Here is a 55,194-nt window from a genome sequence, read left to right as displayed (position 1 = left end):
GACCTGCATGAACAACGCCCTCCGGCTCGAGAACTACATCGCCGATGCCGAACGCGACGGTGACGGAGAACTGGCGGAGTTCTTCCGCCGCGCCCAGAGTGAGAGCAGGAAAGGTGCCGAGCAGAGCAAGGAGTTGCTGGCCAGCAGACTGTCCGGTGGCTGACTGACGGCACTATCTGACTGACGGCACTATAGCTCCACCTGTGCACGTAGTCTGGCCAGCGTATCGGAGAGGATCCTGGAGACGTGCATCTGGGAGACACCCACGCGGGCCGCGATCTGCGACTGCGTCTGATCGCCGAAGAACCGGAGCAACAGCACCGTGCGTTCCCGGTCCGGTAACCCTTCGAGGATGACCCGCAGCGTTTCGTGATCCTCGACCGCGGCGAGGTACGAATCGGTGTCGCCCAACAGATCAGCCAGCGTCGATCCTGATTTGAGACTGCCACCAGCGGTCCCGTCGACAGAAAGGGCTTGATAACCGTTGGCGGCCTGCAGGCCCTGAGCGACATCGTCGATCCCGATCCCGAGTTCTTCGGCCATCTCGCGGGTCGTCGGCGAGCGCCCTAGCCGCTGGGACAGAGTCGACGACACCTTGATCAGGTCGAGATGAAGCTCCTTCAGTCGCCGGGGCACCCGCACGGCCCAGCCGGTGTCACGGAAGTGACGTCGGACCTCCCCCATGATCGTGGGCACTGCAAAGGCGAGGAAGTCCGAGCCACGAGTGACGTCGTAGCGGTCCACGGCGTTGACGAGGCCGATGCTGGCGACCTGCACCAGGTCCTCGAGGGGCTCACCCCGTCGGTCGAAACGCCGGGCGATGTGCTCGGCAAGCGGAAGGCAGCGCGTAATGATCCTCTGCCGCAGTTCTGCGCGTGCTGGGTCCGATTCGCCCAGCGATTCCAACAACATGAACATCGGCTTCACGTCGTCGTACTCGTCCGGCCGATCGGTTGTTCGGGGTGTCACACGCTCTCCCCGCACCGCATCGCGAACGAGATGGTGATGGTGGGGGACCGGCCGTCTCCAGTGCCGGGATGCCGATCGAGAGCCAGTTCGTTGGTGAGCGTACGAAGGACATGCCAACCGAACGTCTGCTCGTACTTCCCTTCCAGTTCAGCGCCGGTGGTGGGGACGCAACCGGCGAAGTCGAACGAATCGGCACTCACGCGAAACGTGCAGACGATGACGCTGTCGGGAAGTGCGATTCGCAGCAGGGTGCTGCAGGCCTCGTCGACAGCAAGCCGCAGATCGGCGAGTTGGTCGAGTGTCATGTCGCATTGCGCTGCCAACGACGTGGATACGCGCCGAATCGCGGCCAGTTGGTAGGCGTCGGCCGCGGTGCGTAACTCGATGACAGGCGCGGAGTCCTCGCTTCGTCTCGTGGAGAGACACGCTTCGCTCATGACGCCTCGCTTCGAAACTGGGCGTGACAGGTGGATCCGGGCTTCGATCGGAGGATTCCCGCGGTGCGTCGATTCCAAACTCCGGGGCACTGGAAGAAATCCAGGGAGGAGTCACACAGGGAATCCACGGCACTGCACACGTCATGCGGCTCGACCGTGTCCAGACACGGATGCGCGGCAAGGCCGCACCGACGCGCGCGCGAATCCCGGCAGGGCGCGTGCTGATCACCCAGTACGACGGCCGGACCACCGTACAGCCTCCATCGTTCGACCGGGATCTCAAACTCTATGGATAGGCAAATGCGGGACATCTCACCGATTCCCACCCCACGGGACTTATCCGCGCCGTCGAGGGGCCGGTGGTGGAGGGTGACGTCCTCGCGCCAGCAACGGACCGACCTCCAGGAATGGCACGGCGGCGGATCATCGTCAGGCCCGGCATGATGCCCAGGATCGGCGGGCCGGGCATCGACTCGGGGCCGACAACAGGAGAACTGCGCAGTTCCGGTGTCAGTGGGTCCTCCGCGAGTGTCGGTTCCACGAGGCGCCGGCCGGTGACCGTGTCCAGTCCTGGGTACCGATCGAGGACGTCCGCGGCGGGTGGCGAGAGCCCCGGGCTGCCACACCGTGTCGCCGTCGCAGAACGCCACTTCCGCGGCAACCGCAGGACGGTGACGTCGGGAAACTCTGCGGCAGATCAGTCGTCTGCCAGTAGCGGACCAAGAGGGCCCAGATCGATGTTGAGATCCTCCGGTTCGAGGCCGAAATGCTCACGCAGCTCCTCCATCTTCTCCTCGAGCATCATCAGAGTGGTGCCGATGCGTTCGATCTGGTCGTCGGAGAGATCGCCGGCGTCCACCCGGCGCAGCGCCTGCCGTTCCATGAGTTGCCGCAGCAGTTCGACGAGCGTGAGGACCAGAGCGACGAGCCCGCGCTCGACCGACTCGGGGTCGGCGTCGATCCGCTGGCGGATCGACGGCTGGCGAGGACGCGACGTGGCGGCCTCGCTCGAATCCGGACCATCGGGCGATGCGTTCACCGTCGGCTCTCCGGCGTCCCGGCGGGCGGCGGCGTCAGCGCACTGACCGACGACACGAGCGTGCGGAGCGAGATGTGCACCATGTCGACGTCGGCGATCGAGAGGGTGATCTCGCCCGCGACCACGACGCCTCCGCCGAGGACGCGGTCCAGGAGATCGACCAGCGCTATCCGACGGTCCGGGGCGGTGCTCATCGGGCGCTCGCCTCCACGGAGGTGAAGGAGTACGGCGGCCAGGGACCGGTGAGCACCAGTTCCACGTCGTCGAACCGAGTGTCGAGTTGCTCGACGGCAGTGACGAACTCGCGGTGGTGCTCGTTGTCGACCAGGAACGATGCATTGAGGATTTCCTGGGAGCGGCGCGAGGACAGATCCGGGGGAGAGGGTGGCTGTCGGGCGCCGGCCACCGCCCACCGCGACAGCTCGGCGAAGATCTCGTCCGCGCGCCGGCCGGCGGCGGATTCGGCTTCCTCCCGGGCGGCCGCCTGCGCGCGCCGCTGCATCAGATACGCCGTCCCGGAAGGTCTGCCGGTCTTCTCACGTGCGTCCCGCGATTCGGGGCGGGCGCGATCGAGATAGGACCGCACGCCCCATTCGGAGCGATCGGTGATCTGTTCCAATGCCTCACCGAGCTGCTGGGCGTTGTCGCGCAACATCGTTCGCACCCGGTCGTCGTCGAAGTACACCGTCGCCAGGCGCAGCGGCACGGTGGCGCCACCGGCGCAGATCGCGGCGACGACCGCATCGTGACGACGTGCCGTCTCGGCAAGCCAGTCGAGGTCTTCCAGATTGCGGCGCAGCGCCTCCTCGCCGAACGTGTCGAGTCGCACTGTGCCGACGACAGCCGCGAAGCCCGACTCGGTGACCGTGCGCAGTTCCTCGCCGGCCACGCCGCGGATGCCGGAGATTCCGCCGGGAAACGGCCCCTCCGTGGTCACCGCGTATACCCACACGCCGTCGTCAGGGGTCATCGTCGTGCTCCTCCTCGGCGGGGGATTCGGCCGGTTCCACCGCCTGTTGCGGGCCGGTCGTCACATCCGCGATCCGCCCCTCGCCGGACTCGAGAGCTGCGATGCGCGAGCGCAGACGCTCGTTCTCGAGTTCCAGGTCGCGATTGCCTCCCGACAGCCACGGATCGTGTTCCCACCAGTCGATTCCGACCTCGCGCGCAGTTTCGAGCGACGCGATCACCAGGCGCAGCTTGATGGTCAGCAGTTCGATGTCGAGGAGATTGACCCGAATATCGCCGGCGATCACGATGCCCTTGTCCAGGACCCGTTCGAGGATGTCGCCGAGGTTGGCCGGCTCGTGGCCCGCGCCGCCGAGACCCTGGCTGTACTGCTGCGGGTAGTTCGATCCGCCGCTCGACCTCGTCACTGTTGAGCACCCTTCTCGGAGCGACCGCGCGTGTACTGCCGGCTCCTCCGGTAGGACAGCAGCATTCCGTCCATGTCGAGGACGACGACGTAGATGGCCAGGACGTCGGAGGACGACGGGATACGGCGATCCTCGACGACCTCCACCTCGACGGACCACCCTTCGTCGCTCGGCGCGACGGACACCGCTCCGATCGGGGTCCGACCGGTGAGTGCGGCGATCTGCCGAGCGGCCTCGGCGGCCGCCTCCGGTGCGGTCAAGTCGGTGTGGTCGTCCGGATCTCGCGGCCCGGTCATCGTTCACTCCCCCCGCCACGGGCGTCGACGTCCCTGGGGCGCGTGACCCGGTGAAGGATCTCGTCCTCGGCACGGGCGGCTTCGTCCTCCGACATCTGCCCCGAACGCCGGCCCTCCTCGATCACCTCGAGGTCGCGGCGCATCGCGGCGGGGCTCGTCGTCTCCTCCTCGACCTGACGGCGTACGACTTCCCCGATCCACACCACGCCCCGGACCGGGGCCAGTGGGAGCCCGAAGATGGCTGAGAAGAGGCCCATGTCAAGTTCCCGGTGCCCGTGTCTTCACGAAGTCGTATGCGGCCAACGGACCGGTCACCGTAACGTCGATCCTTCCCTGCCATTCGTCGATCAGCGGAGCCACCGCTTCTTCCAACTCGTCCGTCCGGTCCGCGGGGATCAGCACGGCTACGGAACCGGCCTCCTCGTCGTCGGTCGGCTCGCGCGCCGACACGGCCGCGGCGACCGGTTCGACCGCCTCGACGATGCGTTGGGTGTCCTGCTCACGTTTGCCGGTGAGTGCCCGGCTGATCAGCTCACCGAGCGCGAGGCGCTCGTCGCGGGTCACGTCCTCCGTCTGGTCGCGTATGGCCTCGCGCAGGCGTCCGGCCTCGGGGTCATCCGACAAGATCTCCCGCAGGATCGCGTCCTCGACGTACCTGCCCTTGACGACGAACTGAACCATTCCCTCGAGTTGCTCGAGCGCGTCGTGGAACTCGTCTCGATACTGTTCGAGAAGCTCGGAAACCACTGCATCGGTATCGGTGAGCACCGCACCGAAGCGCAACGGCAGCACCGGTGCCGCCGTGACCGTGGCGTCGAGTACAGCCGCGTGGGCTCGAAGATCGTCGGAGCTGCCCAACGGTGAATTCGGATCGATCTCGCTGACCAGTGCGGCGACGTCGTCGTGCGTCACGATCTTCAGTGGCCGGGGTGGCGAGCCGATGCCGGTGGCGTCCTCTTTCACTTCCACGTCCGCGGGCACCAAGCCGTACACGTACACCACCGGGCGCCGTTCTTCCGGCGCGGATTGTTCTTCGTTCATCGCTCCTTGCCTCCGCCGGAGTGTCCGCGATGCTGCTGCTCGCGCTCGTCCTGGGAACCGCCGAGAAAGTCGAGTACCTTCTCGCCGGCCGCCTCGATGGCACCCTTCGTCTTCCCTTCCGCCACGCCCGTGGTCATGTCCTGCACCATGTCTGGCAGGCCCTTCGGCTGGGTCTCCGAGATCTCCAGACGATTGACTGCCTCCGCGAACCGTAGGTACGTGTCGACACTGGCGACCACGACGCGTGCATCGATGGTGACGAGTTCGATGCCCACGAGGGATAGTCGAACGTAGGCGTCGATTACGAGGCCCTTGTCGAGGATCGTGTCCACGACGTCCGCGAGGCTCTGGGAACTCGGGCCGCCCGCGCCACCGCCTCCTTGAACCATGGTCATCTTCCGATCACTCCTCCCGGGACCCGGATTCCGCTTCCTCGCCGTCGTCCGGCTCCTCGTCCTCGCTCTCGTCGGGTTCCTCTACGTCGTCTTCGGGGCCCTCCTCGAGGTCCTCTTCCGGTACCACCTCGCCGTCGTGGATCTCCCCGTGCCAGCCCTCGATCTCCTCCGGATGAAGGAGTGTCTGTATCATGACCTGGCGTCGGAAGTGTTTGAGTTCCAATCGGATTCGGCGTCCCTGGGCGCGCCAGATGTTTCCGGTCTTCTCGAAGAAGCCTTGCGGGTGGTACTCGATCACGACCAGCACCCTGGTGAGGTCGGGGGTGAGTTCGTGGAAGGTGACCGCGCCGTCCAGGTACCCCTTGTCGCCTTTCGAGCGCCAGACGATTCGTTCGTCCTGGACCTGTTCGAGGATGGTGGACTCCCACGACCGGTGGGACCAGAAGACCTGAGCCTTCCATCTCAGCTTCTCGTCGGAGATCTGTTCCACCTGTTCGAGCTTCTTCATGAACCGGGGGAAGTCGGCGAACTGCGTCCACTGGTCGTACACCAGGTCGACGGGTGCTCCGATGTCGATCTGTTCGACGATGTTGGTGATCTTGTCCTTCTTGCCCTTGCCTTTTCCTTTGCCGCCTCCCGTGAGGGCTTCCTTGAGGTCGCGTCCCTTATCCTTGATCTTCCCCGTCACGGACGACATGCCCGCCTTGAGCGCCACTTTTGCGGGGGATTCTCCCTGGGCGAGCCCCGTCACGGCGGACGCGAGACCTCCACTGCCACCGCTCTCGCTGAACTGGTCGAGGTTCCCCACCGTCGAAGAGACGGTATCGGTCAGCGACTTGACCCCCTTCTGGGCGACGGCGCCGACGAGATGCTGCAGGGACGACTTGAGTTGCTCCGCGCCGACCGCGGGCCCCTGCTCGTCAGTCCCCTCTTTGGTTGCAGTCATAGCTCTCACCTCCCGGTACGTCGCACGGGTGCGTCGTCGGCGGACGTCGTGGACCGTGCACGTGTACGCGACTTGGGCTCGGAGTCCTTACGCGTGCGCGGCGTGCTGCGCCGCGAAGGCGAGGTCCGTGAGGCGGCGGACCGGCGACGAGACTCTGCGTCCTCCCGCCCCTCGCCCTGGTCGTCGCCGCCCGTGTCGTCCTCGGGCTCTGTGCGCTTCCTGCGCTGCCGAGGGGCGGGCGGTCGCTCGGACCGGGACTTCGACGCCGCGGATTCGGATGCTTCGGTGTCCTTCTCGTCCTTCTCGTCCTTCTCGTCCGGCTCTCCGTGCTCCTCTTCCTCGTCGCCGCGCGCTTCCTCGCCGCCGAGGAGTCCCTCGCCGACCTTGCCGACGGTGTCGCCGACGTCCCCGCCCACCTTGCCGACGCCCTCGCCCACGCCTGATTCGACGCCCTCGATGCGATTGGTGAGGGCCTCGATCCGGTTGCTCGCGGCGGCAACCGCCGCGCGTTTCGCCGCATCCGTGAGTTCGCCGCGGACGCTCTCGGTGAGTTTCCCGACCTCCGCCGAGTCGCCGAGCCGTTTGATTCCCTCGCGAACCAATTCGCGAGAATTACTGGGCAGACGCCCCGTCGCTCCCGCGCCGGCGAGCATCAGCGCGACCTTCATCTTGCGGGTTCGGCCGAGGAAATAGCCGACCGCGACACCGAGGGCGACTCGCATGCCACCTTTCATGACCGGTTCCTTCGTACAGGGGAGGGACATGCCCGGACCCCACCGGCCCGGATCGACACGCTCCACGTGATCGGATAGCCGCTTCGGCACCCGCGCAAACACGGATCGCGAAATCGCGTACCTGTACCGGGTCGCGGCGAATGACTTGCGGCCCCAGCGGGTACTCGCATGAGAAGCGACCAGGAGGGCGAGATGACCGATCCACGTGCAGCCGACGGACCCGACCCCGACCCCCGCAACACACCGGACCTGGAGTCGGGCGGAGGAGGTGTGCCCGCTGGGTCGACGCCGCCCGCGTCGGGCGGAACCTCGGGGGTGTGGGAGCACGAACCCGACACGCGCCACGGATTCCCGGTGACCGGCACGGCCACGATCATCGTGGTCGCTCTCATCGTGGTGGTCTTCGTTGCGGTGGCGATCGCACTGATCCTGATGGCCACCGGCGTCTGGTGACGCGTGACGACGCGGCTTACCCGGGGTCGGAAGAGTACGAGCGCGTCAGGATGCAGCCTGTTCCTCGCACGAACCGAGTAGCTTCACGGGTCGACGTACGACGCGCGGGCCACCGCCGGAGTATTGCCGAGTTCGGTCGCGACCGCCCGCATGGCCTGTGCCTCGGCGTGACGTGCGCAGGTCTTCTTTTTTGGGGGGTGAACTGGTCGCCGAGAAACTCGTGGAAGCGCTCGCCGACGTCGTTCGCTCGCAGGTCGTGCCATCCGTCTGTGTCCCGGTCCGCGAGGAAGCGATCCTCCCAGGGCCGGCCCCGCCCTATCGACCGAGCGACCGGCACCAGCCCGGGCGGTCACTCCTGGCGGCGCCGCGCAAGTGCCGCACGCCTGCAGGTGCCCGGCTCGTCGGCGCTGCTGCGGGGCAGTTCGACCGACTCGCTCACGTCGCCGGATACCGTTTCTCCCGCAGCGCTCGCGCGAGGTGTGCCGCGTTGGCGGCCAGAGTCGAGTTCGTCGAGGCCACTGCGTCGGGCACCTCGTCCAGATCGTTGTAGTCCCCGGGAGTCATCGCCTCACCGTTCCAGTACGTGCACCCCTGGGCGGGCACGGAGAAGCCGATGTCGTTCAGTGCCTGGAACAGGCTAGCGACGATGGCGTGCGCGCCGTCCTCGTTCCCGACGACGGCAGCGGTTGCGACCTTGTCGAACAGGACGGGACGTCCGTCGTCGTCCGTTTCCGAGAGTTCGGCGTCGAGGCGCTCGAGAACCCGCTTCGCGACGCTCGACATCTGCCCCAGCCACGTGGGCGTCGAGATCAGCACGATGTCGGATTCGAGGACCGCGCGCCGCAGGGCCGGCCACTCGTCGCCCCCTCCCACTGTCCTTCTCGACCCCGGGAGCGACGTGGTGGTCCACGACCCGGATCGTTCGGCCCGAGATGCCGTTCTTCTCGAGTTCCCCCAGGACCTGACGGGCGATCAGATCGCTGCTCGACGGTCCGGGGGAGGGTTTGAGCGTACAGACGAGGGCGAGTGCGGTCGGTTCTGTCATGACCACGAATACCCCTGTTCGGCGATCTCATGCATGCGGCAGGGAATCCGCAAGGTCGGTGTTGACGGCGTTTCGCAGTACGGGATTACGTTACGGGACAGCTCAATTCGACACCGGACTCGACGTTCTTGCCGATGGTGACGTCGTGGTTCTCTGCCTATCCCTGTACAGCTCGGTTCCCGTTCCCGTCTTCCGTACCGACTGGGCGAGCGCCGAACTGTCGAAGTACGCGTGCAACGGTTTCATGGCGGTGAAGGCGTCCCGCACGAACGAACTCGCCGACCTGTGCACCGCGATGGGCGCCGACGTGCCGGAGGTGACCGCCGTGATGGCCGCCTCATCGACGCGCGAAACTCTCGACGCCGCCGCACTGGCTGCCTGCGGATTCTCCTACCGGGGAATCGGACGATGGTAATGGCCGAGTCGCTCACGAGTCGTCGTGCCGGCGTTCGCGGTGCACGTCGTTCATCTGCCGGGTCTTGCCCTCTGCTGTACCGGCTTCCGACGTCGGCGAGTTGCCCTGGCGCCTGCGATATCACCAGCGCACGTTGACCGCGGCGACGATCACCACGAGTGCGACGATGACCAGTATCTCCATCAGCTGTAGCTCCTGACCGTGCCTTCGCTCCGGAGGGCTACTTCTCAGGGTGAGTTGTTTCTGGCGGGTGATCCTCTCCACGTCGGGTACCCGCCTGATGCGCCGGCCCCACCCCTTCGTCGGACGTGGACGGCTGTTCGTGTTCCACGCCGCTTCGCTGTGCCTCACCGCTGCCGTCGGGATCTCCGGCGCGTGCACGCATGTGCTCGGCGGACTTCGCCTCCCTCTGGCGATCGTCGTACGGGGGCACGGCGGCCTCGTCGGAAGACGATCCGTGCCCCCCGGCATCCGGGGACGCCTGCCAGCCCGGTTCACCCGACGAGATCGTGGATTCGTCCTCGAAGGCGCCCTCGCGTCGATGCTCGCCTGCGCTGGGGTCGTCGGCTCCGGTGTCGCGTGAACCCGGGGCTCCTCGTTCGGACTGTGGTTCCTCGCCCAGATGTTCGCCCGGTCGCTGCGTCATGACTGCCTCCTCGATATCCGTCGGGCGGCGGAGTTCCTCGTGCATGTCGAGTACCCATTCGCCGGACTCGCGACACACGGATGTCTCGGGCGTGGCCGCGGTTGACCTTCGGCGATCGCGGGTATTCGGCAAGTGACCGACTCGAAACGGAAGGGGTGGGACATGTCCAGCGACCCTCGGCGGACATCTGCTCGGAAGCGCTCGGCGACGGAGGTGGTGGCTCTGGTGTTCGGCGTCGTGTTCCTCGTCGTCGGAATCCTGGGCTTCATTCCCGGAATCACGACCGACTACGACACGATGACGTGGGCGGGTCATCACTCGGATGCGAAACTGCTAGGAATCTTCGAGGTATCGGTACTGCACAACGTCGTACATCTCGCTTTCGGTGTGGCCGGAATCCTGATGGCACGCAGCATCGGGCTCGCCCGGGTCTATCTGATCGGCGGCGGAGTCGTCTACTTCGCTGTGTGGATTTACGGCGTTTCGATCAACCGAGACGACGCCGCCAATTTCCTTCCGGTCAACGACGCCGACAACTGGCTCCACCTGGGCCTCGCTGTGGTGATGATCCTCATCGGCGGGTTTCTCCCACCGTTAGAGACCCGGAACGCGGAACCGGCGTCGAGGCGCGTGGACTGACCATCAGGTCGGCTTCCTGAGCCCGACGGGGACCCGCCTGAGCGCTGACGTCAACCGCTCGAATACCGACCGGTCCGCGAGAACGGCGCTGCCGGTGCCGGCGCGGTCGACCATCCCCTCGGCCAAGTCGAGGACACGTGGACTGCTCGACGCCGATGCGTCGGCTGGAAGCCCCACGCCAGGTGGGCGACCGAGTACGCCTTCGTGAATGGAAGCCTGAGCTGCTCGGCCGGCTCGGGTGCCGCGACGCCCACCGTGTGCGTCGTGTCACCGCCCACGAGGCGAGATGCTCGGTGCATCGCCGAGCGAATGCAATTGACGGTGCATTCCCGAGGCGCTCGGAAGTGAAACGTGCGCGAGTCGCCGACAGGGCGCCGTGCGGGACTGCCGGGTCCGGGAGACTGACGGGATAGATGGTTGGGCGCGCGTCCGTCCGGGTATACGGACCGTGGCCGTCGTCGACGGAAGAGTATCGGGAGGTCTTCGTGCAGGTGCGGGTTCGGAGGGCACCGTCGTGAGCGGCGCGGTTTCGAATCGGGAGCCGCCGGGGGCGCCGCTCGTCGCCATCACGACATTGGCCGAACTGGTCGCCCTCACGGCGTCGACCCACGGCATCTTCCTGCGCTACTCGACCGGTCCCGCCCGCGATGCCGCCGACTGCCGGAGCCGGGACCGGGAATCGGGAATCGACATGCCGGGACTGGTCGTGACACCCCTTGCGCCCGAACCGTGGTGGCCCGGGTCGGCCGAGGAGTGGATGGCACGACGCCTCCACCGCTGTTGTGGTCTCGGCGAACAGGCTCGCGGTCGACAGAGCCCGGAGTCGGACTGCTTTGCCTGGCTGCTGACCGGCACCGTCATCGGTCACAGTCTGGATCTGGAACCACTCGTCACGCATTTCCGTCCCTTGGCGCGAATCCACCCCGCGGTACTCGAGGAGGCGGCCCGCCTGTACGAGCAGCAGTTCTTCCCGTCCACTCGATCCGAGCAGTAGGACTCGGCCGGATCCCATACGCAGTCCCCGAGTTGGAAGGCAATTCCGATGAAGAAGATCATCGCCACCGCACTGGTAGGTGCGGGCGCCGTACTCACGCTGACGGGCGCGCGGAGACGACAACGACGACAGCACCGACACGACGATGCAGACGTCGATGGAGATGCCGGTGACCACGGGAGAACGAGACCGACGAATCCACCCCCACGTCGGTCACATCGACCGAACAATTGGGGACCTTCGATCAGGCGAAGCTCGATGCGTTCGTGGTCGCGTTCCGAACCGGCTACTCGGATCTCTCGGAGGACCGCGACGACGACAGCATCGAGAACATCGTCATCGCATCGTGCAACGACCTCGCCAACGGAATCAGTGAAGAGCAGGTGACCGAGAAGATTCGTGTGATGGCGGCCAACAAGGGGGGCCGAGCCGTCGCAGGATCAGGCCGAGCAGATCTACCACATCGTCACACCGGCCTGCCCGTGACGCCGGCGTCCGGCGTCCGTCTCAGTCGTCCCGCTGTCCCGTTCCCGTCGACAGTTCGTGCAGTCGGCGTGAGACGGAATCGCCGGCCAATGGGGGAGTCGGAAGGCCCGCACCCGACCGGAGTCCGCCGAGGAAGGTCTCGAGAGTCTCCCGCGGAGTGAACCGCGGCTGCCAGTCGAGTTCGGTTTCGGCCCGCGTGCTGTCCAACAGTGGCAGCTGGAGGACGGTGTCGAGCAGTCCGGGGGAGGCGGGGAGCACCCGAAGGTGCCACGCCGGTGACGTCGCGAGTCGCAGCGCGCGGCGCGGTATCGGAACCGGGCGAGCGCCGAGAAGTTCCGCGAGGTACCGACCGTCGACAGCCGGCATCGACGCCAGGTTGAAGGCGCCCCGGACCGGGCGAAGTGCCGCCTGGACGATCGACGTCGCGGCGTCGCTCGTGTGCAGGACCTGGGCGTTCAGCCCATCGACCAGCGGGACTGCGGGAACCAGGCCGCGGCGAACCAGACTGCCCGGTACCAGAGGCCCGGCGAACAATCAGCGCTGCTCGGTGGCCGACCGCCGCTTGAACAAGAAGCACGGGCGAATCCGGACCACTCGCGTCTCCGGATGGCGGAGTTCCTCCGCGTCGAGCCAACGCTCGAGGTAGGCCTTCTCCATGGGGTATGCGGCGCCCGGCCAGCCGTGCGTGGGCCAGTCCTCTGCCACCGCGCGGTCCGACGGGTCGGGTGAATAGGCAGCGACCGACGACACGTAGACCAGCGCCGGCACGCGCTCGTCGGCGACCGCCTCGAATACACGGATGGCGCCCAGGACGTTGTTGTTCCAGGTGACTTCGGGCCTGTGAGTGGGCTGAAAGAGCCACGCGAGATGGATGACGACGTCGGCGCCGCGAACGAGGCCGCGGATGTCGTCGGTGGTGGTATCGGCCACCACGAATCTCGTTTTCGGGTAGGCCAACTCGGTCGGACGCCGGGCGGCGCCGACGATCTCCCCGATGTGCCCGGCAGCGCTCAGCGCTTCGACGACGCTGGTGCCGACGTTTCCCGTCGCGCCGATGACGACCACCCGCAGAGCCCGATCGGTATCCATGGTCGGGAATTACCCGCTTCCGTCGTCGGTAATCATGCGCCGACGACGTTGCACCCGGAGCGGATCGGTCGGGAGAGGGTGTACTGGTCCCGATGGGGAAGGAACTCCTGAGCTTTCGCCTTGATCCCCTGGACGATGAATCCCCAGCTGTCCTCGTCGCCCGCCAGCACGGCGTGCAGCACCAAACATTCGCGGTCGCGCCTGCTTCTGCGTGCCCGGCGTTTGACACAATCTCCGGCATGCCGTTGATTCAGATCAGCCAGACGCCGGGACTCACCGCCGAGCAGAAGCGCGAGACCATCGCCGCCGTCACCGAGGCGTATGCCGAGGCGACCGGCAAGAACGCCTCCTCGGTGTGGGTCACCATCACCGAGGTGCCGCGCGAGCACTGGGGCGTCGGAGGCGAACCGCTGGGCTGATCTCGCGCTCAGGACCCGTCAGGCGCCGACGCCTCGCTTCTCGGGAGCGAGGCGCAACCGCGGAGCGAAGCGACCCTACGGTTCATTACGTGCCGGATAACCCGCTGGTACAGCAGGTTTCGGATTCCGCTGAGGTTGGTCCCGTGCTTTCGGTAGAACGCGTCCGGATCGTCGTGCGTGCCGAGATCGCGGTTCACTCCGGTCTTCTGAATCGCAGTATCGGTGCCGGTCCACGCGACCGGCGGGTCACCGATGTCCTCGGTCCCTGCACCGAAGCCGAGGAATGCGCCGCCCGACGCGACCGTGTCGCGTAGTCCGGTCAGGTAGTCGGCATCCAGGATGACGCCCTCCAGCTCGACCCACCGGTCTTCGAACCGGACCTCCGCCCAACTGTGGAGGATGTCCCGAGGCGCCAGACGGTAGAGAATTCCGTCGAGGACGCCCTTCTGCAGACTCTTGTCGATGGTCGCCCCGTGGAACCGACAGGGCACGCCGACGGCCCGCAGTAGGGTCATCAAGAGCGTGGTTTTGGTGTTGCACTGGCCGTAGCCGTCTGCGAGCACCTCGGAGGCTGCCAGTGCGTCGGATGAGTTGTACCCGAAGCCGATCTCGTCCCTGACGAAGTCGTAGACCGCGCCGATGCGGATTCCGTGGGGCAGATCGCGCCATCCGCGCTGTGCGATCAGCGCCTGAATCGAAGGGTGGTCGTAGTCGAGGAGGGGGGTGGGTTGCAGTCGAACGTCCATGACCCGAACGTATGCGGAGAGGGCATTGGAAGACTTGAACGTTGCGGCTGACTTTCCCCGCGAGCGCCCCCGGTCAGGAGGTGCCCTCCGGCCACGCATCGCGGTCGACCGTCATGCCCAGAAGGGCCGACGGGCTCAGGCCGAAATTGCTCTTGAACACCCGGCTGAGGTGCGAGGAGTCGCTGAACCCGGCCGCCACGGCGGCCTGAGTCAGGTTGTCTCCGAACGTCACTCGCTCGGTCACGGTCCGCAGACGGACCCACAGTGCGTAGCGTCGGAACGGGATGCCCACTTCGAGCGTGAACAGGTGGGTCAACCGCGAGGGGGAAAGGTGCGCCTCGGCGGCCGCGCGCGCGAGCGTGGGCTGTATACCGGGGGTCTGCTCCAGGTACCGCAGTGCCGCGCGCACCGGTTCGGACAGCCGGGCGGGCCGCTGTGGCGTTTCCGGGGTGATGGCCCGAACCAGGCTGTCGACGGCGGTCACGGGGTCCGCGTCGTCGGCGTGCTCGGTGGCGATGCGCTCGAGCACGGCCTCGAACTCCTGGCCGCGGCTTCGCTCACCGATGAGGCCGAGGCCACGACCACGCGGCCCGAACGGCTCGACGAGGATCAGGAGCAGGCGGCGCGAGGTGCAGTGGAGCCGGTGTGGTGCACCGCTCGGAAGGATCGCGGCGGCGGTGTGATGGTGGTCGTCTTCGAACTCGAGGACGAAGGGTTCGTCCAGGGAGATCATCACCTGAACGGCGTGGTGCGCGTGCAGATCGGCGTCACCGCCGGCACCACGGTAGAGAACCGCCCCGGGCGTCAACGTGAGCAGGCCGCCCCACGGGAGGTGCGCAGGCGCCGTCTTCTTCATCGACATGGCCGCGAGCGTCGTGTGGCCTGCCCTAGGCCTTGCCGGTGCCCGCGGCGATGCCCTTGTCGAGTTGATCGACGAGCGCCTTGCCCAGCGACGACAGCTGGGCCACCTGGGCGGAATCGAGTCCCTCGAACACCAGCGCCTGCACGGTGTCGACGTGTCCGGGCGCGGCCTCGACCACCTTCGCGTAACCCTCGTCGGTCAGGACCGCGAACGCGCCCCGCGTGCCGGTGACGGTCTCGCGGCGCGCCCAGCCCCGCTTCTCCAATCGCGTGACGACGTGCGAGAGGCGCGAGAGCGAGGCGTTGGCCTGCTGCGCCAGTTCCGACAGTCGCAGCCGCCGGTCCGGTGCCTCCGACAGCACGGCGAGGACGAAGTACTCGAAATGCGTCAGGTCGGAGTCCCGCTGCAGTTGGGTGTCCAGCGCTGCGGGCAGTCTCGTGACGAGGGAGACGAGGGTTCGCCACGCGTCCTGCTGGGCTCCGGTGAGCCACGTGGTCTCGGTGTTGTCCTGCGCGCCCATCGGGTCGTTCTCCGATCGCTGAAAGTCGGTGTTCGGGTACCAGCGTGTCAAACGTCCGCCGCGGCCCGCTGGTCGGGGAATAGCAGATGACCGGGCGCGTTGAGTCACATGTTAACTTGAAGCTTCAACAAAGGAGTTCATGTGACCGTCATGCCTGCGATCTTCCTCAGCCACGGCGCGCCCCCGCTGGTCGACAGTGAGCGGTGGGTCCGCGAGCTCACGCAGTGGTCGTCCGACCTGCCGCGTCCCACGGCGATCCTCGTCGTCTCGGCCCACTGGGAATCGGCGCCGCTCACCATCGGCGCAATCGAGACCGGAACGCCGCTCGTCTACGACTTCGGCGGATTCCCGCGCCGGTTCTATGAGGTGACCTACGCCTCGCCCGGTGCGCCGGAACTGGCCCGCCAGGTCGCCGCGCTCATGCCGGACAACGAACCGGTCTACCACCAGCCGGATCGCGGCCTCGATCACGGCGCGTACGTGCCGCTGACGGTCATGTATCCGGACGCGGACGTGCCGGTCCTGCAGATCTCGATGCCGACCCTCGACCCGCAACGACTGCTCGAACTCGGGCGGCGTCTGCGCCCGCTGCGCGAGCAGGGTGTGCTGATCGTCGGTTCCGGCTTCACGACGCACGGGCTGCCGTTCCTGCGGGACCCCTCGCCGGAGGCGACGGCCCCCGGCTGGTCGGCCGAGTTCGACGCGTGGGCGGGGGAGCGGTTGGCAGCCGGCGACGTCGACGCCCTGATCGACTTCCGCGCGCAGGCGCCCGGAATCCCGTATGCGCACCCGACGATCGAGCACTTCGCTCCGCTGTTCGTCACCCTGGGTGCATCGAACGACCCGGAGCAGACGCCGCAACAGATCATCGACGGCTTCTGGATGGGCCTGGCGAAGCGGTCGATCCAGGTGGCCTGACGGGCGTCAGGCCCGGCTGCGGACGAGCTCGAGTGCCCGGTCGGCGTGCAGGTTCGGCCGCACCTCGCTCGCGATCACCTCGAGTACGGTGCGGTCGGTGTCGATGACGAACGTGGTCCGCTTGACCGGCGTGATCTTGCCGAGCAGTCCGCGCTTGACGCCGAACCGCTCGGCGACGGTGCCGTCGACGTCGGCGAGCAGCGGGTAACCGAACGACTGCGCGCGGGAGAAGCTCGCCTGCTTGTCGACGGTGTCCCGGCTGATGCCGGCCACGACGGCCCCCGCGGCGGCGAAGTCGGCGGACAGATCCCGGAAGTGGCAGGCCTCGGCGGTGCACACGGGTGTCGATGCGGCCGGGTAGAAGAACAGCACGAGCGGTCCGCCGGCGAGCAGCGACGTCAGCGTCCGACGTGTCCCGTCCTGGTCGGGCAGGTCGAATTCGGGCGCGAGCTCACCGGGCTTCATGGGCGCCGACGCTACCCGCGGGCGCGGGCGGAATCGACGTTCCTGGGATGATGGGTGCATGCGCGGCGAGTCCACCACCATCCCAGCAGCTACCTCGGCAGTTCCCGGCGAGGCGCCCCGGCACGATTCGACTACCACTCGTGAGCAGTTCCGGGCTCTCGCGGCGGAGCATCGTGTGGTTCCCGTCATCCGAAAGGTGTTGGCGGATGCCGAGACTCCGCTGTCGGCCTACACCAAGTTGGCCGGCAGCCGGCCGGGCACCTTCCTGCTCGAGTCGGCGGAGAACGGCCGGTCGTGGTCGCGCTGGTCGTTCATCGGCGCGGGCAGTCCCGCGGCGTTGACCGTGCAGGACGGCGAGGCCGCCTGGTTCGGCAACGTTCCGGTGGGCGCTCCGTCGGGCGGTGACCCACTGGAGGCGCTGGGACGGACCCTCGAACTGCTGCGCACCGAGCGTCTGCCCGATCTGCCGCCACTGACCGGCGGAATGGTCGGATTCCTCGGCTACGACGCCGTCCGCCGGCTCGAGCGCCTGCCCAGTCATGCCGTCGACGACCTGCAGATCCCCGAGATGGTGATGCTGCTCGCCACCGACCTGGCCGCGGTCGACCACCACGAGGGCGCGATCACCCTCATCGCCAATGCCGTCAACTGGGACGGTTCCGACGAGCGCGTGGACGCCGCGTACGACGACGCCGTCGCGCGACTGGACCGGATGACCGCTGCGCTCGCCGCGCCGGCTCACTCGACGGTCTCGACGTTCGCCCGCCCGCAGCCCGATTACCGTCGCCAGCGCACTACCGAGAGCTTCGGTATCGACGTCCGCCGGCTGATCGGTGAGATCGAGGCCGGCGAGGCCTTTCAGGTGGTTCTCTCGCAGCGCTTCGAGATGGATTGCGCTGCAGAGCCGATCGACGTCTACCGGATGCTGCGGGCCTCGAACCCGAGCCCGTACATGTATCTGCTGCAGGTACCCGGCGCGGACGGGAACACCGCGTTCTCGATCGTCGGGTCGAGCCCCGAGGCGCTCGTCACCGTGAGTGAGGGCGTGGCGACCACCCACCCGATCGCGGGCACGCGGTGGCGCGGCGCCACCGAGGAGGACGACATCCTGCTCGAGAAGGACCTGCTCGCGGACGAGAAGGAGAACTCCGAGCATCTGATGCTCGTGGACCTCGGCCGCAACGACCTGGGCCGGGTGTGCGAGCCGGGCACGGTGAAGGTTCACGACTACCGCCACATCGAGCGCTACAGCCACGTGATGCACCTGGTGTCGACCGTGACCGGACGTCTGGCGGAGGGCAAGCACGCGCTGGACGCGGTGACCGCCTGCTTCCCGGCCGGCACGCTGTCGGGTGCGCCCAAGGTTCGGGCGATGGAACTGATCGACGAGCTCGAGCCGACCCGCCGCGGAATCTACGGTGGCATCGTCGGATACCTGGACTTCGCGGGCGATGCGGACACCGCGATCGCGATCCGCACCGCGCTGATCAAGGACGGCACCGCATACGTCCAGGCGGGCGCCGGCGTGGTGGCCGACTCGGACCCCGTCTACGAGGACACCGAGGCAAGGAACAAGGCGATGGCGGTCCTGAGCGCGATCGCCGCGGCACAGACGTTGCGGTCCTTCGGGGACCGTTCGGAGGTGAACACCGGTGAGTGAGAACGAGTCCGGCGGCCGGAACTCCGGCCGCCGCGCGACCGGGGTGGCGGCGCTGCTGCTCGCGGTGGCAGCGGCGTGCCTGTGGGGCTCGTCGCGGATGACGTGGGTGACGGTGACGTCGTCCGACGGGCTGGGCGAGGATCGCGTGACGAACCTCGACGGCGGCACGTGGGCCGCCGCGACCACACCGCTGGCGCTCGCGCTGGTCGCGGCGATCGCGGCCGCGTTCGCGGTGCGCGGGTGGCTCGTGCGGGTGCTGGGCCTGCTGGTCGCGGTCGTCGCGGTGGTCGCCGCGATTCCCGCGATCGGCCTGCTGACCGGTGGTGCGTCCGACGAGAAGGCTGCGTACATTGCCGGATTCGAGCGGGTCGCCACGCAGGTGACGGCGACCGAGGTCTCCGCCCTGCCCGCGGTGCTGGTGCTGGTGGGCTCGGTGGCCGCACTGGCGGCGGCCTTCGTGCTCATCCGGAAACCGGCTGCGACGGGCGGACTCTCGTCCAAGTACGACAGCCCGGCGGCCCGCCGCGACGCTGCCGCCAAGCGCGGCGCCGTCGACAAGAAGGACGAGCCGCAGACGCAGCGCATGCTCTGGGATGCGCTCGATGCCGGCGAGGACCCCACCGTCGACGACGGTGACAGGGCTCCCGGTGCTGGTGAGTCAAGCCCTTCGGCGACGGATGTGAGCAAGGACACCGGCCAGTCGGGTACCCGCCGGGAGACCGAATAACCCCGACCTCTAGGCTGAGTCAAGATCCGATGAGGTACCTCACACATCGGTTGACATGCCGGAAAGGACTCGAGCCACGATGACCGTTCTCGACTCGATTCTCGACGGGGTGCGCGCCGATGTCGCCGCCCGCGAAGCCGTTCTCGACCTGGCCGCCGTCAAGGCCGCCGCTGCCGCAGCGCCTCCCGCACTGGATGCCGCCGCGGCCCTGCGCGCCCCGGGCATCGGCGTCATCGCGGAGGTGAAGCGCGCGAGCCCGTCGAAGGGTGCACTCGCCGACATCCCGGATCCTGCCGTGCTCGCGTCTGCGTACGAGGCCGGTGGGGCGCGGATGATCAGCGTGCTCACCGAGGAGCGTCGCTTCCATGGTTCGCTCGCGGACCTCGACGCTGTCCGCCGGGCCGTGAACATCCCGATCCTGCGCAAGGACTTCATTGTCGGCCCGTACCAGATCCACGAGGCGCGTGCGCACGGCGCGGACGTCATCCTGCTGATCGTCGCGGCCCTCGAACAGCATGTGCTCGCGTCGCTGCTCGACCGTACCGAGTCGCTCGGGATGACCGCTCTGGTCGAGGTCCACACCGAGGCCGAGGCGGACCGCGCACTCGAGGCCGGCGCCAGCGTCATCGGCGTCAATGCGCGCAATCTCAAGACCCTCGAGGTCGACATGGACACGTTCGGGCGGATCGCTCCGGGCCTGCCCACGAATGTCGTCAAGATCGCCGAGTCCGGCGTCCGCGGCACCGCGGACCTGCTGGCGTACGCGGGTGCCGGCGCGGACGCGGTCCTCGTCGGCGAAGGTCTGGTGACCAGCGGCGACCCGCGGACCGCTGTTTCCGATCTGGTCACGGCGGGCGCCCATCCGTCGTGCCCCAAGCCGGCTCGCTGAGTCGTCGCCCGCCGGCGGACCCGACCACTCGTTCTCGTCGGGGTTGGGGCAGACTGGGGACGTGAGTTCACGCAATGAGGCCCTCGTCTCCAAGGGCGGGAATCTGCCCCCCGCCAGCGCCGGTCTGACCGAGCGCTCCACCCACGAGCCCGATCCCGGCGGCCACTGGGGTGTGTACGGCGGACGTCATGTCCCCGAGGCGCTGATGGCGGTGATCGAGGAGGTCACCGCCGAGTACGACAAGGCCCGCGGGGACGACTCGTTCCTGGACGAGCTGGATCGGCTGCAGCGCGACTACACCGGTCGCCCGTCCCCGGTGTTCGAGGCGACCCGGCTGCGCGAGTTCGCCGGTGGGGCCCGCATCGTGCTCAAGCGGGAAGATCTGAACCACACCGGATCTCACAAGATCAACAATGTGCTCGGGCAGGTACTGCTCGCCAAGCGCATGGGCAAGACCCGGATCATCGCGGAGACCGGTGCCGGCCAGCACGGTGTGGCGACGGCGACCGCGTGTGCGCTGCTCGGTCTCGAGTGCATCGTCTACATGGGTGCCGTCGACACCGCCCGGCAGGCGCTCAACGTGGCCCGGATGCGTCTGCTCGGCGCCGAGGTCGTGTCGGTCGAGACCGGATCGGCGACGCTGAAGGACGCGATCAACGAGGCGTTGCGCGACTGGGTCACCAACGCTGATCGGACCTACTACTGCTTCGGCACCGCGGCCGGTCCGCACCCCTTCCCGATGATCGTGCGCGACTTCCAGCGCATCGTCGGTCTCGAGGCGCGGGCACAGGTGCAGACGCTGACGGGCAGGCTGCCGGACGCCGTCGTGGCGTGCGTCGGCGGTGGCTCGAACGCGATCGGCATCTTCCATGCGTTCATCGACGATCCGGCGGTCAAGCTGGTCGGCTACGAGGCCGCCGGCGACGGCGTCGAGACCGGTCGGCATGCAGCCACCTTCGCAGGCGGCACCCCGGGCGCCTTCCAGGGTGCGTACTCGTACCTGCTGCAGGACGAGGACGGCCAGACCATCGAGTCGCACTCGATCTCGGCCGGCCTCGACTACCCGGGTGTCGGACCCGAGCACGCCTACCTCAAGGACACCGGTCGGGCGTCGTACGAGCCGATCACCGACGCCGAGGCAATGGACGCGCTGCTGCTGCTCTCGCGACGCGAGGGCATCATCCCGGCGATCGAGTCGGCTCACGCGGTGGCGGGCGCGCTGAAGCTGGGTCGTGAACTGGGCGACGGCGCGATCATCGTCGTGAGCCTGTCCGGCCGCGGCGACAAGGACATGGACACCGCGGCGCAGTGGTTCGGCCTGTTCGACAAGGACACCGCTGCCGACGCCGCCGATTCGAGCAAGGAAGGTACGGCCAAGTGAACCAGCGAGATTCACGCCTGGCGCCCACGTTCGCGAAATGTCGCGAGGAGAACCGCGCCGCGCTCGTCGGCTACCTGCCGGCCGGTTACCCGGACGTCGCCGCGTCGATCGACGTCTACAAGACGATGGTGGACGCCGGCTGCGACATCATCGAGGTCGGCATCGCGTACTCCGATCCGGTGATGGACGGACCGACCATCCAGTCGGCTGCCGAGACCGCGCTGCGCAACGGAGTGCGCGTGCGTGACGTGTTCACCGTGGTCGAGCAGATTGCGTCGGTGGGCGGCAACGCGGTCGTCATGACGTACTGGAATCCGGTACTCCAGTACGGCGTCGACCGGTTCTCGCGCGACCTCGCGAACGCGGGTGGCCTCGGGTTGATCACCCCGAACCTGATCCCCGAGGAGGCCGGTGAGTGGATGGAGGCTTCCGAGGAGCATCACCTGGACCGGATCTTCCTCGTTGCGCCGTCCTCCACCGAGGAGCGGCTGGCGATGACCCTCGAGGCGAGCAGCGGGTTCATCTACGCGGCGTCGACGATGGGCGTGACCGGTGCGCGTGACGCGGTGTCGTCGATGGCGCCGGAACTCACCGCCCGGATCCGTGCGCACTCGGACATCCCGGTCGGTGTCGGCCTCGGCGTCCGGTCGGGCGCGCAGGCCGCCGAGATCGCGGCGTACGCGGACGCGGTCATCGTCGGATCCGCCATCGTCTCCGCGGTGGAGCAGGGCCTGGGTGCGGTCCGCGCCCTCACCACGGAACTCGCGGAGGGCGTGCGCTCGGCTACCGTGGCCCAGTGACTTCGATGGCGACTTCGACGCAATTTCTCGCGTACATCCCCAGCCCACCGCAGGGGGTGTGGTACGTCGGACCGCTGGCCCTGCGTGCCTACGCACTCTGCATCATCGTCGGCATCGTCGTGGCGATCGTGTGGGGCGACCGGCGATGGGTGGCGCGCGGCGGTGAGAAGGGCACGGTCCTCGACATCGCCGTCTGGGCGGTGCCGTTCGGTTTGATCGGTGGCCGGCTCTACCACGTCATGACGGACTGGCCGACGTACTTCGGTGCCGGCGGGAACCCCGTCGACGCGCTGAAGATCTGGCAGGGCGGCCTCGGCATCTGGGGTGCCGTGGCGCTCGGCGCCGTCGGTGCGTGGATCGGTTGCCGACGCCGGGGCATCCCGCTGCCGGCGCTGGGTGACGCGATCGCGCCCGGCATAATCCTGGCGCAGGCCATCGGCCGACTCGGCAACTGGTTCAACCAGGAGCTGTACGGCCGCGAGACGACGGTCCCGTGGGGTCTCGAGATCTACGAGCGCACGGACGCCGCGGGACGGGTCGACACGCTCAACGGTGCATCCAACGGCGTCGTGATGCAGGTGGTTCACCCGACGTTCCTCTACGAACTGGTCTGGAACCTGCTGATCGTCGTGCTGCTAGTCGTGGTGGACCGCAGGTTCAAGATCGGTCACGGCCGGCTGTTCGCGCTCTACGTGGCGGGATACTGCGCGGGCCGTTTCTGGATCGAGCTGATGCGGTCGGATCACGCGTCCGAGATCCTGGGCATCCGGGTGAACTCGTTCACGTCGGCCCTCGTGTTCGCCGGCGCCGTCGCCTACTTCGTTCTGGCGAAGAAGGGGCGTGAGAATCCGGAGGATCTGCAACCGCGCAGCAGTCGCACCGACCGAACGGTCGGAGCCGCGGCGCCCGCAGTCGATAAGGACTCCGTCACGAGCCCCGATCACACCGACCGCGACCGGAGCGACAGCGACAGCACCGACAGCGGAAGGGAGAAGAAATGACTGAACCCACCGAGTTCGACGACGAGTTGGTCGAACCCACTTCGTCGCCGGAGTTCGGCGCGCCTTTCGATTACGACGCGACAGCCGACGCCTCCATGACGGAGTCGACGTCGGGCACCTCGGCGGTTCCGCCGTCCGGAAGCGGAGCGGCCGGACCGGGCTGGGACACCTTCTCCGGGGTCGGTAACGGCCCGGGGTGGGGAGCCGGGCCGAGCTATCCGCCCCCGCCCGGCGATCCCGAGCCGACCGAGTCCGACCGGACCTGACGTACTCGAACCACACCGCCCGTGCCGATATCGGCACGGGCGGTGTGGCTTTTTCGGCATCGCTTCGGGTGGCGATGGCGCGGTAAACTGACCCGGCCGGGTGTGGAACTCGGCAACCTTCACGGGTCGACAGCAATGCCGGTGGACCCCGATCAACGCAGTCAGCACCCGTAGTCGGCGACCCCCATGAGGGAGTCGCCCGAGAAGTGCGTGATGCGCGAACAGGTGGTCGCGGTCGGGACGTACGCGGCCGGTGTGGAGGTGTTCGGTGCTGTTTTCTCGGCAACCAGATTCCGGTGGCCTCTACGTTTCCGATCGCGAATCGGATTCGTGCGGTGTCGCGATGGTCGCCGATGTCGAGGGCCGCCGTTCGCACGCGATCATCGCCGACGCGCTGCTCGCCCTCGAGAACCTCGAGCATCGTGGTGCCGCGGGCGCAGAGGTCAACAGCGGCGACGGAGCGGGGATTCTCATCCAGCTGCCCGGCGACTTTCTGCGTGAGCTGGCCGATTTCGAGCTGCCTGCGCCGGCGCCGGACGGATCCTCGACGTTCGCCGCCGGAATCTGCTTCCTCCCCATGGAGGCCGACCTGCGCGCGGCAGCGCGACGTCGGGTGGAGGCGATCGCCGAGCGCGAGGATGTCGAGATCCTCGGTTGGCACGACGTCCGGGTGGACCCGATCGGGGCCGACATCGGCGCGACGGCCCGGTCCTGCATGCCGTACATGACGTATCTCTTCGTGTCCGCGCCGCCGGTGAACGGCGTCCGACCCGCCGGGCTCGAGCTGGATCGGCGGGTGTACGGGCTGCGTAAGCGTGCCGAGTTGGTGACGCCGGAGGTCGAACAGGCCGGGACCGGTGTGTACTTCCCATCGCTGTCGAGTCGGACGATGACGTTCAAGGGCATGCTGACCACGGAGCAGCTCGGGTTGTACTTTTCCGATCTGCGGGACCGCCGCATTGCGAGCGCGATCGCCATCGTGCACAGTCGGTTCTCGACCAACACGTTTCCGTCCTGGCCTCTGGCACACCCGTTCCGGTATGTCGCGCACAATGGGGAGATCAACACCGTGCGCGGGAACCGGAACCGGATGCGTGCGCGGGAGGCGATGCTGCGCAGCAATCGCATCCCGGGTGATCTCGAACGCCTGTACCCGATCTGCACGCCCGAGGCGTCCGATTCGGCGTCGTTCGACGAGGTCCTGGAGCTGCTGCACCTGGGTGGCCGGTCGCTGCCGCACGCGGTGTCGATGATGATCCCGGAGGCGTGGGAGAACCACACCGCGATGGGTGACGACCGTCGCGCCTTCTACCAGTTCCACGCGTCGTTGATGGAGCCGTGGGACGGGCCCGCCTGCATTACGTTCACCGACGGCACCGTCGTCGGCGCCCTGCTCGACCGCAACGGCCTCCGTCCGGGACGGTGGTGGCACACCACCGACGGGCGCGTCGTGCTCGCCAGCGAGAGCGGGGTGCTGCCGATACCCCAGTCGGATGTGATCGCGAAGGGACGACTCGAGCCGGGGGTGATGTTCCTGGTCGACACCGCCGGCGGCCGCATCGTGCCCGACGACGAGATCAAGTCACAGCTCGCGGGCCAGCGGCCCTACCGGGAGTGGCTCCACGCCGGCCTGCTCGAGTTGCGCTCGCTCCCGAGCCGGGGGCGTATCCCGCACGACCACGAGTCGGTCGTGCGGCGACAGCAGGCGTTCGGGTACACAGAGGAAGAGGAACGTGTTCTGCTCGCGCCGATGGCGACGTCGGGGGGCGAACCTCTCGGATCGATGGGTACCGACACTCCGGTAGCGGTGCTCTCGCAGCGTCCGCGGCTGCTGTACGACTACTTCGTCGAGATGTTCGCGCAGGTCACCAACCCGCCGCTGGACGCGATCCGCGAGGAGATCGTCACGTCGCTGCGGCGAGTGATGGGCCCGGAGCAGAACCTCCTCGAGCCGACGGCGGCGTCGTGTCGCCAGCTCGTACTGTCGTGGCCCGTCCTCGACAACGACGAACTCGGCAAGATCATCGACATCAACGCCGACGGCGACTGCCCGGGGTTCGCGGCGACCGTCCTGCGGGCGCTGTACAGCGCCGACAGTGGCGGAGCGGGCATGGCCGAGGCGATCGAGGACCTGCGGGCGGCGGCCAGTGCCGCCATCGCGAACGGTTATCGGACACTGGTGATCTCCGATCGCGACTCCGATCACCTGCGGGCACCGATCCCGTCGCTGCTTGCCGTGTCCGCGGTCCACCACCACCTGGTGCGAACCAAGGAACGCACCAAGGTCGCGCTCGTGGTCGAGACCGGCGACGCCCGGGAGGTACACCACATCGCGTTGCTGATCGGGTTCGGCGCGGCGGCGGTCAACCCCTATCTCGCGATGGAGACGATCGAGGACCTCGTGGCGGAGGGGGAGCTGACCGGCGTGGAATCGTCCGTCGCAGTGCGCAACTACCTCACGGCACTCGGCAAGGGCGTCCTGAAGGTGATGTCGAAGATGGGGATCTCTACCGTCGGGTCGTACACCGCCGCACAGGTTTTCGAGGCGATCGGTCTGTCCCACGACGTTGTCGACGAGTACTTCACCGCCACGGTCAGCCGCCTCGGTGGGGTCGGTCTGGACGTGCTTGCGCGGGAGGTGGAGCTGCGGCACCGGCAGGCGTACCCGGAGAGCCCCTCGGCGCAGGTTCACCGTCGGCTCGACGTGGGCGGCATCTACCAGTACCGGCGCGACGGCGAACTGCACCTGTTCACACCGGAGACGGTGTTCCTGCTGCAGCACGCGACCCGAACGGGCCGGGCCGACGTGTTCGAGCGGTACAGCGCGGAGGTGGACCGCCTCTCGGCGGAGGGCGGCACCCTGCGCGGACTGTTCGAGTTCCGTCGTGGACTGCGACCGCCCGTCCCGCTCGACGACGTCGAACCGGCCGAGGCCATCTTCACCCGCTTCAACACCGGCGCCATGAGCTACGGCTCGATCTCGGCGGAGGCGCACGAGACCATCGCCGTCGCGATGAACCGGATCGGCGGGCGGTCGAATTCCGGGGAGGGCGGCGAGGACGTCGACAGGCTGCACGACCCGCGGCGGCGGAGCGCCGTCAAACAGGTCGCGAGCGGGCGATTCGGCGTGACCAGCGACTACCTCGTCAACGCGACCGACGTCCAGATCAAGATGGCGCAGGGCGCCAAGCCGGGAGAGGGCGGGCAGTTGCCCGCGTACAAGGTGTATCCGTGGATCGCGCGGACCCGGCACTCGACGCCCGGCGTGGGGCTGATCTCGCCGCCGCCACACCACGACATCTACTCGATCGAGGACCTGGCCCAGCTGATCCACGATCTGAAGAACGCGAACGAGCAGGCTCGTGTGCACGTCAAGCTGGTCAGCTCCGTCGGGGTCGGCACGGTTGCCGCCGGTGTCAGCAAGGCGCACGCCGACGTCGTACTGATCTCCGGTCACGACGGCGGTACCGGTGCGTCCCCGCTGACGTCGCTCGAACACGCCGGGCTGCCGTGGGAGATCGGGCTCGCCGATGCGCAGCAGACGCTGGTGCTCAACGGATTACGTGACCGGATCACGATGCAGTGCGACGGCGGCCTGCGCACCGCGCGGGACGTCGTCGTGGCGATGCTGCTCGGCGCGGAGGAGTACGGATTCTCCACGGCGCCGCTGATCGCGGCGGGCTGCATCATGATGCGGGTGTGCCACCTCGACACCTGCCCGGTGGGGGTGGCGACGCAGAATCCCGAGTTGCGCAAGCGGTTCACCGGCAAACCCGAATTCGTCGAGGACTTCTTCCGATTCGTGGCCGAGGGCGTGCGCCGGTACCTCGCCGAGTTGGGCTTCCGCAGTGTCGACGAGGCGGTGGGGCATCCGGAGATCCTCGAGACCGCGGTCGGGGTGGCGCACTGGAAGAGCCGGGGACTGGACCTGAGCCCGATCTTCGCCACGACCGAGTCGCTGCCCGGTGTCGGCATTCCCCAACGGCGGTGCGTGCGTGCGCAGGACCACGGACTCGACCTCGCGCTGGACCGCACGCTCATCCAGTTGGCCGAGGGTGCCCTCGAGGATGCGCTACCGGTGCGGTTGGAGCTGCCGGTTCGCAACGTCAACCGGACGGTCGGGACGCTTCTGGGGTCGGAGGTCACCCGACGCTACGGTGCCGCCGGTCTGCCCGACGACACCATCCGGGTCCAGTTGGAGGGATCCGCCGGTCAATCGTTGGGTGCGTTCCTGCCGCCGGGAATCACGATCGACCTTGTCGGCGACGCCAACGACTATGTCGGCAAGGGGCTCTCGGGTGGTCGCGTCGTGATTCGGCCCGCGGACGACGTGCTGTTCCTGCCGGAGACCCAGGTGATCGCGGGCAACACGCTCCTCTACGGGGCGACGGCGGGTGAGGCGTACCTGCGGGGGCGGGTGGGCGAGCGGTTCTGTGTGCGGAACTCGGGTGCGGTGGCGGTCGCCGAGGGTGTCGGCGATCACGCGTGCGAGTACATGACCGGGGGCCGGGTCGTGGTGCTCGGGCCGATCGGCCGGAACCTCGCCGCGGGCATGTCGGGCGGGATCGCCTTCGTCCTGGACGCTGATCTGTCGAAGATCAACCCGGCGATGGTGATGTTGCAGGCGCCGAACGGTGACGATCTCCAATGGCTGCGGGTGGTGGTGGAGCAGCATCTGCGGTGGACGGGCTCCGCGGTGGCGGCGTCGGTGCTGGCGGACTGGCCACGGCGGTCGGCGCTGTTCACCAAGGTGATGCCCGTCGACTACCAGCGGGTGCTCGAGGCGACCCGGATGGCGCGGGCCGAGGGGCTGGACGTCGATACCGCGATCATGGAGGCGGCACGTGGCTGATCCACAGGGTTTCCTACACGTCACCAAGCAGGAGGCGCGCAAGCGTCCGGTGGAAGAACGTGTCCACGACTGGCGCGAGGTGTACGAGTCGCAGTCGGTCGAGGAGCGTGCCCGGGAGGTGTCCGAGCAGGCCAGTCGGTGCATGGACTGCGGGATCCCGTTCTGTCACTCCGGGAGTGCCGGGTGCCCCCTGGGGAACTTGATTCCCGAGTGGAACGACCTGGTTCGCCGAGGTCGCTGGGGTGCGGCGGCAGACCGGTTGCACGCGACCAACAACTTCCCGGAGTTCACCGGACGGGTGTGCCCGGCACCCTGCGAGGCCGCGTGCGTCCTCTCGCTCGCCGACACCCACACCACCGGCAGCGTCACGATCAAGCGGATCGAGCAGGCCATTGCCGACGCCGCCTGGGAGAAGGGTGCGGTGGGGCCGGTCCTGTCGGCCATCGGTACCGGCCGACATATCGCCGTCGTCGGTTCGGGCCCCGCGGGACTTGCTGCTGCGCAACAACTAACTCGTGTCGGGCACGAGGTGACCGTGTACGAGCGCGACGACCGACTCGGCGGGCTGCTGCGGTACGGGATACCCGAGTTCAAGCTCGAGAAGGCGGTGGTGGACCAGAGGCTGACTCAGATGAGAGTGGAGGGAACGCATTTCGTCACCGAGGTCGAGGTGGGTATCGACTTGCCGGTGTCCGCGCTGCGGGAACGGTACGAGGCGGTCGTGCTCGCGACGGGCGCACTGCAGGCGCGCGACAACCGCGACGTCGTGGGCCGGGAGCTGGACGGCGTGCACCTGGCGATGGAGTATCTCGTCGCCTCCAACCATGAGTGCGAGGGTGACGGGCCGACGCCGATCAGCGCGCGTGGCAAGCACGTGGTGATCATCGGTGGTGGTGACACCGGAGCCGACTGCCTCGGGACCGCGCACCGGCAGGGCGCGCTGTCGGTCACCCAGCTCGACTATCACCCGGCCCTACCGACCGAACGGGACGAATCCTCCACGCCGTGGCCGGCCTGGCCGATGGTGCTGCGCACGTCCCCGGCGCACGCGGAAGGCGGTGTGCGCCGGTACGAGGTTGCGGTTCAGCGATTCCTCGGTGACGCCGACGGGCGCGTGCGGTCGATGATCCTGGCGGAAGTACGGCTGGGGCGCGACGAATCGGGGCAGAGGGTGATTCGGCCGGTCGGTGAGGAGATCGAACTTCCTTGCGACCTAGCGCTTTTCGCGATCGGCTTCGAGGGCGCCGAACACGGCCCGTTACTCGACGATCTCGACCTCGGTACCAACCGGCGGGGTTCGCTCTCGTGTGGATCCGATTGGCAGACCGCGGCGCCCGGTGTGTTCGTGTGCGGCGATGCGCACCGGGGGGCCTCGCTGGTGGTGTGGGCCATCGCGGAGGGGCGGTCCGCAGCACGGGGCGTCGACGCCTATCTGACCGGGAGTTCGGAGCTGCCCGCCCCCGTGCATCCGACTGCGCTCCCGCTGACCGTCGTCTGACGCTCATCTGGACGTCACGGGGCGTTCTCCTGCCGAATAGAGTTCGTTCCTCGCATTGACTAGGCTTTGCTCGTGACCCGACGCACGAAGATTGTCTGCACACTTGGCCCTGCGACTGCTACCGGCGACCGCGTACGTGAACTCGTCGAGAGCGGGATGGACGTAGCGCGACTGAACTTCAGCCACGGCGAGCATTCCGATCATGAGGACAACTACCGACGGGTGCGTGAGGCGTCCGAAGCAACGGGACGCGCGGTCGGCATCCTCGCCGACCTGCAGGGACCGAAGATCCGCCTCGGCCGGTTCGTCGAGAGCAAGACGTACTGGGCGACCGGGGAACAGATCCGGATCACGGTCGAGGACTGCGAGGGCACGCACGACCGTGTCTCGACGACGTACAAGCAGCTCGCGCAGGACGCGCAGCCCGGAGACCGGTTACTCGTCGACGACGGCAAGGTCGGCCTGGTGGTCGAGGCCGTCGAGGGCGACGACGTCGTCTGCCGTGTCACCGAGGGCGGCCCGGTCAGCAACAACAAGGGCGTGTCGCTGCCCGGCATGAACGTGTCGGTGCCGGCGATGTCCGAGAAGGACATCGAGGATCTCGAGTTCGCGCTGTCGCTGGGCGTCGACTTCATCGCGCTGTCGTTCGTGCGCTCGCCGGCCGATGTCGAGCTGGTACACGCCGTGATGGATCGGGTCGGCCGCCGCGTCCCGGTCATCGCGAAGCTCGAGAAGCCCGAGGCGATCGAGAACCTCGAGGCCGTCGTGCTGGCGTTCGATGCGGTCATGGTTGCCCGCGGCGACCTGGGCGTCGAACTGCCGCTCGAGCAGGTTCCGCTGGTGCAGAAGCGCGCCATCCAGATCGCGCGTGAGAACGCGAAGCCGGTGATCGTCGCCACACAGATGCTCGAATCCATGATCGAGAACTCGCGGCCCACTCGCGCCGAGGCGTCGGATGTCGCGAATGCGGTGCTCGACGGCGCGGACGCGGTGATGCTCTCGGGCGAGACGTCGGTCGGCAAGTACGTGATGGAGACGGTGCAGACGATGGCCCGGATCCTCGAGGCCGTCGAGACCGATCCGGCGCGCGTCCCGCCGCTCACGCATGTGCCCCGCACCAAGCGCGGTGTCATCTCCTACGGTGCCCGTGACATCGGTGAGCGTCTCGATGCGAAGGCGCTGGTGGCGTTCACGCAGTCCGGTGACACGGTCCGCCGGTTGGCGCGCCTGCACTCGCCGCTTCCGCTGCTGGCGTTCACACCGCTCGAGGCGGTGCGCCGCCAGTTGGCGCTGTCGTGGGGCACCGAGACGTTCATCGTCGAGGCGGTCGCCTCGACCGATCAGATGTTCACGCAGGTCGACCACGCGCTGCTCTCACTCGGTCGCTACAACAAGGGTGACCTCGTGGTCATCGTCGCCGGCTCGCCGCCCGGCACAGTAGGCTCGACCAACCTGATCCACGTGCACCGGATCGGGGAGGAAGACCACTAGAAGGGGGCAATGCGGGTGACCGACGCGGGGGCAGGGGTACGTCCGACGAGATCGGCCGATCTGGAGACGCTGTTGGCGTTGCTGGATCTCGAGCAGATCCGCGAGGACACCTACCTCGGTCGGCATCCCGCGCAGGTCGGCAGTCGCACATTCGGTGGCCAGTTGGTGTCGCAGGCGTTGGTCGCGGCTGGGCGGACGGTCGAGGGAGACCGTCCGATCCACGCGATCAACGCCCACTTCATCCGCGGTGGTGACGTCAAGGCGCCGATCGAGTACCGCGTCGACCGACATCGCGACGGGAGGGCGTTCGCGAACCGTCAGGTCACCGCGTACCAGGACGGCAACGTGCTGTTCTCGATGTTCGCCGCGTTCCAGGACTGGGGCAAGGGCCTCGAGCACAGCGTCGACATCCCCGACGTCGCCGGTCCGGAGTCCCTGCCGTCGATCGGGGAACACCTCGTCGGGTACGAGGACCGGCTGCGGATGTTCGTCGATGCGCTCAAGCCGATGGAGATGCGCTACGCCAACGACCCGACGTGGGTGCTCAAGGGCACCGGCGAGCGACTCAACCACAACCGGGTGTGGATGCGGGCCGACGGGGAGTTGCCTGACGAGTCGTGGGCGCACACCGCGGCGCTGGCGTACTCGTCGGACACCACGGTGCTGGACTCGATTCTCACCACCCACGGACTGTCGTGGGGTCTGGACCGCATCGTCGCCGCGACGGTCAACCATTCGATCTGGTTCCATCGCCCGTTCCGCTTCGACCAGTGGGCGCTGTATGCGACCGAATCGCCGGTTGCGGCCGGTTCGCGAGGTCTGGCGACCGGTCGGTTCTTCGCGAGCGACGGTCAGTTGATTGCAACTGTCGTGCAGGAAGGCGTCATTCGGCACTTTCCGGCCCGGCGCTGAGCCGGTTCGGTCATGAGCCTCCTCGGTCATCACGGGGGCGGATAGAATTCTGGTTCTCGATTCACGGCACGCCATCCCTGATGGGGGAGCCTCATGCGAAACGAATCGATCGACTGGAACAACGAAGTCGTGGCCAGTTTGCTGTGGACGTCGAAGGCGTTCGCTATCGGCCTGGTCTGCTTCGTGGTGATCGGCGCCTTGATCGCGCGGCACACCAGGTGGGGTCGGCAATTCTGGCGAATCACCGGAGGCTACTTCTCGACTCGGGACAGCTGGCGACCGTGGTCGCTGATCGTGGCGTTGCTGTTCCTGACGATCCTGGGAGTCCGGGTGATGGTGTTGCTCTCGTACCAGAGCAACGAGATGTACACCTCGCTGCAGTTGATTGCGCAGGGTCTCGAGGCCGGTGATGCGGCCATGCTCGACGGCGCGAAATCGATGTTCTGGCGATCGATCGTGGTGTTCACGGTGCTCGCAACCGTGCACGTCGTGCGGACGCTGCTGGCCCAGTACGTGGGGCAGGCACTCGAGATCCTGTGGCGCACCTGGCTCACCGATCGGGTCACCACCGACTGGCTGGGCGGCCGCGCCTACTACCGCGGCAGGTTCATCGACAAATCCATCGACAATCCGGACCAGCGGATCGAGGCCGACATCACCGAGGTGGCGAACACCACGCAGACCCTGTCGATGGGGCTGGTCAGTTCGGTGGTGACGGTGGTGTCCTTCACCGGGATCCTGTGGGACCTGTCCGGTCCGATGGAGATCCTCGGGGTCGAGATTCCCCGGGCCATGGTCGTTCTCGTCTACGTATACATCCTGACCGCCACCGTGATCGCCTTCTGGATCGGCCGGCCGTTGATCGCGCTGAGCTTCCTGAAGGAGCGGTTGACGGCGAACTTCCGTTACGCCCTGGTGCGTCTGCGCGACAGCGCCGAGAACGTCGCCTTCTACCGCGGAGAGGGCGTAGAGAAGCGCGGACTGCTCGGCAGGTTTGCCGGGGTGATCGTCAACGCGTGGCAGATCGTTTTCCGGACACTGAAATTCAACGGGTTCAACCTGGGCGTCAGCCAGGTCTCGGTCGTGTTCCCGATCGTCATCCAGGCGCCGCGGTTCTTCGCCGGCACCATCACCCTCGGCGATATCACCCAGAGCACACAGGCGTTCGGCCAGGTGTCGGACGCCCTGTCGTTCTTCCGTCAGTCGTACGACGTGTTCGCCGGCTATCGGGCGAGCCTGATCCGGCTCAACGGACTGCTCGACGCCGACGAGAAGTCCCGGCAACTCCCGGCCATTCGCACGGAGGGACACGACGGTTCGGTGGAACTGGACCAGGTGTCGGTCCGCACACCCGACGGACGACTGTTGATCGACGACCTGGACGTGCACCTCGAACCGGGCGAGGCGTTGCTCGTGAAGGGGCCGTCGGGCAGCGGCAAGACGACGCTGCTGCGTGCCCTCGCCGAGATGTGGCCGTTCGTCGACGGCCGGGTGCGCCGCCCGATCGGACAGGGAGCGCTGTTCCTGTCCCAGTTGCCGTATCTCCCGCTCGGGGACCTGCGCAGTGCCGTCGCCTATCCGGCGACTCCGGACGACCTGGGCGACGCGCGGATCGTCGAGGCCCTGCAGTCCGTCCAACTCGGCAACCTCGTCGGCCGTCTGGACGAGGAGGCGGACTGGGCGAAGATCCTGTCACCCGGCGAGCAACAGCGCATCGCCTTCGCCCGAATCGTGTTGATCTGCCCGCAGGCCGCGTTCCTCGACGAGGCGACGTCGGCGGTCGACGAGGGCCTCGAGTTCGCGCTGTACCACCTGATCCGGGAGCGGGTGCCGGACTGCATGCTCGTCAGCGTCAGCCACCGCAGCACCGTCGACCAGCTCCACACCCGCCAGCTGGAACTGCTCGGCGACGGTCCCTGGCGCTTGTCGGCGGTGACGGTGAACTGACCCGATCGGTCGATCGCTGACCTGGCTGTTGCGGCGGTGAACGGCCGAGGGCAGTGCGGTGGCGACTCTCGGCGGGTGATACCGTCCGATCGTGCTTATCGAGGTCGACAGACTCTAGCCGCCGAACCATCGGCGGCCATCTTTGTGTGCGCTGCGCATCTACGCGCACGAGACGGCCATTCTTCGTGCCGGACCGTCTGGTGTCGGTCTTCGGCCTGTGGTTCGGATCCGCGATCGCCCGCTCCGCCCGTTCGGTGTGCCCAAGACGCGCACCGAGCCGACGGGTTCCGCGGCGCTCACCACCAGAGTCAGTCAGCCGCGCGGTGATCCCTGCTCGGTCGTGTTCGTCCGCCTCGGGTCTGTGGAGTAGACGCAGATCCGGCGGGCCGCCGCGCCGATCGGATTGCCTTGCACACAGGGAGACAGAACATGTCAACGTCCATCAAACCCGCGATCACCTTTCGGGACCTCACGTTCGAGTGGCCTGACGGAACAGTCGCGCTCGCAGGACTCTTCGGCACCATCGGTTCCGGTCGCACCGGACTGGTCGGCGACAACGGAGCAGGGAAGTCGACACTGCTGAAGCTGATCGCCGGAGTGCTCACACCCACGTCGGGACAGATCACGACGTCGGGCGATGTCGGCTATCTGCCGCAAACCCTGACGCTCGACCGGCAGACGCGACTGGCCGCGCTCCTCGGAATCGCCGACAAGCTGGCGGCGCTCCGTGCGATCGAGGCCGGGGAGGTCGACGATGTTCACTTCGAGGCGATCGGCGACGACTGGGACATCGAGACCCGCGCCGCTGAGGCGCTCGGTGAGATCGGCTTCTCCGCCGCTGATCTCGACCGACGAGTCGGACAGATATCCGGTGGCGAGGCCATGCTCGTCGCAATCACCGGGCTGCGCCTTCAGCACACACCGATCACGTTGCTCGATGAGCCCACCAACAACCTCGACATGTCGACTCGCGCAAAACTCGCAGAGCTGGTCGGCACCTGGCCGGGAGCGCTCGTCGTCGTCAGCCACGACGTGAACCTGTTGGAACGCATGGACGACACCGCCGAGCTACACGCCGGTCGGGTAGGCGTCTTCGGCGGGCCCTACAGCGCGTGGCGCGAGCATCTCGGCCGCGAGCAGGCAGCGGCGGTTCAGGCAGCCCGATCGGCGGAACAAGCACTCAAAGTCGAGAAGCGGCAACGCGTCGAGGCCGAGACGAAGCTGGCGCGCCGGGAGCGGACCGCTCGGACAACCCAGCAGAGCGGGGGCATCCCGAAGATCCTGGCGGGAAATCGTGCGAGCAAGGCACAAGCATCGGCCGGTGCCATGCGCACCGGGCTCGACGCGAAAGTGCAGGCCGCCAAAGCGGCAGTCGATGCGGCCGCCGCACGCGTTCGGGCCGACGAACATATTCATCTGGGACTGCCGGATCCCGACGTTCCGCGCAGCCGGCGGATCGCCGAACTTCGCGGAACGAATCGTACTGTCCAGGTGCAGGGCCCGGAACGGCTCGCGGTCACTGGACCCAACGGTGTCGGCAAGACGACCCTGATCGAGGGGCTGGTCTACGGACGGCCAGCGGCACCGGGTCGTCCGAGCGGGACCTTGTTCACTGACCGAGTGGGGTACCTCCCACAACGTCTCGACGGGCTCGACGACGAGGCCGGCGCCCTCGACAACGTCCGTGCGGCGGCGCCGACCATGTCGTCGGGTGCTATCCGTAATCAACTGGCCCGCTTGCTTCTTCGAGGTGACAGCGTGGACCGCCCGGTATCCACCCTTTCGGGTGGAGAGCGCTTCCGTGTGTCGCTCGCGAAGCTTCTCCTGGCGGATCCGCCGGCGCAGATTCTGGTCCTCGACGAGCCGACCAACAACCTCGACATCCGCAGCGTCGACCAACTGGTCGATGCGCTGCGCGACTATCGGGGTGCCGTTCTGGTGGTCAGTCACGACACCGCGTTCCTCGAGCGTCTGGAACTCGACAGGGTGCTCGAACTCGACCGCAGCGGCTCTTTCCGTGAACTCGTCATCGCCTCGCCGGCGGGTCCGAGCGACTCGTGAATCCGATGGCCGAACGGAATCGACTCTGGTGAACGCAGGAGGCGCTCTTCGTGCCGGAAATCCGGCACGAAGAGCGCCTCCTCGGCGAGCGTATTCAGGCTCAGAGGAATTGGCCGCACGACGGCCACGCACCACTGCCCTGGTTCGCCAGAACGCTCTCGGCAACCCGGATCTGCTCCTCACGCGAATTGTGGTGGGGCAGGCCGGAGCCGCCGTTGGCGTTCCAGGTCCCGGCGCTGAACTGCAGGCCGCCGTAGTAGCCGTTACCGGTGTCCGCGCCCCAGTCGCCGCCGCTCTCGCACTGGGCGACGGAATCCCAGTCGCCGGAGGCGGCGTTGGCCGTGCCGGTGCTCATTGCGAGTGGTGCGGCGATAAGTGCCGTGGTGGCGGCGACGGTGCCGAGTGCGCGTTTGACGGTGATGCCAGCCATAGTTGATGTCCTCTCCGTGGTGGATGGCGAGGGTTCCGGGGGCCCGTCGGTGGGCGCCGGAAGCGATTCCCTCGCTTCTGCCCTGGAAGGTCTTCGAATCCGGTCCCGCGGGGGCAGAGATGACGAGAAGCGGGACGGCGGTTGCTCGTTCGTGTCGAGCCGTTGACGACGCTAGGACGGATCGGTTTCGGCGTCACCCATCGGTTTTTCGGTACGGCCGTCCATGATGGCGCTGTGTGGTCGGTCGTATCGGGAGGTCGGCGGGCGAAACAGCCCGGTTTCCGGGGTTGGACTCGAGTCCAAACAGTGATGAGGGTCACTGCTGGGCCGTGACGTCAGTCACATCCAGGGTGGTGCGAAATGCTCACGCGACCAGAAACAGTGCGCCGGCTACGAATTGCGCAACCGTGCAGTTTCGGCGAAAAAGACCTGTTCACGTCGCATGGAACGCGGCGGCGATGGCTGCGGCGGGCATTACGACGACTCCGATGGACCGGGCATCGGCGAGGCGATCCGGTGTGACCTGTGACGTCGCGCCGGAGGCGAGAACGGTCCGGTAGTCGCGGGCGCTCGCGTCGAACAGCGTGGCCCGCGGGCAGTTCGGGAAATTGCAGCCGGCGACGACGACGGTGTCGACGCCGAGTCCGGCCAGGTACTCGTCCAGCCGGGTCCGATGGAATGCGCTCCAGCGCGGCTTCCACATCACGGTCTCGGACGGGCCTACCGACTGGAACCCACCCTCGACAAGGAGTTTCGGATCGAGTGGCGGCGCGCCGACGGGCAGGAGACCGTCGACCACCTGCGAGCCTGCCGTGCCCGGCCGCACGAGCGGCGCGTCGTCACGGGTGATGGCCGTCCGGCGCACGAGGTCGACGTCATCGCCGTCATAGATCCGGACGACATGCACGATCGGGCGCCCGGCGCGGCGGTACGCGTCGACGATCCGGGTGAGCACAGGGAGTAAGGCTGCGGTTCCGGGAACCGGAAGCGGCCCCTCGTCCATGAAGTCGTTCTGCATGTCGATCACCACGAGAGCGGACGAATCGAGATGTGGGCGAACATGATCGTCGAGCGAGCCTGCCGCATCCGTCATGCCGTCGAACATAGCGAAAGCGCCCCTCTCCCGGTGGGAGAGGGGCGCTCGATGTCGCTGAATGTCCGTCAGACGGAAACGATCACCGACGAGCCGTGCCCGAACAGGCCCTGATTGGCGGTGATACCCACGCGAGCACCCTCCACCTGGCGGCCCTCGGCCTGGCCGCGGAGCTGCCAGGTGAGCTCGCAGACCTGCGCGAGTGCCTGTGCCGGAACGGCTTCGCCGAAGCAGGCGAGACCACCGGACGGGTTGACCGGGATGCGGCCACCGATCGTGGTGTCACCGGCACGCAACAGGTGCTCGGCCTCGCCGCGCTTGCACAGTCCCAGGTCCTCGATCCAGTCGAGCTCGACCGACGTGGCGAGGTCGTAGACCTCGGCGACGTCGACGTCCTCGGGAGAGATGCCGGCCTCCTCGTAGGCCGCGTCGCCGATCGACTCCTTGAACGTGCGCTCGGGCGCGGGCACCGCGGACGCCGACTCGGTGGAGAAGTTCGGCATGTCCATGATCGTCTGCGGGAACGTCGGCGTGACGGTCGAAATTGCCTTGATCCGAACGGGATCCACGATGCCCTTCTTGCGGGCGTACTCCATGGACGTCAGGATGATGGCGGCGCCGCCGTCGGACGTGGCGCAGATGTCGAGCAGGTGCAACGGGTCCGCGACCACCGGCGAGGCCAGCACGTCGGCCGCCGAAACTTCCTTGCGGTAGCGCGCGTTCGGGTTGTTCAGGCCGTGCTTGGCGTTCTTGACCTTGACGGCGGCGAAGTCCTCGGGGGTGGCGCCGTACAGGTCGATGCGCCGACGCGCATTGAGCGCGAAGTACGCCGGGTTGGTCATGCCCATCAGGCGGAAGCGGAGCCAGTCCGGATCGTCCCAGCGCTCGCCGGCGACCGGAGCCAGGAAGCCCTTGGGCGTCGTGTCGGCGCCGACGACCAGTGCGACGTCGGAGAGTCCGGCCAGGATCCGGGCGCGGGCGGTGTCGAGTGCCTGAGCGCCGGTGGCGCATGCGGCGTACGACGTCGCGACGCGGGCGCCGTTCCATCCGAGGGCCTGCGCGAAGGTGGCGCCGGCGACATAGCCGCCGTAGCCGTTGCGGACCGTCTCGCCGCCGACGATGAGGTCGACGTCCTGCCAGTCCACGCCCGAGTCGGCGAGGGCCGCGCGGGCGGCGGCGACACCGTACTTGACGAACGAGTGGCCCCACTTGCCCCACGCGTGCATACCGACGCCGAGGACGGCCACATCATTGTTGGTGCTCATGCCTGTGCCCCGTTCTCTGCTGCAGCGACCGGCTTCCAGCGCCAGATGCTACGGTCGCCCGTCTCGTCGGTGTAGAGGGTCTCGATGACCAGTTCGACGGGGTTGCCCACCTTGAGGTCCGCGACGCCGTAGCCGTCGGCCACCTGGCCGAGCACGACGAGGCCCTCGGGCAGCTCGACCGCTGCGAGCGCGAACGGGACGTACGGATCGGTGTTCGCGATGTACGGGGCCGGCGGCTTGTACTGCGCATCGGTGTACGACCACACCGTGCCGCGGCGCGACAGCTCGACATCGTCGAACTCCTCGCCGGAGCAGGCCGGGTTCTTGCAGAACGTGGTCTCCCGCGGGAAGGAGATCGTGCCGCAGGACCGGCACTTGGTGCCGATCAGGGCCGGCTCCGGCCCGGTGGTGAACCAGCCCTCTACGGCCGGTGTGGCGGTGTCGCTCATGCAAACCTCATCTGCTTGTCGAGCCTGATCGGCCGGTCTGGTCGGCGACCGGCGTTGGAACGGGTTGCAGTATGGCATGAGTTAACTGATTCCCGATGTGCCGTCCCATCCACCGGACGGCGGCCCGGATCGGCGGTGCGTGGGACGGTCGGATCCCGGGGGGCGCGTCCGTCCAGTGGGACTCGGGAAGCGCGGATCGACCGATCGAATCCGAACAAACGACCAAAAGCGACACCAGCTCCGGGCGTGTCGGAGCAAGCCGGCTCGGCAGCCGCCTGGCCTGGGCCGACACGGCCGCGAACTCGCAGTGTCGAAGTCCGTCACTGTTGGGCAACCGACCGTTATCGTGATTCCGACTCGTCGGAGGTGCGCTGTGCCCAGAGTGACTGTCAGGCCTGAGGATCGGGTGATCAGTCTGCGAGATGGTCGGTCGATGGGATTCGCCGACTACGGACCCGCAGACGGCTTCGTCGTGGTCAGTGCCCACGGTGGATTGTCGTGCCGCCTCGATATACGAGGGGCCGCGCCCGTCGCCGAGGCCGCCGGGATCCGGCTCATCTCACCGGATCGGCCCGGGATCGGCCTCTCGGATCCCAGCCCCGGACGCACAGTCCTCGACTGGGCCGCGGACGTGGAGGAGTTGGCCGACCACCTCGGGATCGAACGGATGGCGGTGCTCGGCTGGTCGATGGGTGGTCAGTACGCAGCGGCACTCGGATACGCGTTGGCGTCGCGAATCAACCGGGTGGCGATAGTCGCGGGCGCACTGCCGCTGACCGAGGACGGCACCTTCGCGCGCTTGACGCCGATGGATCGATGGTGCACCCGGATGTCCCAACGATGTCCGTCACTGGCCGCCGCGTGGTTCCGCTCCCTGTCGGTGCTGGCATGGTCCATGCCCAAACAGTTCGCGCGGATCTCCGCCCGGACCCTCGCGCCCGCCGACGCCGAGGTCGTCCACGGCGAACTGCAGGCGTTCGCCGCAATGGCCGGTGAAGGGCTGCGCATCCCTGCCGGCGTGGTCGAGGACTACCGGGCGTGGGCGCGCCCGTGGGGGTTCTCGCCAGAGGAACTCCAGGTGCCGGTCGACGTGTGGTGGGGCGACGCGGACCGGCTCATCCCCAAGGAATGGCCGACGGAACTGGCCACCCGAATCCCCAAGTCCACCCTGAACATCGGGACTGGCGGCCATTTCATGGCGCACCTGCACTACCGGGCCATTCTCGACTCCCTGGCCGAGTCGGCGTGACCCGGTCGTGCGGGGCCCAGGGTCGGTATCGGTCGGCCCTCCGTCAGCCCGGTCAGTACCGGACATCGCTCTGCAGCAGCGGTGGGTACACGGTGGATGATTCGCCGTCCACGGTGGTGCCCGCGAACTGGAGCATCGCCCGCGTGTCGCCGTTCATCGGCGCCGGGTATTTCAGGGTCGGGGCCGACACTTCGTCGAGCATGCGGAGGTGGTCGGGGCCGAGGGCCACCTCCAGGCCGGCGACGTTGTTCGTGAGGTGTTCCACTCGCCGGGCGCCGAGGATCGGGACGACGGTCTCGGACCGGGCCCGCAACCAGGCCAGTGCCACGGCCGCCGAGGTGGTGCCGAGGTCGTCGGCGATCGCGGCGACGGCGTCGATCACCACGAACTCGGCGTCGCTGGGCCCGCCGACGAACGCGGCGCGGGCGGAGTCGGTGACCTCGGTGCCGCGTCGATACTTGCCGGACAGGAACCCGTTCCGCAGCGGGCTCCACGGCACCAGTGCCATGCCCTGATCGAGAGCGAGGGGTGCGATTTCGCCTTCGACGGTGCGAGCCAGCAGCGAGTACTCGACCTGCAGCGCGATCAACGGGGTCCACCCCCGCAACAGTGCCGTGGTCTGGGCCCGAGCGGTCACCCAGGCCGGGTTGTTGGAGAACCCGATGTAGCGGATCTTGCCGGCGCGGACCAGGTCGTCGAGGGTGCGCAGGGTTTCCTCGATCGGTGTGTTGCGGTCCCAATTGTGCAACCAGTACAGGTCGAGATAGTCGGTGCGGAGACGGCGAAGGGTCTCGTCGAGCTGGGCGATGATCGACGCGCGCCCCGCGCCGCCGCCGTTCGGGTCGCCGGGGAAGAGGTTCGCGAAGAACTTCGATGCCAGCACCACGCGCTCGCGGCGACCGCGCTGGTGGGCGAAGAAGTCCCCGAGAATCTTCTCCGAGTGGCCGTTGGTGTAGAAGTTGGCGGTGTCGATGAAGTTCCCGCCGAGGTCCAGGTAGGTGGCGAGGATCTTCTCGGATTCCTCGACGCTGCAGCCGGCGCCGCCGGCGTCCTCGCCGAAGGTCATCGCACCGAGGGCGAACGGGCTGACCCGCAGCCCCGATCGGCCGAGAGTGACGTACTGATCGAGCCCCATGATCTGCTCCTTGTCCGTGTCGGAACGTGCATTCCCATCGAAACGCGAAGCGCTGGGAGGGGGGGGGTAGACCGATTCACGCGCGGCGTTGCACGATCCTCTCGACAACGCCCCGATCGGATTGCCGGACCGCGGCGCGGATGCTTACGTGAACTGTGCGCACGACAGCCGACCGACTGGACGAGATCCGGGGCCGCATCGCGGCAGGCCGGATATGCGGACGCCGATCGACGGGCTGTTGCTGTCGACGGTGACCGTCGACTCGGCCACGCCGGAATATTCGCTGACCGAGCCGCTGCTGGTGGTCATGGCCCAGGGCGGAAAGCGACTCCTGCTCGGCGGCCACGTCTACGAATACCGGGCGGGGGAATGCCTGGTCGTCACCGCCGACTTGCCCGTCACCGGCCACTACATCGACATCGACGAAGGCGCGCCGTCGTTGGCCACGGGGTTGGTGCTGCGCCCGGAAGCCGTCGCCGCACTGGTACTACAGGCCCCCACCGAACGGTGGTCCCGCGGCGCGGGCGGCCAGCCGGCGATCACAACCGGCGAGACGGATGCCGATCTGCTCGACGCGGTTGCCCGGATGCTGCGACTACTCGATCATCCCGCGGACGTGCCCGTGCTCGCCCCGCTGATCGAGCGAGAGATCCTGTGGCGGCTCCTCGCCGGTCCGTACGGGGACACGCTCCGCCAGATCGGGCTGGCCGACAGCGATGTGTCGCACATCAGCCGCGCAATCCGCTGGATCCGTGACAACTACGCCGAGCCGATGCGGATCGAGGACCTCGCGCGGCTGTCGAATATGAGTGCATCGACGTTTCACCGACACTTCCGGGCAGTCACGTCCATGAGCCCCTTGCAGTTCCAGAAACGGATTCGGCTGCAGCAGGCCCGCTCGATGCTTGTCGCGCACCCCGGTGACGTCGCAGGAGTCGGGCATGTCGTCGGCTACGACAGCCCCTCGCAGTTCAATCGTGAGTACCGCCGACTGTTCGGTGCCTCGCCCGGGCAGCATGCCGAAGGCCTGCGTACGAACGCCGAGTTCTCTCGCCCCGGTTCACTGTTCTGAGTCGCCGTCGAGCACCCTCTGCACGGACATCACGTCGGTCCTTGCGCCCCTCGGCATTCCGCGACGATGACCGAACGACATACCGGTCTGGTTGGCCCCGGGCCGGTCGATGACCGGGTCCGGGATGTGAAGCTGGTGCGCAGCACTCGCAGCGCTCGATCTTGGCGCCCTCGGTGAGACTCGAACTCACACTGCACGGGTTTTGAATCCGTGTGAAAGCGTTTCCCCTGGATAGCTTCGATCGGGTTGTCATGCCCCACCCGACACCTAAACGCGCTGGTAGACCTATCAACTCGATCGAATCTATCTAATCCTGTCAGCTTTGCGCGCACACCCTATCGGCGGTTCCTGCGAGCTGTTGCGAGCTGTTGCGAGCTGACGCCACGAACCCGAACGGGAGCGCTCCGGCCCGGTGCCGAACGATCGGAGGTCGTCGGCGTCGGCTCGTCAGGTAGACCTCGGCGTCAGGGTCCCGCTGCTGGTGGTCGTCGGCGATCTCGAACGCTCCGGCGGTCAGGTCGGCGTCGTGAAGGTCGCCTTCACCTCCGGGGTGAAGAACATCTTCACGGCCCACGGCCAGCACCTCGCGACCGAACACGCGTAGGACGATCACGCGGCACCCTCTCCCCGGCACAGCGCCAACAGGTCGGCGTTCGCCTTCTCGCGCTCACAGCGGGCCCGTTCTGCTGCCCTGTCCCGTTCGGCCTGTTCGGCTGCCTCTCGGATCGCCTGGCGAATCTCGGGTGTCGGGTCCTCGCGGTCGTACCCCCACCCGCTCGCGAAGTGCACTCGCTCGGTCCACGCGGACGGGTCGCTATCGCGGACGTACTTGACGTTCTGACGCTGGTACCGGGTCTCGGCCAACTCCTCCGGCGGGATCGACTTACCCCGCTCGGCGGGGTTGGTGTGGTGGTCGTAGTGCGCGCGCCACAGGTCGAGGCGGATACAGCGCACGCAGGTCCACCCGGTGGGCCTCCCGCTGGCAGTCGTGATGTGCGTCGTCCTGGCGGTCAGCTCGTGCCCGCGAGGGCAGTAGTCGGGCACGATGAGTTCGCCGGTCTCGTGGTCGATCACTGCGCATCCTCCCAGCGTCGGAACTCGGTCCACGACCATTCACGCGGCACAGCCCCTCGGCTGCCGGGGTCTGCGCCGTCGATGGTCAGCCCCTGCTCGGCGCACCATGCGACATACGCCTCCCACTGCGCCGCTGTCGCGATCTGTGTCCGCCACTGCGGGTCTGCCGGGGGCCGGTGCGGTGCGTGACGCGCGACGAGCAAGCGGGACCCGGCGATGTCCTCGCCGAACGCTGCTACGCAGTGATCCACGTTGGTGATGGCGGGGTACTCCGGTACCCGGTTGAGCCAGTACCGGAACCCGCTCGGTCGCAGGCGCTCCGGCACGTCGGCGAATGTCAGCTCTCCCCGCTCGCGGGTGTGGCCGGTATCAGCGTCGGCGATCCGAATAGCCACGTCAGGCCCCCCGGCGTCGGTTCGGGGCAGTGCCTCGCCGCTGTGCCGGTGCTACGCCGTACGGCCCGCGCGTCGCTCCTGGCGGCGTGCCTCGCGAGCGGGTCCCGGTCGCCGCTACCTCGATGCGAGAGCCAATCATGGCCGTCAGCTTCGCGAGCGTCTGCCGCTGCTGGCGCACCTCGACGCTGGCGGGGTTGACCTTGGCTGTGCCGGTCGCGCCGACGAGCATCACGCCGTTCTTGTCGAGGTCCCGCTGTAGCGCCGCAATGAGGTCGAGCGTCGCCGCTGCCTGGCCGATGAGAACCTCGTCGTCGTGTTCGAGCATCACACCCGCCGTTGCGGCCTTGCTGCGGTAGAACTCTGCCAGCTCGTCGCCGGTCGCGGCGCTCGCCGATGTCTGCTCGTCCATTCCAATCACCTATCAATCACTCTGGGTCAATAGGTAAAGGCTATCGTGACGGGTCAAGTCAGACCGTCCGGAAATCGCGAAACATCAATGGCGGCAAGCGCTTTCAGGCATTCAGTGCTGATCGCGGGCCGCTTGAGCGCGCAGCGGGCCCGCTGGACGGTTTTGCCGGCCAGCCTAAAATGCCTGTTCAGGGCCCATTTCTAGCCGAAACGGCGCTCCTGACGACCCGTAGCATTGAATGGGACGGGCGTGGATCACCAGTACGCGGCTGCTCCGCTGAGAACGACCCGGGGGGACCTCCCCCGCCGGGGGTCCTAGAACTCCAGCGCCGACCTGAGCCTCCCCGGTGTGGCGTAACACCAGCTCAGATCGACGCTGACGCGCTAGAACCTACTCACCGCGTGCGAGGTAGGACCCCATGCCGCGACGGGTCCCGCTGTGCGTGAGGCCCTTCGCGCGCTGGAACTTTTGGGTGCGCTGCTCGGCGCTCTTGCCCGCCGCTTCGGTCACCGCCACGCCGGGGTTCTTCGCGTTGCCGTTCTCGTCTCGCTCGATCGGCTTTGCCAGGTACTGACCCATGCCGCGCTTGCTGCCTTCGTTGCTCACTTGACCGCTCCTGCCTTCTCGTTGCCGCCGACACCGATCGGTGCCGGTCGTCCGTTGCCGACCCACCAGGACAGGGCTCCTGCGACCCCTCCCACGGGGACCCCTGCCCCCTCGAACTGCGAACCCCACACCCGCGCTTCGAGGTCGGCCACACCTTCGCCGTAGGCCAGGCGCTCGGGGTTCGTCTCACTGAACCCAAGCTCTGCTGCGACGGCCACCCAGCGACGAACCGACTGGACATCACCCCATGCGGCCACGGCCTGGCCCCACGCCTTGAACGCTGCGATCACCTCGGAACCACCGTGCGCGATCACGTCCTCGGCGGTCGCGTCCACGGTCAGGCCCGCACCGGTCAGGGTGTCCGCTGCCGAACCCGCTGCGGTGAGGATGTTCTCGGCGGTCTCGACGAGCACCCGATCGACATCGGGGAGCACCTCGGCCACCCGCGCACCCATTTCCACGGCTTGACGCTTGCGCAGACGCTCCAACAGACGCTCGGCGGTCCACCGCACCCCGGGGCCGTTCTGCCCCGGTGACGTGGGCACGTCACGACTCGTCCACTCCCACGCGGGGGCCACGATCGGCGGAACCTTCGTCTTGCTCGCCGCCGCATCCCATGCTGCGCTGAACAGTTCCTCGTCACGGTCCTCGATGGCCCGTGCGAGCATCTCGCGCGTTTCCTCGGTGATCCGGTGCTCGACCTTGCGCGCGGTCTCGGCGATCCGGTCCAGGCGCATCACGTCGTCGACGGCCTGGCCGATCTCACCGCGCAACTCGGTCGTGACCTTCTCGCCGCCTCCCGCTGCGACCCGACGCGCTTCCTGGTCTGCCTTCTCCCGCTCGGCTGCCTCCCGCCGTTGGCGCTTGGGTTCGTGCATGGATTCGATGTTCGCGTTGGCATTGCGCACCTGCGCGCCGAACCACTCGCCCTCTGCGTCGGCGCGGGTGTACGGCTCCTCGGGGATCTCTTCGATGTCGAGGTAGTTGTTCTCGAACGTGCTGATGATGTCGCGGTCGCTCATGGCGAGCTCTCTTTCTTTCGGTGAAAATGTGCCTTGACCTGCAAAGAGTGGAAAAAGTGGAAAATCAATCCATTGATCGGGTTTCCGCGTATATGGCGTCTTTGGTTTGGTTTTCCACTTTTTCCACTCCGGGGGTCACTCGCCGTTGGTCGGCATGGTCAACTTGTTGGGGGTGAGGGTGTGCCCGATGACGTAGTTCTTGCCGCCGGTGCCCTTGCGGATGGCGACCCCACGCGACTCCAGCGCCTTCCGGAACTCCCCCTTCGCAAGCGGGGGGAAGTCGTTCCGGTCGGCCCAGCTCGTCCACCGCTGGTACATCACGGGGAACTCCGCTTTGCCGTCCGGGTCCTTCTCCGTGACCTGTTCGAGGAACTGCATCACCGCGTCCTGCGCCTCGCGGTAACCGGCCGTCGCACCCTTGACGGCCTCCGGTGCGTCCAGGTCTCCTCTGTCGAGGTAGTCCCGGCGTCCGGCGAGCATCCAGGCCAGTACGGCGTCCGTGTCCACCTCCAGTCGCTCGGGAAGGTCCTTCACCCGGTCGGCCTCCGGGATCACGACATCGAACGGGACGACGCGCAGGCGAGCCCACAGCGCCGGATCATCGCCGCGCACCTTCGGCAGATGGTTCGTGACCAGGATCGGCGTATGCGACGGCACGAACTCCACGAAGTCCCGGCGCATCCGGCGGGCCTTGATCCGATCGCCACCCACCAACCGTTTAACCGTCGCGGCGGCGAGCTGCGCACCCTGACCGGTTTCCGACACGGTGACGAGCCGCAAGCCCCGTAGGTCCATCTCCCCGGTGGGGTGAGCCCCCCGCCGGTCGAGGAACAGTTCGGGCTCACCGGTCCCGGCGTAGGACCCCAGCGCGTGCGTCAGCGCCTCGTAGAACACACCTTTGCCGTTGCGACCCTCGCCGAACAGGATGCACAGGACGTGTTCGGTGACCCGGCCGGACAGCGCATAACCCGCGTACCGCTGGAGGAACCCGCGCACCTCGGGGTCGGGTAGCGACGACTCCAGGAACTTCGTCCACGTCTCCGAGAGGGCGTCGGGGTCGTCGGGGTCGTACGCCGCGCGTGCCTTCTTGGTGATCAGGTCGCGCGGGTCATGCGGACGTAACTTGCCGGTGAGAAGGTCCACGGTGCCGTTCGCGACGTTCAACAGGTTCGGGTCGGCGTCGAGCTCCTCGACGGTCCGGTGGAACTCTGGCAGCTTCGCCGCGATGGACAGGACACCGTTAAGCCCGCTGGCGCGCTCGCACGCGATGATCTCGGCCAGGGTGTCCTTGTCCACTGTCTCCTGCGAGCGGCCCTTGCGCAGCAAGGCGAGCACCAGACGGGTCGCGCGCACGCCGTCCGGGTCCTCGACCCAGCGGGTGCCGTCGTAGTAGAACCAGCCGATGCCGGTCACGAACATGATTTCGTCGGCGTGCTTCTCCGCCAACATGTAGGCAAAGCGGGGTTGCCCTGTGTGCTGCCGCGATAGCCGGACCCCAGCGCGGGTGTCGTCGATGGTCATTAGAAGAACTCCGGTTCCTGTTCGAGGTCGAAGCGGTGGGCCAGGTCCGCCCGCATCTCCGGCGGAACGATGACGCGCGGGGGTAGCCCGCACTTGCGGGCCTCCTCCTCGGTGAAGCTGACGGTGATTACAGCGGGCAAGCGACCGTGACGCCGGTAGAAGTCCCGCAAGCGGCGAAGGTGGCTTGGGTTGAACACGTTCCGTGGGTCGCGCATCTGGACGGCGCGATACCGCTGGCCTGTCACGGCGACGGTCAGCGGTTGCGCCTCGCCGAACGCCTTTTGGAGCAGTACGGCCTGCTGCTCGACGGTGATCGACTCCAGTAACTCCACGGCCCGGTCGATCAGGTCGTCGCCAAGCTCGGCCAGCAACTTGTCCTGCTCCTGGCGGGACCGCTCACCCCAAATGAACAGGATTCGCCGACGTTCTGCCGCTGTGTACCTCTCACCGTCGAACTTCGATAGATCGGCGTCGTTGCACCAGTAGCAGCGTTCGTTGTCCGCGTGGTTGATCTCCGGGTCCTCGCACTCCGTGAACCTCATCGGACACCCCCGCACAGTGCAATGAGTGCCGCGCTGTACGCGCGGGCGTGAGCCACCAGATCGCCGATACCTCGGGTATCGTGATGGTCGTTCTCTCGGTCTCCTGTCTGCTGGCTCGGGCGGGGGAAATGAACGGTGGGGGCCCCGATTACGGTCGGGGCCTTCTTCGTTTGTGCAGGCACTTCTTGTTCCTGTCTCTCGGCAAATCGTTTCCCCGGATTTGGTCGAGAAGGTCGTGCGTCGAGCGGTCAGGCTCCGATTCCCTTGCCGGTTTCGGCCTTCTGCTTGATCGACCAGGCAAGTAGGTCGGGCTCGTCGCAGTACAGGCGCTTTCCCATGCGGTACATCAGCGGGCCCTTGCCCTGGCGGTGGAGGTTGCGCAGGCTCGGCACGGTGAGTCCTGTGATGGCGCTCAACTCCTCCAGGGTGAAACGCCGGACGGTCAGCGGGATCACTCCGATGTCGGCAATGCCGGGCTGTGCATTCGGGGGCTCTGTGGTGCTCATTCGTTCCTCGCTCTGGTCTCGATGCGGTCTGTGCACAGCGTGCGCCGACGGGCATCGGACGTGCAAACGAAATGCTCTGTGGGGCAACGGAATATGTTTCACAAAGCTGACAGTCAGGCGAGTTCTGGCCAGTGCGGGCCATCTATAGCGCTGGGTGATCTACGTCACAACGGCTCGCAGCTCGCAGGGAATCCGTTTGGTCGGCGGGTAGGTTGCGCTCATGGCTGACACCCCGACCACCTCGACGCCGAAGACGAAGCGCAACCGCCGGAGCGGGATTGAAGACCGATGGATGCGCCGCGACGGCAAGAAGTCCACGAAGTACGGGCAGGGCTCCCGCTATCAAGCGCGTTTCGTGGACTACGACGGGCACGAGCACATCAAGGTGTCGAGCGACCGTGACGAGCTGCAATCGTGGCTCGACCAAAACACCGCCGATCTCGTCACCGGCAAGTTCGTCGGCAAGGCCGCCGGGACGCGCACAGTCGGACAGGTTGCGGGGGAGTGGATGAAGCACCGCGAGCACCTCAAGCCGAAGACGGTCGCGGGCTACCGGTCGCTCCTCGACGGACTCGTGTTGCCGACGTGGGAGGACGTGACGCTGGCCGATGTCGATTACGCAGGGGTACGCGCGTGGGTCACGGCGATGCAGCGGGGCAAGCACGCGGTGGCGGCCCACGACGGCCAGGGGCGAGCGATGGTCGCGCGCAAGCTGTCGGCCTCGCGCGTGATTCAAGCTCACCAGGTGCTCAAACAGGTTCTCGACGAAGCGGTACGGCTCAAGCTGCTACCAGTGAATCCCGCTGTCGGCGTCGCGATGCCGCGCAAGCAGGAAACCGAACGGCGCTACCTCGACCACGGCCAGGTTGAGGCCCTGGCGGGCAAGTGCGAGGACCTCGGGGTGATGGTCTACGTGCTCGCCTACTGCGGCCTGCGCTTCGGCGAGGTGATCGCGCTACAGGTGCGCGACGTGGACCTCGACGGCGCTCGGCTGACGGTGCGTCGCTCGGTCACCTACGTGACCCGCTCCGCTGACGAGAAGAAGGCGGGTGAGGCAAGTGGATTCGTCGAGGGCACTACGAAGGGCCACGAATCCCGCTCGGTCCCGGTGCCCGCTTTCCTGGTCGAGCTGCTCCGCGAGGTTGTCAAAGGGCAGAAGGCGACGGCGCTCGTGTTCCCCGGCAAGGGTGGCTCGTGGATGTCCTCGGGTGAGTTCCGTTGGCGCTTCGACCCTGCCGCGACGACGGTCGGCGTCGAGGGGCTCGTACCGCACGAGCTACGGCATACGGCGGCGTCCCTGGCGATTCAGTCTGGCGCGAACGTCAAGGTCGTTCAGAAGATGCTCGGCCACAAGACGGCGACCCTCACCCTCGACCGCTACGGCCACCTGTTCCCAGACGAGTTGGATGCGCTCGCGACCCGCCTCGACGGTGATCGCACGGCGGCTCTGACGGGCAAGTCGAACGCTCGGAGGTCGATCCTCGATGAGGCGTGGGCCCAGCTCTCCGACCTGGCGAATTAGGGACCCTGCGAGCTGCTGCGAGCCGTTTCGCAGACAGCCAAACAGATGTTTGGTGAAAAACCTATCCTGACCTGGCCTTACTGGTGCCCTCGGTGAGACTCGAACTCACACTGCACGGGTTTTGAATCCGTTTCCTCTGCCAATTGGGATACGAGGGCGTCTTGCGGGTTCCTACTCTAGAAGATCACGGGCCCCAGTCAAACCACCGGTACCCTCGAATCGTTCGCGCCCCGATCCGTGGGCGCCGACTGGAGGAGATTGGTGACTATGAACGCTCCCGCCACGCAGGCCACCGAACGACAGCCGCGGCGTGTGGTGGTGGCGGAAGACGAGGCGTTGATCAGGCTCGACCTGGTCGAGATGCTTCGCGAAGAGGGCTACGACGTCGTCGGTGAGGCCGGCGACGGTCAGCGTGCAGTCGAGTTGGCAGAGGAGTTGCGGCCGGATCTGGTGATCATGGACGTGAAGATGCCGCGCCGCGACGGGATCGATGCGGCATCGGAGATCGCCGCCAAACGAATTGCCCCCGTTGTGATCCTGACCGCATTCAGTCAGCGGGAGTTGGTCGAGCGGGCGCGCGATGCGGGCGCGATGGCGTACCTCGTCAAGCCGTTCTCGAAGGCGGACCTGGTGCCGGCGGTCGAGTTGGCGGCGAGCCGATTCACGGAGATCTCGTTGCTCGAACGCGAGGTTGCCAACCTCTCGGACCGGCTCGAGACCCGCAAGGTCATCGAGCGCGCCAAGGGCATGCTGATGCAGTCACAGGGGCTCTCCGAGCCCGAGGCATTCAAATGGATCCAGCGCGCGGCCATGGATCGTCGGACGACGATGAAGGCCGTGGCCGAGGTGGTCGTCGACACGCTGGGAGCCGACGCCGCGGGCGATTGAGCCCGCTGTGACCCCGCGCATCGGGCGACGCGCGGGGAGGAAGGGCGTGGCTGTCGGTCCGGCTCCCTAGACTGGTCAACCGTGAGCCCCGCATCCACGTCCTCGTCCACCGTCTCTGCTACTCCTGACGCGTCCGGCTCGGAGCGGCCGACGCTGCTGTTGCTCGACGGGCACTCGCTCGCCTACCGCGCCTTCTTCGCGCTACCCGCCGAGAACTTCAAGACGCAGAGCGGCCAGACCACCAACGCGGTCTACGGGTTCACATCGATGCTGATCAATCTGCTGCGCGACGAGCAGCCGACGCACGTTGCGGCAGCATTCGACGTCTCCCGGCAGACCTTCCGCGCGGAGGCGTTCCCCGAGTACAAGGCGAACCGCAGCAAGACCCCGGACGAGTTCAAGGGCCAGGTCGAGGTCACCAAGGACGTCCTCGGCGCGATGGGCATTCCCGTGATGGCGATCGAGGGCTACGAGGCCGACGACATCATCGCGACGCTCACGACGCAGGCCACCGCGCTCGGCTACCGGGTGCTGGTCGTGACCGGCGACCGGGATGCGCTGCAGCTGGTGACCGACGACGTCACCGTCCTCTACCCGCGCAAGGGCGTCTCGGACCTCACCCGCTTCACCCCCGAGGCGGTCGAGGACAAGTACGGGCTCACACCGCAGCAGTACCCGGACTACGCGGCGCTGCGCGGCGACCCGAGTGACAACCTCCCCGGTATCCCCGGGGTAGGCGAGAAGACCGCCGCCAAGTGGATCCGCGAGTACGGATCGTTCGAGAACCTCGTCAACCAGGTGGACCAGGTGAAGGGCAAGGTGGGCGAGTCGCTGCGGGCGAACCTGCCCAGCGTCGTCCTCAACCGCCAGCTCACCGAGATGGTGCGCGACGTGGCGCTGCCGTACACGCCGGACCAGTTGTCGCTGGCGCCGTGGGACCGCGAACGCATCCATGCGCTGTTCGACGACCTCGAGTTCAAGGTGTTGCGCGACCGACTCTTCGCGACCCTGTCGTCCGCGGAACCGGAGGCCGAGGAGGGCTTCGAGGTGCGCGGGCGCGCCCTGACACCCGGTGAGGTGGCCGGCTGGATCGCGGACCACGCGTCGACCGGCGAGCGGCACGGGCTGTCCGTCGTCGGCGCGGGAACCCCCTACGGCGGAGACGTCACCGCGATCGCGATCGCGGCGTCCGACGGTGAGGGCGCCTACATCCCGGCCGCCACGGTGACGCCCGAGGACGAGGCGGCGCTCGTGGCATGGCTGGCGGACCCGGCGCAGCCCAAGGCGCTGCACGAGGCGAAGCGGGCGATGCACGCCCTGTGGGGACGCGGCTGGACCCTTGCCGGACTGACCAGTGACACCGCACTCGCCGCCTACCTGGTTCGTCCCGGGCAGCGCAGCTTCAACCTCGACGACCTGTCCCTGCGCTACCTCAAGCGGGAGCTTCGCGTGGAAGAGTCGGGGCAGCAACAGCTTTCGCTGCTCGACGACGAAGAGGCGGCGGATGCCGAACAGGCCGAAGGCGAGATTCTCCGTGCTCGCGCGGTGGTCGACCTGGCCGCGGCGTTGGACACCGAACTCGCGGACATCGAGGGCACGGGACTGCTGGCCGACATGGAGCTGCCGCTGCTCGCGGTGCTGGCGCAGCTGGAGGCGACGGGCATCGCCGTCGACTCCGGTCACCTGCACGACCTGCAGAGCACGTTCGCGGCCCGGGTCGCGGAGGCGGCCGACGCGGCGTACGAGGTGATCGGCAAGCAGATCAACCTGGGCTCGCCCAAGCAGCTCCAGGTGGTGCTCTTCGACGAGCTCGAGATGCCGAAGACCAAGAAGACCAAGACCGGCTACACCACCGACGCCGACGCGCTGCAGTCGCTGTTCGAGAAGACCCAGCACCCGTTCCTCGAGCACCTGCTCGCGCACCGGGACGCAACGCGGCTCAAGGTCACCGTCGACGGACTGCTCAAGACGGTCGCGGACGACGGTCGGATCCACACCACGTTCAACCAGACCGTGGCCGCGACCGGTCGACTGTCGTCGACGGAACCCAACCTGCAGAACATCCCCGTCCGGACCGACGCGGGACGGCAAATCCGCGACGGCTTCGTCGTCGGCGACGGCTTCGAGACACTGCTCACCGCCGACTACAGCCAGATCGAGATGCGCATCATGGCGCACCTGTCGCGCGACGAGGGCCTGATCGAGGCATTCAACACGGGGGAGGACCTGCACAGTTTCGTCGGCTCCCGGGCGTTCGGTGTGCCCATCGAGGAGGTCACGCCGGAACTGCGTCGACGGGTCAAGGCGATGTCGTACGGGCTGGCATACGGTTTGAGCGCCTTCGGCCTCGCCGCGCAGCTCAAGATCTCCACCGACGAGGCCAAGCAGCAGATGGACGCGTACTTCGCGCGGTTCGGTGGCGTGCGCGACTACCTGCACGAGGTGGTCGAGCAGGCCCGCAAGGTCGGCTACACCGAGACCCTGTTCGGGCGTCGGCGTTACCTGCCCGATCTCAACAGCGACAACCGTCAGCGCCGTGAGGTGGCCGAGCGGGCCGCACTCAACGCGCCAATCCAGGGCACGGCCGCCGACATCATCAAGGTCGCGATGATCGACGTCCAGCGTTCGCTGCAGGACGCCGGGCTCGCGTCGCGGATGCTGCTGCAGGTGCACGACGAACTCGTCCTCGAGGTCGCCACGGGCGAGCGCGAGCGCGTGGAGCAGTTGGTGCGGGAGAAGATGGCCTCGGCCATCGAACTGTCGGTGCCGCTCGAGGTGTCGGTCGGCACCGGACGAAGCTGGGACGCCGCGGCGCACTGACGTGAGCCGGTCGGCGTCCCAGAGGTTGCTGCGTCAGGCGTCGGTCAGTTACCGGACGGCGCCTGAGCGGCGATCTGCTTGCGGACCTCGTCCATATCGAGGGCCTTGACCTGGGTGATCAGGTCTTCGAGCGCGGCCGGGGGCAGCGCGCCTGCCTGGTTGAACACCAGCACACCCTCGCGGAACGCCATGATGGTCGGGATCGAACGGATCCCCGCACCAGCAGCGAATTCCTGCTCCGCCTCGGTGTCGACCTTGCCGTGGACGACGTCCGCGTGCTGCTCCGAGGAGGCCTCGAAGGTGGGGGCGAAGGAGCGGCACGGTCCGCACCACGAAGCCCAGAAGTCGACGAGGACGATGTCGTTGTCGTCGACGATCTGCTTGAAGTTCTGCTGGGTCAGAGTCTGGGTAGCCACAGGGGTCCTTTCGGGGAAGTCGTCGGGGAGTCGTCAGGATGATCGTTCCGTTGGCCCGTTCAACGCTCCCGTCCCGCGAATTCTTCCGTATGCGGAAAGCGCGAGATCGCATGCGGCGTCGCATCAGGGGCGCCGTGTGATCAGCCACTCACGTTTGGCATCCGAATCCCACCGCCTGATGCCGTCCGACCGGCCGACGACGTCACGGGCTCCGGCCCTCGTCACCACGATCGCAGTGCCGAGATCCGTGGCCTGGATCCGGCGCGACAGCGTCACGTGCGGGGTCCACTCGCCCGGAACGATGTGCGACGGCACGCCCTCGCAGTCGACCATCAGTTCGTAGACGATCCGCTGAAGGGTCAGTA

At 67.4% G+C, this 55,194-nt stretch carries 58 protein-coding genes, 1 tRNA gene and 3 pseudogenes (2 of these 62 cut by a window edge); 27 read left to right on the top strand and 35 right to left on the bottom strand.

From position 1 onward, the window contains the following. Window positions 1-163, top strand: the 3' portion of a protein-coding gene (locus J2X34_RS23660; protein ID WP_397484731.1) for a hypothetical protein. The gene continues 104 nt to the left of window position 1, outside the view; the window shows 163 of its 267 coding nt (coding positions 105-267); its start codon lies off the left edge, out of view; its stop codon occupies window positions 161-163. A 26-nt stretch (window positions 164-189) separates the two neighbouring features. On the opposite strand, the gene J2X34_RS23655 is transcribed toward J2X34_RS23660, so the two are convergent. The 12 genes from J2X34_RS23655 to J2X34_RS23600 all read right to left on the bottom strand — a co-directional run bounded on the left by J2X34_RS23655 (window position 190) and on the right by J2X34_RS23600 (window position 7,263). Further along, window positions 190-918 (bottom strand): SigB/SigF/SigG family RNA polymerase sigma factor, encoded by a 729-nt coding sequence (locus J2X34_RS23655; protein WP_429519939.1) that lies wholly within the window; start codon window positions 916-918, stop codon window positions 190-192. A gap of 47 nt (window positions 919-965) precedes the next feature. Next, window positions 966-1,406, bottom strand: a complete 441-nt coding sequence (locus J2X34_RS23650; RefSeq protein WP_114722795.1) for an ATP-binding protein — start codon at window positions 1,404-1,406, stop codon at window positions 966-968. Window positions 1,407-2,103: 697 nt separating this feature from the next. After that, the gene (locus tag J2X34_RS23645) at window positions 2,104-2,379 is read right to left on the bottom strand and encodes a gas vesicle protein K (RefSeq protein ID WP_254623001.1); all 276 of its coding nucleotides are present in this window, start codon (window positions 2,377-2,379) and stop codon (window positions 2,104-2,106) included. A 62-nt stretch (window positions 2,380-2,441) separates the two neighbouring features. Then, entirely contained in the window at window positions 2,442-2,639 is a 198-nt protein-coding gene (gene gvpJ, locus J2X34_RS23640) for a gas vesicle protein GvpJ (RefSeq protein ID WP_114722797.1), read from the bottom strand. Next, window positions 2,636-3,415, bottom strand: coding sequence for a GvpL/GvpF family gas vesicle protein (locus J2X34_RS23635; RefSeq protein ID WP_429519931.1), 780 nt, complete (start codon window positions 3,413-3,415; stop codon window positions 2,636-2,638). The genes gvpJ (J2X34_RS23640) and J2X34_RS23635 overlap by 4 nt, the downstream gene beginning before the upstream one ends. Beyond that, a complete protein-coding gene (locus tag J2X34_RS23630; protein WP_174910639.1) occupies window positions 3,405-3,821 on the bottom strand; it encodes a gas vesicle protein in 417 nt (138 codons plus the stop codon). The genes J2X34_RS23635 and J2X34_RS23630 overlap by 11 nt, the downstream gene beginning before the upstream one ends. Next, the gene (gvpO, locus tag J2X34_RS23625; RefSeq protein WP_114722800.1) at window positions 3,818-4,117 is read right to left on the bottom strand and encodes a gas vesicle protein GvpO; all 300 of its coding nucleotides are present in this window, start codon (window positions 4,115-4,117) and stop codon (window positions 3,818-3,820) included. The genes J2X34_RS23630 and gvpO overlap by 4 nt, the downstream gene beginning before the upstream one ends. Beyond that, entirely contained in the window at window positions 4,114-4,374 is a 261-nt protein-coding gene (locus J2X34_RS23620; RefSeq protein WP_114722801.1) for a gas vesicle protein GvpG, read from the bottom strand. Before J2X34_RS23620 ends, gvpO begins: the two co-directional genes overlap by 4 nt. 1 nt (window position 4,375) lies before the next feature. Beyond that, a complete protein-coding gene (locus J2X34_RS23615; RefSeq protein WP_114722802.1) occupies window positions 4,376-5,158 on the bottom strand; it encodes a GvpL/GvpF family gas vesicle protein in 783 nt (260 codons plus the stop codon). Then, window positions 5,155-5,553: a gas vesicle protein GvpJ gene (gvpJ, locus tag J2X34_RS23610; RefSeq protein ID WP_114722803.1), complete on the bottom strand. Its 399-nt coding sequence runs from the start codon at window positions 5,551-5,553 to the stop codon at window positions 5,155-5,157. Before gvpJ (J2X34_RS23610) ends, J2X34_RS23615 begins: the two co-directional genes overlap by 4 nt. 7 nt (window positions 5,554-5,560) lie before the next feature. Beyond that, window positions 5,561-6,361, bottom strand: coding sequence for an SRPBCC family protein (locus J2X34_RS23605; protein ID WP_429519930.1), 801 nt, complete (start codon window positions 6,359-6,361; stop codon window positions 5,561-5,563). A 143-nt stretch (window positions 6,362-6,504) separates the two neighbouring features. Beyond that, window positions 6,505-7,263: a hypothetical protein gene (locus J2X34_RS23600; protein WP_429519929.1), complete on the bottom strand. Its 759-nt coding sequence runs from the start codon at window positions 7,261-7,263 to the stop codon at window positions 6,505-6,507. Window positions 7,264-7,425: 162 nt separating this feature from the next. Between J2X34_RS23600 and J2X34_RS23595 the strand changes: the two genes are divergently transcribed. Continuing rightward, window positions 7,426-7,686, top strand: coding sequence for a DUF6480 family protein (locus tag J2X34_RS23595; protein WP_147283540.1), 261 nt, complete (start codon window positions 7,426-7,428; stop codon window positions 7,684-7,686). A 435-nt stretch (window positions 7,687-8,121) separates the two neighbouring features. Here J2X34_RS23595 and J2X34_RS23590 read toward each other — a convergent pair. Beyond that, a pseudogene (locus J2X34_RS23590) lies at window positions 8,122-8,731 on the bottom strand (flavodoxin family protein). A 145-nt stretch (window positions 8,732-8,876) separates the two neighbouring features. Here J2X34_RS23590 and J2X34_RS23585 point away from each other — a divergent pair. The 4 genes from J2X34_RS23585 to J2X34_RS23570 all read left to right on the top strand — a co-directional run bounded on the left by J2X34_RS23585 (window position 8,877) and on the right by J2X34_RS23570 (window position 11,425). Further along, window positions 8,877-9,146: a hypothetical protein gene (locus tag J2X34_RS23585; RefSeq protein WP_397484732.1), complete on the top strand. Its 270-nt coding sequence runs from the start codon at window positions 8,877-8,879 to the stop codon at window positions 9,144-9,146. A gap of 232 nt (window positions 9,147-9,378) precedes the next feature. Next, the gene (locus J2X34_RS23580; protein WP_181818834.1) at window positions 9,379-9,729 is read left to right on the top strand and encodes a hypothetical protein; all 351 of its coding nucleotides are present in this window, start codon (window positions 9,379-9,381) and stop codon (window positions 9,727-9,729) included. A gap of 225 nt (window positions 9,730-9,954) precedes the next feature. Beyond that, entirely contained in the window at window positions 9,955-10,431 is a 477-nt protein-coding gene (locus tag J2X34_RS23575) for a DUF4383 domain-containing protein (RefSeq protein ID WP_114722807.1), read from the top strand. Window positions 10,432-10,945: 514 nt separating this feature from the next. Continuing rightward, a complete protein-coding gene (locus J2X34_RS23570; protein WP_254622522.1) occupies window positions 10,946-11,425 on the top strand; it encodes a DUF6098 family protein in 480 nt (159 codons plus the stop codon). Window positions 11,426-11,932: 507 nt separating this feature from the next. Here the strand turns inward: J2X34_RS23570 and J2X34_RS23565 are convergent. Together J2X34_RS23565 and J2X34_RS23560 are read right to left on the bottom strand one after the other, a co-directional pair. Beyond that, window positions 11,933-13,000 (bottom strand): annotated as a pseudogene (locus J2X34_RS23565) (NAD-dependent epimerase/dehydratase family protein). A gap of 32 nt (window positions 13,001-13,032) precedes the next feature. Continuing rightward, on the bottom strand, window positions 13,033-13,182 hold the full coding sequence (locus J2X34_RS23560; protein WP_174910631.1) for a hypothetical protein: 150 nt from the start codon (window positions 13,180-13,182) through the stop codon (window positions 13,033-13,035). A 57-nt stretch (window positions 13,183-13,239) separates the two neighbouring features. Between J2X34_RS23560 and J2X34_RS23555 the strand changes: the two genes are divergently transcribed. Beyond that, window positions 13,240-13,419, top strand: a complete 180-nt coding sequence (locus J2X34_RS23555; protein ID WP_114722808.1) for a tautomerase family protein — start codon at window positions 13,240-13,242, stop codon at window positions 13,417-13,419. Window positions 13,420-13,427: 8 nt separating this feature from the next. Here the strand turns inward: J2X34_RS23555 and J2X34_RS23550 are convergent, their stop codons facing one another. The 3 genes from J2X34_RS23550 to J2X34_RS23540 all read right to left on the bottom strand — a co-directional run bounded on the left by J2X34_RS23550 (window position 13,428) and on the right by J2X34_RS23540 (window position 15,547). Then, on the bottom strand, window positions 13,428-14,165 hold the full coding sequence (locus tag J2X34_RS23550) for a transglutaminase-like domain-containing protein (protein ID WP_181818835.1): 738 nt from the start codon (window positions 14,163-14,165) through the stop codon (window positions 13,428-13,430). A 73-nt stretch (window positions 14,166-14,238) separates the two neighbouring features. Further along, the gene (locus J2X34_RS23545) at window positions 14,239-15,027 is read right to left on the bottom strand and encodes a helix-turn-helix domain-containing protein (RefSeq protein ID WP_429519928.1); all 789 of its coding nucleotides are present in this window, start codon (window positions 15,025-15,027) and stop codon (window positions 14,239-14,241) included. A gap of 25 nt (window positions 15,028-15,052) precedes the next feature. After that, a complete protein-coding gene (locus tag J2X34_RS23540; protein ID WP_114722880.1) occupies window positions 15,053-15,547 on the bottom strand; it encodes a MarR family winged helix-turn-helix transcriptional regulator in 495 nt (164 codons plus the stop codon). A 150-nt stretch (window positions 15,548-15,697) separates the two neighbouring features. Between J2X34_RS23540 and J2X34_RS23535 the strand changes: the two genes are divergently transcribed. Beyond that, window positions 15,698-16,465 carry a dioxygenase family protein gene (locus tag J2X34_RS23535; RefSeq protein WP_429519938.1) on the top strand — a complete coding sequence of 256 codons (768 nt, stop codon included), beginning with the start codon at window positions 15,698-15,700 and terminating at the stop codon, window positions 16,463-16,465. A 6-nt stretch (window positions 16,466-16,471) separates the two neighbouring features. Here J2X34_RS23535 and J2X34_RS23530 read toward each other — a convergent pair whose 3' ends face one another. Next, a complete protein-coding gene (locus tag J2X34_RS23530; RefSeq protein WP_174910623.1) occupies window positions 16,472-16,930 on the bottom strand; it encodes a peroxiredoxin in 459 nt (152 codons plus the stop codon). A gap of 58 nt (window positions 16,931-16,988) precedes the next feature. Between J2X34_RS23530 and J2X34_RS23525 the strand changes: the two genes are divergently transcribed. From J2X34_RS23525 to J2X34_RS23465, 13 genes are all read left to right on the top strand, one after another. Then, window positions 16,989-18,590, top strand: a complete 1,602-nt coding sequence (locus J2X34_RS23525) for an anthranilate synthase component I (protein WP_174910620.1) — start codon at window positions 16,989-16,991, stop codon at window positions 18,588-18,590. Beyond that, window positions 18,583-19,317 carry a TIGR02234 family membrane protein gene (locus J2X34_RS23520; RefSeq protein WP_429519927.1) on the top strand — a complete coding sequence of 245 codons (735 nt, stop codon included), beginning with the start codon at window positions 18,583-18,585 and terminating at the stop codon, window positions 19,315-19,317. Before J2X34_RS23525 ends, J2X34_RS23520 begins: the two co-directional genes overlap by 8 nt. Before the next feature lie 79 nt (window positions 19,318-19,396). Then, a complete protein-coding gene (trpC, locus tag J2X34_RS23515) occupies window positions 19,397-20,206 on the top strand; it encodes an indole-3-glycerol phosphate synthase TrpC (RefSeq protein WP_174910614.1) in 810 nt (269 codons plus the stop codon). A 61-nt stretch (window positions 20,207-20,267) separates the two neighbouring features. Then, window positions 20,268-21,587 (top strand): tryptophan synthase subunit beta, encoded by a 1,320-nt coding sequence (gene trpB, locus J2X34_RS23510; protein ID WP_114722814.1) that lies wholly within the window; start codon window positions 20,268-20,270, stop codon window positions 21,585-21,587. Beyond that, window positions 21,584-22,387 carry a tryptophan synthase subunit alpha gene (trpA, locus tag J2X34_RS23505; protein WP_114722815.1) on the top strand — a complete coding sequence of 268 codons (804 nt, stop codon included), beginning with the start codon at window positions 21,584-21,586 and terminating at the stop codon, window positions 22,385-22,387. The genes trpB and trpA overlap by 4 nt, the downstream gene beginning before the upstream one ends. A gap of 5 nt (window positions 22,388-22,392) precedes the next feature. Then, entirely contained in the window at window positions 22,393-23,388 is a 996-nt protein-coding gene (gene lgt, locus J2X34_RS23500; protein ID WP_429519926.1) for a prolipoprotein diacylglyceryl transferase, read from the top strand. Beyond that, window positions 23,385-23,654: a hypothetical protein gene (locus J2X34_RS23495; protein ID WP_429519925.1), complete on the top strand. Its 270-nt coding sequence runs from the start codon at window positions 23,385-23,387 to the stop codon at window positions 23,652-23,654. Before lgt ends, J2X34_RS23495 begins: the two co-directional genes overlap by 4 nt. A gap of 343 nt (window positions 23,655-23,997) precedes the next feature. Next, window positions 23,998-28,506 carry a glutamate synthase large subunit gene (gltB, locus tag J2X34_RS23490; RefSeq protein WP_429519924.1) on the top strand — a complete coding sequence of 1,503 codons (4,509 nt, stop codon included), beginning with the start codon at window positions 23,998-24,000 and terminating at the stop codon, window positions 28,504-28,506. After that, window positions 28,499-30,004 (top strand): glutamate synthase subunit beta, encoded by a 1,506-nt coding sequence (locus J2X34_RS23485; RefSeq protein WP_429519923.1) that lies wholly within the window; start codon window positions 28,499-28,501, stop codon window positions 30,002-30,004. Before gltB ends, J2X34_RS23485 begins: the two co-directional genes overlap by 8 nt. 72 nt (window positions 30,005-30,076) lie before the next feature. Next, the gene (pyk, locus tag J2X34_RS23480; protein ID WP_114722818.1) at window positions 30,077-31,495 is read left to right on the top strand and encodes a pyruvate kinase; all 1,419 of its coding nucleotides are present in this window, start codon (window positions 30,077-30,079) and stop codon (window positions 31,493-31,495) included. Between the two features lie 9 nt (window positions 31,496-31,504). Beyond that, window positions 31,505-32,407, top strand: coding sequence for an acyl-CoA thioesterase II (locus J2X34_RS23475; protein ID WP_114722819.1), 903 nt, complete (start codon window positions 31,505-31,507; stop codon window positions 32,405-32,407). Between the two features lie 93 nt (window positions 32,408-32,500). Further along, window positions 32,501-34,354: an ABC transporter ATP-binding protein/permease gene (locus J2X34_RS23470; RefSeq protein ID WP_114722820.1), complete on the top strand. Its 1,854-nt coding sequence runs from the start codon at window positions 32,501-32,503 to the stop codon at window positions 34,352-34,354. 429 nt (window positions 34,355-34,783) lie between these two features. After that, on the top strand, window positions 34,784-36,415 hold the full coding sequence (locus tag J2X34_RS23465) for an ABC-F family ATP-binding cassette domain-containing protein (protein WP_429519922.1): 1,632 nt from the start codon (window positions 34,784-34,786) through the stop codon (window positions 36,413-36,415). 103 nt (window positions 36,416-36,518) lie between these two features. Here J2X34_RS23465 and J2X34_RS23460 read toward each other — a convergent pair. The 4 genes and pseudogenes from J2X34_RS23460 to J2X34_RS23445 all read right to left on the bottom strand — a co-directional run. Further along, a pseudogene (locus J2X34_RS23460) lies at window positions 36,519-36,845 on the bottom strand (transglycosylase family protein); the annotation flags it as partial. A 433-nt stretch (window positions 36,846-37,278) separates the two neighbouring features. Beyond that, window positions 37,279-37,938, bottom strand: a complete 660-nt coding sequence (locus tag J2X34_RS23455; RefSeq protein WP_429519921.1) for a cysteine hydrolase family protein — start codon at window positions 37,936-37,938, stop codon at window positions 37,279-37,281. 68 nt (window positions 37,939-38,006) lie between these two features. Continuing rightward, window positions 38,007-39,203 (bottom strand): lipid-transfer protein, encoded by a 1,197-nt coding sequence (locus J2X34_RS23450; RefSeq protein WP_114722823.1) that lies wholly within the window; start codon window positions 39,201-39,203, stop codon window positions 38,007-38,009. After that, on the bottom strand, window positions 39,200-39,652 hold the full coding sequence (locus J2X34_RS23445; protein ID WP_114722824.1) for a Zn-ribbon domain-containing OB-fold protein: 453 nt from the start codon (window positions 39,650-39,652) through the stop codon (window positions 39,200-39,202). Before J2X34_RS23445 ends, J2X34_RS23450 begins: the two co-directional genes overlap by 4 nt. Window positions 39,653-40,085: 433 nt before the next feature. Between J2X34_RS23445 and J2X34_RS23440 the strand changes: the two genes are divergently transcribed. Next, complete coding sequence (locus J2X34_RS23440; RefSeq protein ID WP_254622518.1) at window positions 40,086-40,901, top strand: alpha/beta fold hydrolase; 816 nt, start codon at window positions 40,086-40,088, stop codon at window positions 40,899-40,901. 52 nt (window positions 40,902-40,953) lie between these two features. Here the strand turns inward: J2X34_RS23440 and J2X34_RS23435 are convergent, their stop codons facing one another. Then, a complete protein-coding gene (locus tag J2X34_RS23435) occupies window positions 40,954-42,036 on the bottom strand; it encodes an aldo/keto reductase (RefSeq protein WP_429519920.1) in 1,083 nt (360 codons plus the stop codon). 214 nt (window positions 42,037-42,250) lie between these two features. Between J2X34_RS23435 and J2X34_RS23430 the strand changes: the two genes are divergently transcribed. Continuing rightward, on the top strand, window positions 42,251-43,108 hold the full coding sequence (locus J2X34_RS23430; RefSeq protein WP_429519919.1) for an AraC family transcriptional regulator: 858 nt from the start codon (window positions 42,251-42,253) through the stop codon (window positions 43,106-43,108). A gap of 412 nt (window positions 43,109-43,520) precedes the next feature. Further along, on the top strand, window positions 43,521-43,712 hold the full coding sequence (locus J2X34_RS23425; protein WP_429519918.1) for a hypothetical protein: 192 nt from the start codon (window positions 43,521-43,523) through the stop codon (window positions 43,710-43,712). A 5-nt stretch (window positions 43,713-43,717) separates the two neighbouring features. Here J2X34_RS23425 and J2X34_RS23420 read toward each other — a convergent pair whose 3' ends face one another. The 8 genes from J2X34_RS23420 to J2X34_RS23385 form a co-directional block, all read right to left on the bottom strand. Further along, window positions 43,718-44,182 (bottom strand): hypothetical protein, encoded by a 465-nt coding sequence (locus J2X34_RS23420; RefSeq protein WP_429519917.1) that lies wholly within the window; start codon window positions 44,180-44,182, stop codon window positions 43,718-43,720. After that, window positions 44,179-44,577 (bottom strand): hypothetical protein, encoded by a 399-nt coding sequence (locus J2X34_RS23415; RefSeq protein WP_429519916.1) that lies wholly within the window; start codon window positions 44,575-44,577, stop codon window positions 44,179-44,181. Before J2X34_RS23415 ends, J2X34_RS23420 begins: the two co-directional genes overlap by 4 nt. A 1-nt stretch (window position 44,578) precedes the next feature. Continuing rightward, window positions 44,579-44,986 (bottom strand): hypothetical protein, encoded by a 408-nt coding sequence (locus tag J2X34_RS23410; protein ID WP_429519915.1) that lies wholly within the window; start codon window positions 44,984-44,986, stop codon window positions 44,579-44,581. A 390-nt stretch (window positions 44,987-45,376) separates the two neighbouring features. Beyond that, the gene (locus tag J2X34_RS23405; RefSeq protein ID WP_429519914.1) at window positions 45,377-45,592 is read right to left on the bottom strand and encodes a hypothetical protein; all 216 of its coding nucleotides are present in this window, start codon (window positions 45,590-45,592) and stop codon (window positions 45,377-45,379) included. Continuing rightward, a complete protein-coding gene (locus J2X34_RS23400; protein ID WP_429519913.1) occupies window positions 45,589-46,614 on the bottom strand; it encodes a hypothetical protein in 1,026 nt (341 codons plus the stop codon). The genes J2X34_RS23405 and J2X34_RS23400 overlap by 4 nt, the downstream gene beginning before the upstream one ends. 135 nt (window positions 46,615-46,749) lie before the next feature. After that, window positions 46,750-48,063 carry a DNA primase family protein gene (locus J2X34_RS23395; protein ID WP_429519912.1) on the bottom strand — a complete coding sequence of 438 codons (1,314 nt, stop codon included), beginning with the start codon at window positions 48,061-48,063 and terminating at the stop codon, window positions 46,750-46,752. A gap of 71 nt (window positions 48,064-48,134) precedes the next feature. Further along, window positions 48,135-48,677, bottom strand: coding sequence for a hypothetical protein (locus J2X34_RS23390; protein WP_429519911.1), 543 nt, complete (start codon window positions 48,675-48,677; stop codon window positions 48,135-48,137). 248 nt (window positions 48,678-48,925) lie between these two features. After that, window positions 48,926-49,183, bottom strand: coding sequence for a hypothetical protein (locus tag J2X34_RS23385; RefSeq protein WP_429519910.1), 258 nt, complete (start codon window positions 49,181-49,183; stop codon window positions 48,926-48,928). A 220-nt stretch (window positions 49,184-49,403) separates the two neighbouring features. On the opposite strand from J2X34_RS23385, the gene J2X34_RS23380 reads away from it, so the two are divergent. Beyond that, window positions 49,404-50,705 carry a tyrosine-type recombinase/integrase gene (locus J2X34_RS23380; protein ID WP_429519909.1) on the top strand — a complete coding sequence of 434 codons (1,302 nt, stop codon included), beginning with the start codon at window positions 49,404-49,406 and terminating at the stop codon, window positions 50,703-50,705. An 81-nt stretch (window positions 50,706-50,786) separates the two neighbouring features. On the opposite strand, the gene J2X34_RS23375 is transcribed toward J2X34_RS23380, so the two are convergent. Next, a tRNA-Leu gene (locus tag J2X34_RS23375) sits at window positions 50,787-50,863 on the bottom strand. Window positions 50,864-50,972: 109 nt separating this feature from the next. Between J2X34_RS23375 and J2X34_RS23370 the strand changes: the two genes are divergently transcribed. Both J2X34_RS23370 and polA read left to right on the top strand, forming a co-directional pair. Beyond that, window positions 50,973-51,593: an ANTAR domain-containing response regulator gene (locus J2X34_RS23370; RefSeq protein WP_114722828.1), complete on the top strand. Its 621-nt coding sequence runs from the start codon at window positions 50,973-50,975 to the stop codon at window positions 51,591-51,593. An 81-nt stretch (window positions 51,594-51,674) separates the two neighbouring features. Then, window positions 51,675-54,413, top strand: coding sequence for a DNA polymerase I (gene polA / locus J2X34_RS23365; protein ID WP_429519908.1), 2,739 nt, complete (start codon window positions 51,675-51,677; stop codon window positions 54,411-54,413). Between the two features lie 44 nt (window positions 54,414-54,457). Here the strand turns inward: polA and trxA are convergent, their stop codons facing one another. Continuing rightward, entirely contained in the window at window positions 54,458-54,829 is a 372-nt protein-coding gene (trxA, locus tag J2X34_RS23360; RefSeq protein ID WP_114722830.1) for a thioredoxin, read from the bottom strand. Window positions 54,830-54,952: 123 nt separating this feature from the next. Continuing rightward, window positions 54,953-55,194: the final stretch of a 2'-5' RNA ligase family protein gene (locus J2X34_RS23355; protein WP_114722831.1), read on the bottom strand. It continues 286 nt past the right edge of the window; the window shows 242 of its 528 coding nt (coding positions 287-528); its start codon lies off the right edge, out of view; it ends in the stop codon at window positions 54,953-54,955.

Source organism: Rhodococcus sp. BE178, assembly GCF_050433545.1.
Taxonomy (GTDB): Bacteria; Actinomycetota; Actinomycetes; order Mycobacteriales; family Mycobacteriaceae; genus Prescottella.
The sequence above is the reverse complement of the archived record's forward strand: the minus strand, read 5'-3'. Positions and strand labels throughout refer to the sequence as shown.

Excerpts from the sequence above, each read along its gene's own strand:
- J2X34_RS23655 (WP_429519939.1), bottom strand. The coding sequence starts at position 918 with ATGTTCATGTTGTTGGAATCGCTGGGCGAATCGGACCCAGCACGCGCA.
- J2X34_RS23650 (WP_114722795.1), bottom strand. The coding sequence starts at position 1,406 with ATGAGCGAAGCGTGTCTCTCCACGAGACGAAGCGAGGACTCCGCGCCT.
- gvpJ (WP_114722797.1), bottom strand. The coding sequence starts at position 2,639 with ATGAGCACCGCCCCGGACCGTCGGATAGCGCTGGTCGATCTCCTGGAC.
- J2X34_RS23635 (WP_429519931.1), bottom strand. The coding sequence starts at position 3,415 with ATGACCCCTGACGACGGCGTGTGGGTATACGCGGTGACCACGGAGGGG.
- gvpO (WP_114722800.1), bottom strand. The coding sequence starts at position 4,117 with ATGACCGGGCCGCGAGATCCGGACGACCACACCGACTTGACCGCACCG.
- J2X34_RS23620 (WP_114722801.1), bottom strand. The coding sequence starts at position 4,374 with ATGGGCCTCTTCTCAGCCATCTTCGGGCTCCCACTGGCCCCGGTCCGG.
- J2X34_RS23615 (WP_114722802.1), bottom strand. The coding sequence starts at position 5,158 with ATGAACGAAGAACAATCCGCGCCGGAAGAACGGCGCCCGGTGGTGTAC.
- gvpJ (WP_114722803.1), bottom strand. The coding sequence starts at position 5,553 with ATGACCATGGTTCAAGGAGGCGGTGGCGCGGGCGGCCCGAGTTCCCAG.
- J2X34_RS23600 (WP_429519929.1), bottom strand. The coding sequence starts at position 7,263 with ATGTCCCTCCCCTGTACGAAGGAACCGGTCATGAAAGGTGGCATGCGA.
- J2X34_RS23595 (WP_147283540.1), top strand. The coding sequence starts at position 7,426 with ATGACCGATCCACGTGCAGCCGACGGACCCGACCCCGACCCCCGCAAC.
- J2X34_RS23575 (WP_114722807.1), top strand. The coding sequence starts at position 9,955 with ATGTCCAGCGACCCTCGGCGGACATCTGCTCGGAAGCGCTCGGCGACG.
- J2X34_RS23555 (WP_114722808.1), top strand. The coding sequence starts at position 13,240 with ATGCCGTTGATTCAGATCAGCCAGACGCCGGGACTCACCGCCGAGCAG.
- J2X34_RS23550 (WP_181818835.1), bottom strand. The coding sequence starts at position 14,165 with ATGGACGTTCGACTGCAACCCACCCCCCTCCTCGACTACGACCACCCT.
- J2X34_RS23545 (WP_429519928.1), bottom strand. The coding sequence starts at position 15,027 with ATGTCGATGAAGAAGACGGCGCCTGCGCACCTCCCGTGGGGCGGCCTG.
- J2X34_RS23540 (WP_114722880.1), bottom strand. The coding sequence starts at position 15,547 with ATGGGCGCGCAGGACAACACCGAGACCACGTGGCTCACCGGAGCCCAG.
- J2X34_RS23535 (WP_429519938.1), top strand. The coding sequence starts at position 15,698 with ATGCCTGCGATCTTCCTCAGCCACGGCGCGCCCCCGCTGGTCGACAGT.
- J2X34_RS23530 (WP_174910623.1), bottom strand. The coding sequence starts at position 16,930 with ATGAAGCCCGGTGAGCTCGCGCCCGAATTCGACCTGCCCGACCAGGAC.
- J2X34_RS23525 (WP_174910620.1), top strand. The coding sequence starts at position 16,989 with ATGCGCGGCGAGTCCACCACCATCCCAGCAGCTACCTCGGCAGTTCCC.
- trpC (WP_174910614.1), top strand. The coding sequence starts at position 19,397 with ATGACCGTTCTCGACTCGATTCTCGACGGGGTGCGCGCCGATGTCGCC.
- lgt (WP_429519926.1), top strand. The coding sequence starts at position 22,393 with ATGGCGACTTCGACGCAATTTCTCGCGTACATCCCCAGCCCACCGCAG.
- J2X34_RS23495 (WP_429519925.1), top strand. The coding sequence starts at position 23,385 with ATGACTGAACCCACCGAGTTCGACGACGAGTTGGTCGAACCCACTTCG.
- gltB (WP_429519924.1), top strand. The coding sequence starts at position 23,998 with ATGGTCGCCGATGTCGAGGGCCGCCGTTCGCACGCGATCATCGCCGAC.
- J2X34_RS23475 (WP_114722819.1), top strand. The coding sequence starts at position 31,505 with ATGCGGGTGACCGACGCGGGGGCAGGGGTACGTCCGACGAGATCGGCC.
- J2X34_RS23470 (WP_114722820.1), top strand. The coding sequence starts at position 32,501 with ATGCGAAACGAATCGATCGACTGGAACAACGAAGTCGTGGCCAGTTTG.
- J2X34_RS23465 (WP_429519922.1), top strand. The coding sequence starts at position 34,784 with ATGTCAACGTCCATCAAACCCGCGATCACCTTTCGGGACCTCACGTTC.
- J2X34_RS23455 (WP_429519921.1), bottom strand. The coding sequence starts at position 37,938 with ATGACGGATGCGGCAGGCTCGCTCGACGATCATGTTCGCCCACATCTC.
- J2X34_RS23450 (WP_114722823.1), bottom strand. The coding sequence starts at position 39,203 with ATGAGCACCAACAATGATGTGGCCGTCCTCGGCGTCGGTATGCACGCG.
- J2X34_RS23445 (WP_114722824.1), bottom strand. The coding sequence starts at position 39,652 with ATGAGCGACACCGCCACACCGGCCGTAGAGGGCTGGTTCACCACCGGG.
- J2X34_RS23440 (WP_254622518.1), top strand. The coding sequence starts at position 40,086 with ATGGGATTCGCCGACTACGGACCCGCAGACGGCTTCGTCGTGGTCAGT.
- J2X34_RS23435 (WP_429519920.1), bottom strand. The coding sequence starts at position 42,036 with ATGGGGCTCGATCAGTACGTCACTCTCGGCCGATCGGGGCTGCGGGTC.
- J2X34_RS23430 (WP_429519919.1), top strand. The coding sequence starts at position 42,251 with ATGCGGACGCCGATCGACGGGCTGTTGCTGTCGACGGTGACCGTCGAC.
- J2X34_RS23410 (WP_429519915.1), bottom strand. The coding sequence starts at position 44,986 with ATGGACGAGCAGACATCGGCGAGCGCCGCGACCGGCGACGAGCTGGCA.
- J2X34_RS23400 (WP_429519913.1), bottom strand. The coding sequence starts at position 46,614 with ATGAGCGACCGCGACATCATCAGCACGTTCGAGAACAACTACCTCGAC.
- J2X34_RS23395 (WP_429519912.1), bottom strand. The coding sequence starts at position 48,063 with ATGTTGGCGGAGAAGCACGCCGACGAAATCATGTTCGTGACCGGCATC.
- J2X34_RS23390 (WP_429519911.1), bottom strand. The coding sequence starts at position 48,677 with ATGAGGTTCACGGAGTGCGAGGACCCGGAGATCAACCACGCGGACAAC.
- J2X34_RS23385 (WP_429519910.1), bottom strand. The coding sequence starts at position 49,183 with ATGAGCACCACAGAGCCCCCGAATGCACAGCCCGGCATTGCCGACATC.
- J2X34_RS23380 (WP_429519909.1), top strand. The coding sequence starts at position 49,404 with ATGGCTGACACCCCGACCACCTCGACGCCGAAGACGAAGCGCAACCGC.
- J2X34_RS23370 (WP_114722828.1), top strand. The coding sequence starts at position 50,973 with ATGAACGCTCCCGCCACGCAGGCCACCGAACGACAGCCGCGGCGTGTG.